This is a genomic window from Clostridium intestinale DSM 6191 (genome assembly GCF_900130055.1).
Classification (GTDB): domain Bacteria; phylum Bacillota; class Clostridia; order Clostridiales; family Clostridiaceae; genus Clostridium_T; species Clostridium_T intestinale.
Genome location: NZ_FQXU01000004.1, coordinates 57,672 through 115,342, shown reverse-complemented (window position 1 = coordinate 115,342; position 57,671 = coordinate 57,672). Strand labels below are relative to the sequence as shown.

The 57,671-nt window shown below is 29.3% G+C and carries 61 protein-coding genes and 1 riboswitch (2 of these 62 cut by a window edge); of the genes, 50 read left to right on the top strand and 11 right to left on the bottom strand.

Features of this window, described 5'->3' with window-relative positions; genetic code table 11:
* The 6 genes from BUA92_RS04190 to BUA92_RS04170 form a co-directional block, all read left to right on the top strand.
* A protein-coding gene (locus tag BUA92_RS04190) for a hypothetical protein (RefSeq protein WP_073017049.1) crosses the window boundary here: on the top strand, positions 1–37 show its final stretch. It extends 425 nt beyond the left edge of the window; only the last 37 of its 462 coding nucleotides appear in the window; its start codon lies beyond the left edge, outside the window; the stop codon is at positions 35–37.
* A 70-nt stretch (positions 38–107) separates the two neighbouring features.
* Positions 108–587, top strand: coding sequence for an HIT family protein (locus BUA92_RS04185; RefSeq protein WP_073017047.1), 480 nt, complete (start codon positions 108–110; stop codon positions 585–587).
* Between the two features lie 56 nt (positions 588–643).
* Complete coding sequence (locus BUA92_RS04180; RefSeq protein ID WP_073017045.1) at positions 644–1,393, top strand: GNAT family N-acetyltransferase; 750 nt, start codon at positions 644–646, stop codon at positions 1,391–1,393.
* Positions 1,394–1,461: 68 nt separating this feature from the next.
* Positions 1,462–1,752 carry a hypothetical protein gene (locus tag BUA92_RS04175; RefSeq protein ID WP_073017043.1) on the top strand — a complete coding sequence of 97 codons (291 nt, stop codon included), beginning with the start codon at positions 1,462–1,464 and terminating at the stop codon, positions 1,750–1,752.
* Between the two features lie 95 nt (positions 1,753–1,847).
* Complete coding sequence (locus BUA92_RS23465) at positions 1,848–1,994, top strand: hypothetical protein (RefSeq protein WP_207650333.1); 147 nt, start codon at positions 1,848–1,850, stop codon at positions 1,992–1,994.
* Between the two features lie 27 nt (positions 1,995–2,021).
* Positions 2,022–2,528, top strand: a complete 507-nt coding sequence (locus BUA92_RS04170) for a GNAT family N-acetyltransferase (protein WP_207650338.1) — start codon at positions 2,022–2,024, stop codon at positions 2,526–2,528.
* A gap of 31 nt (positions 2,529–2,559) precedes the next feature.
* Here BUA92_RS04170 and BUA92_RS04165 read toward each other — a convergent pair whose 3' ends face one another.
* Entirely contained in the window at positions 2,560–3,435 is an 876-nt protein-coding gene (locus BUA92_RS04165; protein ID WP_073017039.1) for an AraC family transcriptional regulator, read from the bottom strand.
* A gap of 106 nt (positions 3,436–3,541) precedes the next feature.
* Entirely contained in the window at positions 3,542–3,886 is a 345-nt protein-coding gene (locus BUA92_RS04160) for a winged helix-turn-helix transcriptional regulator (RefSeq protein WP_073017037.1), read from the bottom strand.
* A 101-nt stretch (positions 3,887–3,987) separates the two neighbouring features.
* Here BUA92_RS04160 and BUA92_RS04155 point away from each other — a divergent pair, with 101 nt between their 5' ends.
* The 8 genes from BUA92_RS04155 to BUA92_RS04120 all read left to right on the top strand — a co-directional run bounded on the left by BUA92_RS04155 (position 3,988) and on the right by BUA92_RS04120 (position 11,128).
* The gene (locus BUA92_RS04155) at positions 3,988–4,881 is read left to right on the top strand and encodes an aldo/keto reductase (protein ID WP_073017035.1); all 894 of its coding nucleotides are present in this window, start codon (positions 3,988–3,990) and stop codon (positions 4,879–4,881) included.
* 27 nt (positions 4,882–4,908) lie between these two features.
* A complete protein-coding gene (locus tag BUA92_RS22945; RefSeq protein WP_139259295.1) occupies positions 4,909–5,043 on the top strand; it encodes a hypothetical protein in 135 nt (44 codons plus the stop codon).
* Between the two features lie 42 nt (positions 5,044–5,085).
* Entirely contained in the window at positions 5,086–6,843 is a 1,758-nt protein-coding gene (locus tag BUA92_RS04145; RefSeq protein ID WP_073017032.1) for a bifunctional homocysteine S-methyltransferase/methylenetetrahydrofolate reductase, read from the top strand.
* Positions 6,844–6,933: 90 nt separating this feature from the next.
* Positions 6,934–7,908 carry a tocopherol cyclase family protein gene (locus BUA92_RS04140; RefSeq protein WP_073017030.1) on the top strand — a complete coding sequence of 325 codons (975 nt, stop codon included), beginning with the start codon at positions 6,934–6,936 and terminating at the stop codon, positions 7,906–7,908.
* A 69-nt stretch (positions 7,909–7,977) separates the two neighbouring features.
* On the top strand, positions 7,978–8,478 hold the full coding sequence (locus BUA92_RS04135) for a MarR family winged helix-turn-helix transcriptional regulator (RefSeq protein WP_073017028.1): 501 nt from the start codon (positions 7,978–7,980) through the stop codon (positions 8,476–8,478).
* Between the two features lie 77 nt (positions 8,479–8,555).
* Positions 8,556–9,722, top strand: coding sequence for an ArsA family ATPase (locus tag BUA92_RS04130; RefSeq protein WP_073017025.1), 1,167 nt, complete (start codon positions 8,556–8,558; stop codon positions 9,720–9,722).
* Positions 9,723–9,732: 10 nt separating this feature from the next.
* On the top strand, positions 9,733–9,951 hold the full coding sequence (locus BUA92_RS04125) for a hypothetical protein (RefSeq protein ID WP_073017023.1): 219 nt from the start codon (positions 9,733–9,735) through the stop codon (positions 9,949–9,951).
* A gap of 16 nt (positions 9,952–9,967) precedes the next feature.
* The gene (locus BUA92_RS04120) at positions 9,968–11,128 is read left to right on the top strand and encodes an ArsA family ATPase (protein WP_073017021.1); all 1,161 of its coding nucleotides are present in this window, start codon (positions 9,968–9,970) and stop codon (positions 11,126–11,128) included.
* Between the two features lie 39 nt (positions 11,129–11,167).
* Here the strand turns inward: BUA92_RS04120 and BUA92_RS04115 are convergent, their stop codons facing one another.
* On the bottom strand, positions 11,168–11,608 hold the full coding sequence (locus tag BUA92_RS04115; protein WP_073017019.1) for an Lrp/AsnC family transcriptional regulator: 441 nt from the start codon (positions 11,606–11,608) through the stop codon (positions 11,168–11,170).
* 305 nt (positions 11,609–11,913) lie between these two features.
* Between BUA92_RS04115 and BUA92_RS04110 the strand changes: the two genes are divergently transcribed.
* From BUA92_RS04110 to BUA92_RS04100, 3 genes are all read left to right on the top strand, one after another.
* Positions 11,914–13,335 carry an aspartate ammonia-lyase gene (locus BUA92_RS04110; protein WP_073017017.1) on the top strand — a complete coding sequence of 474 codons (1,422 nt, stop codon included), beginning with the start codon at positions 11,914–11,916 and terminating at the stop codon, positions 13,333–13,335.
* A gap of 101 nt (positions 13,336–13,436) precedes the next feature.
* The gene (locus tag BUA92_RS04105) at positions 13,437–14,870 is read left to right on the top strand and encodes an amino acid permease (RefSeq protein WP_073017016.1); all 1,434 of its coding nucleotides are present in this window, start codon (positions 13,437–13,439) and stop codon (positions 14,868–14,870) included.
* Between the two features lie 88 nt (positions 14,871–14,958).
* On the top strand, positions 14,959–15,549 hold the full coding sequence (locus BUA92_RS04100) for a GNAT family N-acetyltransferase (protein WP_073017015.1): 591 nt from the start codon (positions 14,959–14,961) through the stop codon (positions 15,547–15,549).
* Positions 15,550–15,620: 71 nt separating this feature from the next.
* Here the strand turns inward: BUA92_RS04100 and BUA92_RS04095 are convergent, their stop codons facing one another.
* Positions 15,621–16,490 carry a metallophosphoesterase family protein gene (locus BUA92_RS04095; protein WP_073017014.1) on the bottom strand — a complete coding sequence of 290 codons (870 nt, stop codon included), beginning with the start codon at positions 16,488–16,490 and terminating at the stop codon, positions 15,621–15,623.
* Between the two features lie 21 nt (positions 16,491–16,511).
* Positions 16,512–17,054: a hypothetical protein gene (locus BUA92_RS04090; RefSeq protein WP_175550850.1), complete on the bottom strand. Its 543-nt coding sequence runs from the start codon at positions 17,052–17,054 to the stop codon at positions 16,512–16,514.
* A gap of 138 nt (positions 17,055–17,192) precedes the next feature.
* A riboswitch (M-box (ykoK) riboswitch) is annotated at positions 17,193–17,353 on the top strand.
* Positions 17,354–17,720: 367 nt separating this feature from the next.
* Here BUA92_RS04090 and mgtA point away from each other — a divergent pair.
* From mgtA to BUA92_RS03980, 22 genes are all read left to right on the top strand, one after another.
* A complete protein-coding gene (mgtA, locus tag BUA92_RS04085) occupies positions 17,721–20,366 on the top strand; it encodes a magnesium-translocating P-type ATPase (protein ID WP_073017013.1) in 2,646 nt (881 codons plus the stop codon).
* A 110-nt stretch (positions 20,367–20,476) separates the two neighbouring features.
* On the top strand, positions 20,477–22,027 hold the full coding sequence (locus BUA92_RS04080) for an ATP-binding protein (RefSeq protein WP_073017012.1): 1,551 nt from the start codon (positions 20,477–20,479) through the stop codon (positions 22,025–22,027).
* Between the two features lie 16 nt (positions 22,028–22,043).
* Positions 22,044–22,730, top strand: a complete 687-nt coding sequence (locus tag BUA92_RS04075) for a response regulator (RefSeq protein ID WP_073017011.1) — start codon at positions 22,044–22,046, stop codon at positions 22,728–22,730.
* A 330-nt stretch (positions 22,731–23,060) separates the two neighbouring features.
* Positions 23,061–24,485, top strand: a complete 1,425-nt coding sequence (locus tag BUA92_RS04070; RefSeq protein ID WP_073017010.1) for a flavocytochrome c — start codon at positions 23,061–23,063, stop codon at positions 24,483–24,485.
* Positions 24,486–24,517: 32 nt separating this feature from the next.
* Entirely contained in the window at positions 24,518–24,856 is a 339-nt protein-coding gene (locus tag BUA92_RS04065) for an FMN-binding protein (protein ID WP_083553399.1), read from the top strand.
* A 173-nt stretch (positions 24,857–25,029) separates the two neighbouring features.
* Positions 25,030–25,602: a CatB-related O-acetyltransferase gene (locus BUA92_RS23705; RefSeq protein ID WP_278335121.1), complete on the top strand. Its 573-nt coding sequence runs from the start codon at positions 25,030–25,032 to the stop codon at positions 25,600–25,602.
* A gap of 60 nt (positions 25,603–25,662) precedes the next feature.
* Complete coding sequence (locus BUA92_RS04055) at positions 25,663–26,193, top strand: CDP-alcohol phosphatidyltransferase family protein (RefSeq protein WP_073017008.1); 531 nt, start codon at positions 25,663–25,665, stop codon at positions 26,191–26,193.
* An 87-nt stretch (positions 26,194–26,280) separates the two neighbouring features.
* A complete protein-coding gene (locus BUA92_RS04050) occupies positions 26,281–26,958 on the top strand; it encodes a DUF5680 domain-containing protein (RefSeq protein ID WP_073017006.1) in 678 nt (225 codons plus the stop codon).
* Between the two features lie 60 nt (positions 26,959–27,018).
* Positions 27,019–27,741, top strand: coding sequence for a DUF421 domain-containing protein (locus tag BUA92_RS04045; protein WP_073017005.1), 723 nt, complete (start codon positions 27,019–27,021; stop codon positions 27,739–27,741).
* A gap of 152 nt (positions 27,742–27,893) precedes the next feature.
* The gene (locus BUA92_RS04040; RefSeq protein ID WP_073017004.1) at positions 27,894–28,916 is read left to right on the top strand and encodes an ROK family transcriptional regulator; all 1,023 of its coding nucleotides are present in this window, start codon (positions 27,894–27,896) and stop codon (positions 28,914–28,916) included.
* 19 nt (positions 28,917–28,935) lie between these two features.
* Complete coding sequence (locus BUA92_RS04035) at positions 28,936–29,817, top strand: PHP domain-containing protein (RefSeq protein ID WP_073017003.1); 882 nt, start codon at positions 28,936–28,938, stop codon at positions 29,815–29,817.
* A gap of 116 nt (positions 29,818–29,933) precedes the next feature.
* On the top strand, positions 29,934–30,566 hold the full coding sequence (locus BUA92_RS04030) for a DeoR/GlpR family DNA-binding transcription regulator (protein WP_073017002.1): 633 nt from the start codon (positions 29,934–29,936) through the stop codon (positions 30,564–30,566).
* 14 nt (positions 30,567–30,580) lie between these two features.
* Complete coding sequence (locus tag BUA92_RS04025; RefSeq protein ID WP_073017001.1) at positions 30,581–31,333, top strand: DeoR/GlpR family DNA-binding transcription regulator; 753 nt, start codon at positions 30,581–30,583, stop codon at positions 31,331–31,333.
* Between the two features lie 128 nt (positions 31,334–31,461).
* Complete coding sequence (locus BUA92_RS04020) at positions 31,462–32,844, top strand: L,D-transpeptidase family protein (protein WP_073017000.1); 1,383 nt, start codon at positions 31,462–31,464, stop codon at positions 32,842–32,844.
* Positions 32,845–32,957: 113 nt separating this feature from the next.
* The gene (locus tag BUA92_RS04015; RefSeq protein ID WP_073016999.1) at positions 32,958–33,149 is read left to right on the top strand and encodes a hypothetical protein; all 192 of its coding nucleotides are present in this window, start codon (positions 32,958–32,960) and stop codon (positions 33,147–33,149) included.
* A gap of 62 nt (positions 33,150–33,211) precedes the next feature.
* Positions 33,212–34,081, top strand: a complete 870-nt coding sequence (locus BUA92_RS04010; protein WP_073016998.1) for a methionyl aminopeptidase — start codon at positions 33,212–33,214, stop codon at positions 34,079–34,081.
* 85 nt (positions 34,082–34,166) lie between these two features.
* Positions 34,167–34,913 carry a GNAT family N-acetyltransferase gene (locus BUA92_RS04005; RefSeq protein ID WP_073016996.1) on the top strand — a complete coding sequence of 249 codons (747 nt, stop codon included), beginning with the start codon at positions 34,167–34,169 and terminating at the stop codon, positions 34,911–34,913.
* A gap of 111 nt (positions 34,914–35,024) precedes the next feature.
* Positions 35,025–35,585, top strand: a complete 561-nt coding sequence (locus BUA92_RS04000) for a sigma-70 family RNA polymerase sigma factor (protein WP_073016994.1) — start codon at positions 35,025–35,027, stop codon at positions 35,583–35,585.
* A complete protein-coding gene (locus BUA92_RS03995; RefSeq protein WP_073016992.1) occupies positions 35,582–36,655 on the top strand; it encodes a DUF4179 domain-containing protein in 1,074 nt (357 codons plus the stop codon). The genes BUA92_RS04000 and BUA92_RS03995 overlap by 4 nt, the downstream gene beginning before the upstream one ends.
* Positions 36,656–36,734: 79 nt before the next feature.
* Positions 36,735–37,457, top strand: a complete 723-nt coding sequence (locus BUA92_RS03990; RefSeq protein ID WP_073016990.1) for a MerR family transcriptional regulator — start codon at positions 36,735–36,737, stop codon at positions 37,455–37,457.
* A 321-nt stretch (positions 37,458–37,778) separates the two neighbouring features.
* On the top strand, positions 37,779–39,461 hold the full coding sequence (locus tag BUA92_RS03985; RefSeq protein ID WP_073016987.1) for a ribonuclease J: 1,683 nt from the start codon (positions 37,779–37,781) through the stop codon (positions 39,459–39,461).
* A 216-nt stretch (positions 39,462–39,677) separates the two neighbouring features.
* Positions 39,678–40,367, top strand: a complete 690-nt coding sequence (locus BUA92_RS03980; protein WP_073016985.1) for a pseudouridine synthase — start codon at positions 39,678–39,680, stop codon at positions 40,365–40,367.
* Positions 40,368–40,394: 27 nt separating this feature from the next.
* Here the strand turns inward: BUA92_RS03980 and BUA92_RS03975 are convergent, their stop codons facing one another.
* Positions 40,395–40,736: a cupin domain-containing protein gene (locus BUA92_RS03975; RefSeq protein ID WP_073016983.1), complete on the bottom strand. Its 342-nt coding sequence runs from the start codon at positions 40,734–40,736 to the stop codon at positions 40,395–40,397.
* A gap of 203 nt (positions 40,737–40,939) precedes the next feature.
* On the opposite strand from BUA92_RS03975, the gene BUA92_RS03970 reads away from it, so the two are divergent.
* The 5 genes from BUA92_RS03970 to BUA92_RS03955 all read left to right on the top strand — a co-directional run bounded on the left by BUA92_RS03970 (position 40,940) and on the right by BUA92_RS03955 (position 44,151).
* Entirely contained in the window at positions 40,940–41,896 is a 957-nt protein-coding gene (locus BUA92_RS03970; protein WP_073016980.1) for a DUF2087 domain-containing protein, read from the top strand.
* A gap of 11 nt (positions 41,897–41,907) precedes the next feature.
* Positions 41,908–42,696, top strand: coding sequence for a GNAT family N-acetyltransferase (locus BUA92_RS03965; protein WP_073016978.1), 789 nt, complete (start codon positions 41,908–41,910; stop codon positions 42,694–42,696).
* 213 nt (positions 42,697–42,909) lie between these two features.
* A complete protein-coding gene (locus BUA92_RS23700) occupies positions 42,910–43,032 on the top strand; it encodes a hypothetical protein (RefSeq protein ID WP_275299572.1) in 123 nt (40 codons plus the stop codon).
* A gap of 143 nt (positions 43,033–43,175) precedes the next feature.
* Positions 43,176–43,838, top strand: coding sequence for a Crp/Fnr family transcriptional regulator (locus BUA92_RS03960; RefSeq protein WP_073016976.1), 663 nt, complete (start codon positions 43,176–43,178; stop codon positions 43,836–43,838).
* Positions 43,831–44,151, top strand: coding sequence for a rhodanese-like domain-containing protein (locus BUA92_RS03955; protein WP_073016974.1), 321 nt, complete (start codon positions 43,831–43,833; stop codon positions 44,149–44,151). The genes BUA92_RS03960 and BUA92_RS03955 overlap by 8 nt, the downstream gene beginning before the upstream one ends.
* 56 nt (positions 44,152–44,207) lie before the next feature.
* On the opposite strand, the gene BUA92_RS03950 is transcribed toward BUA92_RS03955, so the two are convergent.
* Positions 44,208–45,119, bottom strand: a complete 912-nt coding sequence (locus BUA92_RS03950) for a DMT family transporter (RefSeq protein ID WP_073016972.1) — start codon at positions 45,117–45,119, stop codon at positions 44,208–44,210.
* Between the two features lie 301 nt (positions 45,120–45,420).
* Between BUA92_RS03950 and BUA92_RS03945 the strand changes: the two genes are divergently transcribed.
* On the top strand, positions 45,421–46,029 hold the full coding sequence (locus BUA92_RS03945; RefSeq protein ID WP_073016970.1) for an HAD family hydrolase: 609 nt from the start codon (positions 45,421–45,423) through the stop codon (positions 46,027–46,029).
* Between the two features lie 42 nt (positions 46,030–46,071).
* On the opposite strand, the gene BUA92_RS03940 is transcribed toward BUA92_RS03945, so the two are convergent.
* Positions 46,072–46,686 (bottom strand): manganese efflux pump, encoded by a 615-nt coding sequence (locus BUA92_RS03940; RefSeq protein WP_073016968.1) that lies wholly within the window; start codon positions 46,684–46,686, stop codon positions 46,072–46,074.
* 230 nt (positions 46,687–46,916) lie between these two features.
* Here BUA92_RS03940 and BUA92_RS03935 point away from each other — a divergent pair, with 230 nt between their 5' ends.
* A complete protein-coding gene (locus tag BUA92_RS03935; protein ID WP_083553398.1) occupies positions 46,917–48,281 on the top strand; it encodes a DUF2334 domain-containing protein in 1,365 nt (454 codons plus the stop codon).
* A 69-nt stretch (positions 48,282–48,350) separates the two neighbouring features.
* Here the strand turns inward: BUA92_RS03935 and BUA92_RS03930 are convergent, their stop codons facing one another.
* Together BUA92_RS03930 and BUA92_RS03925 are read right to left on the bottom strand one after the other, a co-directional pair.
* Positions 48,351–49,679, bottom strand: coding sequence for an IS3 family transposase (locus tag BUA92_RS03930; RefSeq protein WP_073016966.1), 1,329 nt, complete (start codon positions 49,677–49,679; stop codon positions 48,351–48,353).
* A gap of 111 nt (positions 49,680–49,790) precedes the next feature.
* Positions 49,791–52,301, bottom strand: a complete 2,511-nt coding sequence (locus BUA92_RS03925; RefSeq protein WP_073016964.1) for a vitamin B12-dependent ribonucleotide reductase — start codon at positions 52,299–52,301, stop codon at positions 49,791–49,793.
* A 294-nt stretch (positions 52,302–52,595) separates the two neighbouring features.
* Between BUA92_RS03925 and BUA92_RS03920 the strand changes: the two genes are divergently transcribed.
* A complete protein-coding gene (locus BUA92_RS03920; protein ID WP_073016962.1) occupies positions 52,596–53,282 on the top strand; it encodes a putative ABC transporter permease in 687 nt (228 codons plus the stop codon).
* A gap of 39 nt (positions 53,283–53,321) precedes the next feature.
* Here BUA92_RS03920 and BUA92_RS03915 read toward each other — a convergent pair whose 3' ends face one another.
* The gene (locus tag BUA92_RS03915; protein WP_073016961.1) at positions 53,322–54,707 is read right to left on the bottom strand and encodes an NAD(P)H-dependent oxidoreductase; all 1,386 of its coding nucleotides are present in this window, start codon (positions 54,705–54,707) and stop codon (positions 53,322–53,324) included.
* A 130-nt stretch (positions 54,708–54,837) separates the two neighbouring features.
* Here BUA92_RS03915 and BUA92_RS03910 point away from each other — a divergent pair, with 130 nt between their 5' ends.
* From BUA92_RS03910 to BUA92_RS03900, 3 genes are all read left to right on the top strand, one after another.
* Positions 54,838–55,431, top strand: a complete 594-nt coding sequence (locus BUA92_RS03910; RefSeq protein WP_073016959.1) for a TetR/AcrR family transcriptional regulator — start codon at positions 54,838–54,840, stop codon at positions 55,429–55,431.
* Positions 55,432–55,620: 189 nt separating this feature from the next.
* Positions 55,621–57,270 (top strand): GH3 auxin-responsive promoter family protein, encoded by a 1,650-nt coding sequence (locus BUA92_RS03905; RefSeq protein WP_139259315.1) that lies wholly within the window; start codon positions 55,621–55,623, stop codon positions 57,268–57,270.
* A gap of 150 nt (positions 57,271–57,420) precedes the next feature.
* On the top strand, positions 57,421–57,671 hold the start of the coding sequence (locus BUA92_RS03900) for a carbohydrate-binding protein (RefSeq protein ID WP_073016946.1). Its footprint extends 1,297 nt past the window's final position; only the first 251 of its 1,548 coding nucleotides appear in the window; its start codon is at positions 57,421–57,423; its stop codon lies beyond the right edge, outside the window.

Here is a 57,671-nt window from a genome sequence, read left to right as displayed (position 1 = left end):
TAGTTTCATTCAGGTTCCCAAACTAAATTTGTTGTAAATATGCTGAATTTATCTTTATTTATATATTTAAAAAATGAGAGGCATTGAGTTTTAGAGGAGAGGATTTTATGATAATAAGAGATATTTTAGATAAGGAATGGAGTTGTGAATGTTTAGGCTGCTCCATAGGAAATGGTGAGTTTACTCCGCCTGGTGATATAATAAAAAGCACTAAAAATTTCGTTCTTCATCAAGACCCAGAAGTTCCAATTAAGGCATTTTTAATAATTGATTCAAAAAAACATATTAAGTCAATTTCAGAATTAACTTATGAGGAATCACAAGAACTATTTGAGTTAGCTTATAAGGCGAGAGAAGCATTAAAAATCATAAGTGATATTAAAGAAGTAACAATTATTCAAGAAGAAAGGTCAAGGCACTTTCATTTATGGTTGTTGCCAAGATATGAGTGGATGGATGAGAAGTTTGCAAATTCATTATCTTCAGTTCGCGATATTTTTCTTTATGCCAAAGAGAACAACAAAACTAAAGAAAACATCAATGATATATTAGTAACTGTAGACACAATAAGAAATTATATGAAATAAATCATAGATTGGAAGTAATTTAAGAATTAGGCTTTGTAAGGGAGGAGAATTAAAACATGTGTGCTGAATTTATAAACCTAACAAAAGAAAACCTTGCCAATGAGCATGTATGCTGCATTATACGTAGTAAAAAGCCACATAAAGGTATTGATGCAAAAAAAGAATGGCTGTCAGAACGGTTAAATGAAGGTCATGTCTTTAGAAAATTAAATGAAAAAGCTACTGTTTTTATTGAGTATGCTCCTCTCGAAACAGCTTGGGTTCCAATAATCGGAGACAACTATTATTATGTGTATTGTTTATGGGTTTCAGGTAATTACAAGGGAAAAGGTTATGGAAATTTGTTGATGGAGTATTGTTTAGCTGATGCTAAAGCAAAGGGGAAATCAGGAATTTGCATGCTTGGAGCAAAAAAGCAGAAGGCTTGGCTTTCAGACCAATCATTTGTTAAGAAGTTCGGCTTTGAGGTTGTTGATAATACAGATGACGATTATGAATTACTTGCGCTTTCTTTTGATGGTACAATGCCAAAATTTTCATCCAGTGTTAAAAATCATAAAATTGAAAGTGAAGAATTAACAATTTATTATGATATGCAATGTCCATATGTTTATCAAAGTATTGAGATGATAAAACAGTATTGTGAAATGAATGAAGTTCCTGTATCTTTAAATCAAGTGGATACTCTACAAAGAGCAAAGACGTTACCTTGTGTTTTCAATAACTGGGCTGTTTTTTATAAAGGGAATTTTGAAACTATAAATTTGTTAGATATAGCTTATTTAAAGAGGATACTTAAAAAATAAATCATCATCTTGATTACTAAAGTAATCTTAGTTAACTAGGCCCATCAAAATAATAGAGGAGTGATTTCATGATATTTAAGAAACCATGGTTTTATATAATTCTATATGCTGTTATTTTTCTACTATTTAGGTATTTAGATTACTCAATAATTAAACAACCAAGGCTTTCATATTATAACTTTATAACATCAATGATTGCAATGATAGTAATATCAATTATTGCTATTATATCATCACTTAAGGAAATGAAAATAAACAAAAGAGCTGGTCGTGGTTATCTTATTTTTTCAATTTGCTTAAATATTTTTGCTTCAGGATGGTTATGTTTAATTTTATCAATTCAGTCATATTACAATTAATACTTAGTTTCATTGAAAGGATTTTCTTTGTTAATTGGGGTGATTATATTTATTTTAGGTAAGGGTTATCAAGATTCAAAAAAGAAATTATAATCTTGATTATTAAAACAAAGTTGATTTTACTAGGGCAAATAAGAGGACCATCAAAAGGTACATCAGATATGATGTCCAAGAAAAGGTATATGAAGAAATATAAGAGGCCCATGATAAAATATGATAAACGAGAGGTTCATCATATTTAAGTAATATGAAATAAGTTGAGGTGATTAATCATAAAAGTAATAGAAACAAAACGATTATATCTAAGAGAACTTATACCAGAAGATAAGAATGAGCTATCAAAGGTTCTATCTGATTTTGAGTCTATGAAATATTATCCTAAGGTATTTGATGAAGAGAAAGTAGAGAAGTGGATTCAATGGAATATCGAAAACTATAGTAAGTATAATCATGGTTTATGGGCAGTTATATTAAAAGAAGGAGAAGTTTTTCTTGGGGATTGTGGAATAACAATGCAGAGAATTGAAGATGAAGTTGTGCCGGAGATTGGGTTCCATATTATTAAGAATTATTGCAATAAAGGTTATGCAACAGAGGCTGCTTTGGCTTGTAAGGAATATGCCTTTGAAATATTAAATTATTCTAGAGTTTTTTCAATTACAAGTGAAAGAAATATTCCTTCACAAAAGGTTGCTGAGAAGATAGGCATGAAGTTTTATAAGTATTTTGATAGTCACGGAGAAAAGCATGTCTCCAAGTTAGCAATAAAAGAATAAAGAGAACTTAAGACAAGTTCCCTTTAAGATCTTATTGTTTTTTTACAACCGGTACCCATATCTCACTTTTGTAGGTTGGAGATGAGGTATCTTTACTTTCATTCCATAGAATTTCAGGTCCTTCAGCTACTTCATAGTTAGATGATGGGAACCACTCAGAGTAAATACGTCCCCATATATTTTGAAGAGTTTCTGGAAAAGGCCCAACAGCTTCAAATACGGCCCAAGTTGATGTTTTAACTTCAAGTTTTTCAAAATTATCTGGACATTCTTTAGTTGAAGCAACTCCTATATAGTGATCAAGTTCACCTTTTTCCTCCATTCTTCCTTCAGAGAAGTTTACAGAAGCGCTTATAAGTCCTGATGGTTCAATGTTTGAAAGTGCTTTAAGTTCAGTTATGATTTGCATATTCAAACTTTGCCACATCTTAGAAATCTCAGGATTAACCCCTTCAAAAACTATAGGAACCCTCTTTTTCAATCCAATAATATTAAATTTTTCCTTTTCTACAATACGATAATTCATTTCGTTTCCTCCCTTAATAGATAATTGGAAGGTCATAGGTGGATAAGCTTTTAATGAATGACTATTATCTCTAGCTTCTGATGGAGTAACTCCATGTAAACTATGAAAGGCTCTTGAAAAAGCATCAGGAGAATTATACCCATACTTAACAGCAAGGTCTATCACCTTTATATCACTGTTTGTAAGTTCAAAAGCTGCAACAGTGAGTCTTCTCCTTCTGATATATTCTGATAGTGGAATTCCAGCTAAAAAAGAAAACATTCTTTTGAAATGATATTCAGAACATAAAGCTAGTCTAGCTATCTCCTTATAATCTATTTCATACTCAAGATTTTTTTCAATGTACTTTAGAGCATCATTCATATTTTTAAGTGAATCCATTAAAATCCCTTCCTTTCATATACAGGATAACAGAAGCAAAAATAGAGAATCCGACATTTTAGGTATAACTATTGTAGGCTGTATTGTATTATATGAACATCAAGCTTTAATTATCTTCTGCACCAATTTTTATATAAGACTCTCCCCATTTTTCCATAAGATCAAGTACTGGAATAAAGCTCTTGCCAACCTTTGTTAGACTGTATTCAACCTTAGGAGGAACTTCATTGTAGATTTTTCTTTCAACAATATTATCATCTTCAAGTTCCCTTAAATGCTGAGTGAGCATCTTTTGAGTAAGGGAGGAATCATCAAAGGCCCTTTTTAATTCTGAGTGCCTCATGACTTCATTTCTGGCTAAAAACCATATTATAGATAACTTCCATTTACCCAAAATTATTCTCTGGGTTAACAATAAAGGACATCCCTCTTCCCATTCATTTATTATCATAATTATCTCCTTAGGTACTTTTTTGTAACTATAGCACAATAAAGTACCTAATTTCAATATTTTATAACCTAAAATATAATATTTTTAGGAGGTGTTTTTAGATGGAAAAAATATTATTAGGAAGTTCATCATTAAGAGTATCTAATATTGGACTTGGAGCAATAAATTTTGGAACAAAGACAAGTGAAGAGGACTCTTTTAAGTTAATGGATGATTATATTAATGAAGGGGGGAATCTTATAGATACAGCAAATAACTATGCGGTTTGGAATGGTGGAAATGGTGGTGAGAGCGAGAGAGTTATAGGAAAGTGGTTAAATAAAAACAATAACAGAAAAGAAATTATAATAGCAACAAAGCTTGGTGCACTACCTAAAAACATTGAAAATAGAGATTTTTCTAATATGCAAGGATTGGGACGAAAAGTTATCTTAGAATCTGTACAAAAGTCTTTAGAAAATTTGAATACAGATTATATTGATTTATTATATTTACATGTAGATGATTATAACACTCCACAGGAAGAAACTTTAGAAACCTTAAACGAACTTGTAGAAAAGGGCTTGATTAAAGAGATTGGATGTAGCAATTTTAGAACTTGGCGTATTGAACGAGCAAGGAATATTTGTATTAAAAATGGTTATAAATTCTTTTCTGCAATTCAACAGAGATATAGTTATTTAACACCAACTATTGATGCTGATTTTTACCCACAAGTTGCAGTTGATGGAGATCTTAGTGATTACTTAAAATATCATAATGATTTAACTTTAGTTGCTTTCTCTCCATTACTTAAAGGTCAATATAATAAAAGAGAGATAGAAAAAGAAGAATATAATACATTGTATAATCAAAGGAAGTTACAAAGATTATTAGATAAAGAATCAGATCCTAACTCATGGGTAATAAAATATATCACTGAACAATTTGGAGGGAGTGTAGCCCTAGTTACAACTTCGAATAGAAAGCATCTAATAGATATAATGAAATTTTAAAGGATAAGTTTCCCCTAGAGAAGTTGAGTGAGTTATTATTTGAAATGCTCTATTTCTACTTTTAGACTTGTTCATAGTACCATTAAAGAAATAACACAAATCCTTACCCATATGTGTTATAGTAAATTTAGTAATGGAATAAAGGATATTAATGCTATGTAATTTCCTTTGAGGTAAGAGATAAATTTGTTTAGGAGGATACAAATGAAAACAAAAAAGAAACCGCTGATTTTTGATGGAGCAATGGGTACTTACTACAGTATAGTAAGTAAAAATCCATCAACTAAGTGTGAGCTTGGAAATCTTTATGATAGGCAAACTGTTTTAGATATACACAAGGAATATATAGATGCAGGTTGTGGGGCTATAAGAACTAATACCTTTGGTGCAAATAAAGAGGCATTAGAAAGTGATTTTGATGTAGTTAAGAGGGTCATCAAAGAGGGTTATGAAGTTGCAAAAGAGGCAACTAAAGGTACATCAGTTTCAGTTTTTGCTGATATTGGGCCCATCAAAGAACTAGAAGGACATGAATTATTTAAAGAGTACCAAGAAATAGTAGATGTATTTCTTGATTTAGGTGCAGACAACTTCATATTTGAAACCTTTAGCCAAGAGGAATGTTTAGTTGATATCTGCAAATATATAAAAAGTAAAAATCACAAAGCTTTTATTCTTGTGGAGTTTGCTGTTTCTCCAGAAGGGTACACAAGGCTTGGAAATTCAGGAAAGAAACTTATAGATAAACTTTCAAAGATTACTGAAATTGATGCTTTAGGTTTTAACTGTTTTTCAGGTCCCTACCATCTTCTTCAGTATATAAAAGAGTTTAATATTGAAGATAAAACCATATCCATAATGCCAAACTCAGGTTATCCGACTATAATAAATAACCGTACTTTTTTTGATAACAGTAAAGAGTATTTTGCAAGTCAGATGTTTGAAATAGCGAAATTAGGAGTAAGTATTTTAGGTGGATGTTGTGGGACAACTCCAGAGTATATAAAAGCAATGGTTTTGAAACTAAAAGAACTTAGTTTAGATGATATTGTTTATGACAAGATATCAAAACCATCAGAAATCAAAAAATCAGAGGTGAAAAATAAACTTATCGAAAAGTTAGATAAGGGAGAGAAGATAATTGCAGTTGAATTAGATCCTCCTATAGATACAGAAATAGACTTTTTTATGAGTAGTGCAAAGAAACTGAAAGATCAGGGAGTAGATGCTATAACTATAGCTGATTGTCCTATTGCAAGAGCTAGAGTTGATAGCAGTATACTTGCTTGTAAACTTAAGAGAGAACTAGATATAACACCAATTCCTCATATGACCTGTAGAGACAGAAATATAAATGCTACAAAAGCTCTTCTTTTGGGCCTTAATATAGAAGGGGTGAATAATGTTTTAGTTGTAACTGGTGATCCTATACCTTCTGCTGAAAGAGATGAAGTTAAGGGAGTATTTAGTTTTAATTCATCAATACTTGCAAACTATATAACAAACTTAAATGAAACAACCTTTAAAAGTCCATTTAATGTTTGTGGGGCCTTAAATATCAATGCAAGAAACTTTAATGCTCAGATGGTACAAGCAAAGAAAAAGATAGAAAATGGAATAACCATGTTTTTGACCCAACCTGTTTTAACTAAAGAGGCCCTAGAAAATCTAAAACTTGCAAGAAAAGAACTAGATGTAAAAATACTAGGTGGAATCATTCCAGTTGTTAGTTATAGAAATGCCTGCTTTATGAACAATGAAATATCAGGAATTAACGTTTCAGAAGAGATAATTGAGATGTATAAAGATATTTCAAAGGAAGAGGGTACAGAGCTTGCAGTGAAATTATCAACCCAAATTGCAGAAGAGATTTCTGAATATGTAGATGGGTATTATTTAATAACTCCATTTAAGAGGATAGATATAATTTCTAGAATAATTGAGAATATAAAAAACAAATAAATCTTCACAAAAAAAGAAACCTAGAGAGGTTTCTTTTTTTGTACATGGATATACTAGTAAATATAGTATATAGTGAGGATGATGTCTAAAGTGTTTGAGAAGATAATAAAGCCCATACTCTTTCAAGGGGATTTAAAAAAGAAAAGCTATTTTGAAGGCTGGTATTATAAACAGGTATCAGAAAATCAAAAAAATGTGATAAGTTTCATACCAGGAATAAGTTTATTTCATGGAGATTATCACAGCTTTATTCAATATATATTTGTAAGTGTAGATAAGAATGATAAAAGGACAACCAAAACAGGGTATGTACGATTTAAATTAGAAGATTTTAAGTTTCATCAAAATCCCTTTAGGATAAGTATAGGAGAAAATACATTTTCTGAATCAAGAGTTTTTATTAATATAAAAGATAAAGATTGTGATATAAAAGCTGATATAAATCTAGGTACATTAACTCCTCTAAAAAAGTCTATAATGTGTCCTAACATAATGGGCTTTTTTGCATACATCCCTAATATGGAATGTTATCATGGGGTCATCAGCATGAACCATGAGGTTTCTGGAAAAATCAAAATAAACAATGAAGAAATAGCTTTTAATAGAGGAAAGGGATATATAGAAAAAGACTGGGGAACATCATTCCCTAAGGAGTATCTATGGATTCAATGCAATAATTTTGAGGATAAAGGAACTAGTATTTTTTTATCTGTTGCAGATATACCTTTTGGGAAAAAATCTTTTAGAGGTTATATAGTGAATTTGTTAGTTCAGGGTAATCAATATAGATTTGCAACTTATAATAATAGCAAGCTAGAAATAGAAGAAATAAACGATAAAAAAATAAAAATATCTTTAGAAAATAAAGATGGTATTTTAAAACTTGAAGGTAGATTAACTCAACCAGGGGGACTATTAGCCCCTAAAAAAGGAGAAATGAACATACCAGTAAAAGAAGAATTATCTGGAGAAGTGAAACTTTATTTTTTGAACAAAAGAAGTAAGCAAACCTATGAAGGGAAAGGAAGTATAGCAGGTATTGAAGTCGTAGGATTTAACTCTTGACAATAAAATACTTCTAGAGTAGAATTAAAATATACTTCGAGAATAGAATTAATTTTAGGAGAAAAGTATATGCACAATAATGAACTCTTTAATTTAGAGTCAATAATTTTTAATTATATAGATGAATTTAAGTTTTTGTTTTTTCCGGATCAGTGGAGCAATGTATTTTTAGATTACTCAAAAAATGAAATATTATCTCTTTTGTTTCTTTATAGATATAAAAAAGCTAATATGACAGAAATTGCAGAGTATATAAATGCTCCTTTAAATACAGCTACAGGCGTAATCAGTAGATTAGAAAAAAAAGAAATGGCAGCAAGAATAAGAGATGAAAAAGATAGAAGAGTTGTAAATATAGTTCTAACTAAAAAGGCAGAGGATTTTATAAAAGAAGAAAAAAAACTTATAGAGCATTATTTTAAAGAGATACATAGCTCTTTAACTCAAGAAGAGAAAGAGAGTTTTATAAGTATAATAAATAAAGTTATGGTTGTATTTAAAGCTGAAAAGGACAAAGCAAATAATCCAGATAAAAAGTCTAAAAAAATTAAAAGAATAGAAATAGAATAGCTTAGGAAACTAAGTTATTTTTAAAACAAATACTTCGAGAAGAGAACTATTCTAAATAAGAATTATAGGAGGATATTATGGGAAGGATATTAATTTTTACAGGAAAAGGTGGAGTGGGAAAAACAAGCATAGCAGCAGCTCATGCAGTAAAAGCAGCTAAAGAAGGTAAAAAGACTTTAATAGTAAGCACTGATATGGCTCATAACCTAAGTGATTTATTTATGAAAAAAGTAAACTTTGAACCAGAAGAGGTTATAGATAATCTGGATGGCTTAGAGATAGATTCAAATCATGAGATGGAAAAGTATTATGGAAATATATCAGATGCATTTAAAAATATGATTTCCTTTAAAGGTAAAGAAGATGCAGAAATATATGAAGATATCGTAGTTTTTCCAGGTATAGAGGAGTTGTTTTCTCTTCTTAAAATAAAAGAACTATATGATAAAAATATCTATGACTTGATTATAGTAGACTGTGCACCTACTGGTGAAACACTTTCACTTCTAAAGTTTCCAGAACTATTTTCATGGTACATGGAAAAACTTTTTCCAGTAGGGAAGGTTGCTATGAAGGTACTAAGACCAATATCAAAGGTTGCATTTAAAATAGATATGCCTAATGAAGCTGCCATGAGTGATATCGAAAAATTGTATGTTAGGCTTTTTGAATTACAGAGTCTTTTAAAGGACAGAAAAATATGTAGCATAAGATTAGTTACTATACCAGAAAAAATGGTTGTAGAAGAAAGCAAAAGAAGTTATATGTATTTAAATTTATACAACTTTAATGTAGATGGAATATATATAAACAGGCTTATACCACAAGAAATAGAAAATAATTTCTTTAATGAATGGAAAGAGATTCAAAGTAAATATCTAGAAGAGCTAAGCTCCTCTTTTTCTAATATACCTATATATAAAGTTAAATGGTATGAGGAAGACATAAATGGAGTTGAGGCACTAGATAGAATAGTTAGTGATTCACTAAAAGAAGAAAATATATTTGATATTCTTGAAACTACATTAAATGAAGTTTTTGAAAAAACTGAAAATGGATATAAACTTGAGGTTTATGTTCCTTTTACAGATAAAAAGGATTTTGATTTATTTGAATCAGGAAGCGATGTAATAATAAAAATAGGCAATTTTAAAAGGAATATTCCTATACCTAATTCTATAAGGAAATATTCTATTGTATCAGCAAAACTTAATTCTGAAAAATTAAGCATTTATTTTGAATAGAGGTGATTTTATGAATAAGGAATTTATTAAAAAAATGATAAAAGCAGAAGCTCTAAAATATGAAGCTATAAAAGAGATACTTCCAGATAAGGTAAGAAAAAGAGTTGATGATATTGAAAAAGATGCATTTAGTTTAATAAAAGATATAGCAATATATATGATACAAGAAGAAAAAGATGAGAAAGAAGAGAAAAAAATAACAAAAAAAGTAGAGGTTGATTTTTCATAAAGGTGGAGGGAAAGTTATGAGAGTAATATTATATACTGGTAAAGGTGGAGTAGGAAAGACAAGTATAGCATCAGCTACTGCTTGCAAAATAGCAGAGGAAGGGAAGAAGGTACTTATCATGAGTACAGACCAAGCTCATAGTTTAGGTGATTCTTTTGATGTTAAGCTTTCTAATGAGCCTATAAAGGTAAGTGAAAATCTTTATGCTATGGAGATTGACTCGATTATAGAAAATGAAAGAGTTTGGGGAAATATAAAAGGTTATATTGAAAAATTAATGATGTTAAAATCAGATAAGACTATAGAAACAGAGGAATTATTAGTATTTCCAGGTTTTGAGGAACTTTTATCTTTAATAAAAATTAAGGAAGTATACGATGAAGGAGTATATGATGTTTTAATTGTTGACTGTGCGCCAACAGGGGAAACCATGTCCTTATTAAAGTTTCCAGACTTATTTAAATGGTGGATGGAAAAGTTTTTCCCTATAAAAAGAAAAGCAGCTAAGTTTGTTAAACCTGTAGTTGAAGCTACCGTTAAAATTCCTTTGCCAGATGATAAGGTGTTTGACGATATAGATAAACTTTATCAGAAGATTGATGAACTTCATAAACTTATGCTTAACAAAGATGTAGTAAGTATTAGAATAGTTACAACTCCAGAAAAGATAGTGGTTAAAGAAGCAAAAAGGAGTTTTTCATATCTTCATTTGTTTGATTACAACGTAGATGGAATATTTATAAACAGGATTTTTTCAAAGAAATCTCTTGAAGGTTATTTTGAGAAATGGGCTAATATACAAAAAAATACCATTAAAGATATCGAAGAGAGTTTTAAAGGAATACCAATATTTAAGCTTGAACTTATGAATCATGAGCTGAGAAAATATACACATTTAAAAGAAGCTGGAGATAAACTTTATGGAGATTTTGATCCAAGCAATGTTTTATTTAAAGAAAAGATATTTGATATAAAAAGTGAAGACGGAAACTATATTCTTGAAATAAAAATGCCTTTTATAGATAAAAATGAAATTAAACTATCTCAAAATGAGGATGAAATCATAATATCTATAAAAAATGAAAGAAGAGGTTTTGTACTTCCAACTAAACTTCAATCTAAAGAAATCAGCACAGCCAGATATGATGATGGAAAACTTAATATATATTTTTCTTAAAATAAAGTCTCGCAGTAATTTGCGAGGCTTTTTATGAGTTTAATTCATTTCTATTTGAATTCCTCTATGATCAACTGGGGTAGAGAATACTATTTGAGTTTCAGTATTTCCAAATCTCTGTATTTCATTAATAAAACCGTCAAGTTCTTCAGTAGTGTGAAAGGAAACCTTTATAAGCATAGAGAACTTTCCTGTAACACAATTACATTCAAGAACATTAGGACAGGCGGCTATAAAAGGATAAAACTCAGGTTTTTGCTTTGGGCTAACTTCAAGATTTATAAAAGCTTTAATATTGTAGCCGAGTTTAGGTAAGTTAACTTGAGCTGAATACCCCTTAATTATTCCAGCTTCCTCAAGTTTTAGTATACGAGAAGAGACTGCAGGCGTTGATAAGAACACTTCTTTAGCTAAATATTTAAGGGAATATCGAGCATTTTCTTGAAGAAGTTTAATAAGTTTTAAATCTATTTCATCCATAATAATAGGCACCTCTTTTTAGATTTATTTAAAAAATTCCTCTATAGTTAATATAATAAAGTTTTAGGGGTAATGATACAAGCTTTTTGAATATTTTAGGTTAAAAATATTAAGTTTAAGAGCTAATCTTAAAAAAATCCCCTTAATAAAATTAATTAAAGTATGATAAAAAATATTTTTAATTAAGTTAGCTATGCATTTTTTCACCTTTTTTAAGTAAATGCTTTTTAAAGATTTACATGAGTAGAAAATAATGATAATCTCGCTATTGTATTAATAAATAAAATAAAAGCGAGGGTATTTATATGGAGACTAGAATAGAATTTGATTCAATAGGAGATATGCATGTACCGATAGAAGCTTATTATGGTGTACAAACTTTAAGAGCAAAAAACAATTTTCATATTACCAATAGAACAATCCATCCAGAGCTTATAATAAGCCTAGCTGAAATAAAAAAGGCGGCGGCTGTTACAAATATAGATATAAATAAATTAAATAGAAAAGTTGGATCAGCTATTATACAAGCTTGCAATGAAATTATTTCAGGAAGACTTCATGATGAGTTTATAGTAGATCCAATACAAGGAGGAGCAGGAACCTCTGCAAATATGAATGCAAATGAAGTTATAGCTAATAGAGCTATTGAAATACTAGGCGGGAAAAAAGGAGACTATAGTTTAGTTCATCCAAATGACCATGTAAATATGGCTCAATCAACTAACGACGTGTTTCCAACAGCAGGTAAACTAGTAATTATAAAAATGTTAGTTAATGCTGTTTATGAACTTGAACGTTTATATGAAGTTTTAGAAGAAAAAGCTATAGAATTTAATGATGTTATTAAAATGGGACGTACTCAACTTCAAGATGCAGTTCCTATAAGACTTGGGCAATCTTTTCATGCTTTTGCATCAGTTATTAAAAGAGATATACACAGATTAAGTAGAATTCAAGAAGAGATGTTAACTGTAAATATGGGAGCAACAGCTATAGGAACTTCGATTAATGTAAGTTTAGATTATTTAAAAAATATCACTTTAAATCTTAAAAAGGTTACAGGGTTAAATCTAACTCAAGCAGAAGATTTAATAGATGGAACTCAAAATCTTGATGGTTTTGTAAGTGTATCTGGAGTATTAAAAACCTGTGCAGTTAATTTATCTAAAATGGCAAATGATTTAAGACTTTTATCAAGTGGACCTAAGACAGGAATAGGAGAGATCAATCTTCCATCAATGCAAAATGGCTCATCGATAATGCCAGGAAAGATAAATCCAGTTATTCCAGAGGTTGTTTCTCAAGTTGCTTTTAATATTATGGGAAATGATTTCACTATAACCATGGCAGCAGAAGCAGGACAATTAGAACTAAATGCTTTTGAACCAGTATTATTTTATAATTTATTCGAATCAATAGAAACTTTGAGAAATGCAACAAAAACTTTTGTTGATAATTGTATAGTAGGAATTACAGCTAATAAAGAAAGATGTGCACAACTTGTAAATGATAGTGTAGGAGTAGTTACTGTACTTTGCCCTTATATAGGTTATAAAAAATCAGCAGATATAGCTAAAGAAGCTTTAAAAACAGGAATATCTGTAAAAGAAATTATATTAAGAGAAGGTATTTTAAGTATAAGAGAATTAGATGAAATATTAGATCCCGTTTCAATGACAGAGATTGATAGGAAAGAGCCGGTTAAGATAAACAGCCTTGCAATATAGTTTTTTATAAGGTATAGATAAGTCTATGCCTTATTTTTTCGTTTATATTAAGGAATTTTAGGAATACTAAGATATAAACAAACTTAAATGGAGGGCAAAATATGGAGAGTAAACATAAAGGATTGTCTGCTTGGCAGTTAACTATGATGGCATTAGGAACAGTAATAGGAGGATCTTTTTTTCTTGGGTCTTCTGTAGCTATTCATGCAGCTGGGCCATCTATATTAATAGCGTATATATTAGGAGGAATATTAGTTTATTTTATATTGTTTGCAATGTCAGAAATGACTGTAGCAAATCCAGATTCAGGCTCATTTAGAACTTTTGCAGCTAATACTTTTGGAGAAGGTGTGGGGTTTGTTGTAGGATGGGTATATTGGACGGGAATGGTTTTAGCTATATCTAGTGAAGCAACAGCAGTATCTATTTTGGTTAGGGAATGGTTTCCTAATGTTTCTATTTCTTTGCTTGGAGGAATCATAATAGTTGGAGTTACATTACTTAATTTATTAGGTGCAGATAAACTAAGTAAGCTAGAAAGTGGATTAGCAGCTATAAAAGTATTAGCTATAATTTCTTTTATATTTGTAGCTTTTTTATTAATAGTAGGAATAATATCAGGAAGCGGAGCGGTTGGAGTTGGCGAATTAAGTAGAGAGGAATTTATGCCGGGAGGAATAAAAGGTCTTGCAGGAAGTATGCTTATAGTTATGTTTTCTTATGCAGGTTTTGAAATAATAGGATTAGCTGCATCAGAAGCCAGAGATCCAAGGAAAACAATACCTAGAGCAATAACCTATACAGTTTTATGCCTTGTAGGATTTTATGTAATTTCAATAGGAGTTCTTCTTCCATTAGTTCCAACTGCGGAGTTAAGTGAAAGTATAAGTCCTATGGTGGTAGCACTAAATAGATGGGGAATAAGCTGGGCTGGAACTGTTCTTAACTTGGTTTTAATTACAGCTATATTATCAACTATGCTTGCAGCTATGTTTGGACTTGGAAGAATGATAAGATCTTTAGCAGATGAGGGTCATGCACCTAAATGGCTAAAGGATAATAAGGATGTGCCTCATAGAGGAATTCTGTTTTCAGGTCTTGGGATGTTGATGGGATTAGGTTTAGGTATGTTACTTCCTAGAGTTTATTTATTTCTAATAAGCGCTGGAGGATTTGCACTTCTATTTACTTATGCTGTAATAATGGCTACTCATATAAGATTTCGTAAGAAAAATGGATGCCCACCAGAAGGGAAATGTCAGATGCCAGGCTATCCATATACATCATGGATAGGACTTATGAGCATGATTATAATTATCCTAAGTATGCCTTTTATATCAGGGCAAGGATCGGGTCTTATAGCAGGACTTTTTATGGTAGGAGTATACTCAGTTGCCTATATGGTATTAAGATATAGCAGAGCAAGGGGAAGCGTTCATAAACTTATAAAAAATAACTATAAAACTAATCTATCAACTGAGTTTTCAGATGAAATATCAGAAAAAGAAGTAGGGAAAAATGAGGAGGAAAATTGAGCAAAAACTATTCTGAATCATTAATGATGTTGATTAAACTCACTTAAAATATTTATAATTTAAGTAAATAGATTTAAGGAGAAAAAATATGTTAAATATGAGAAATTTTTTAGAGTTAAATGGAAATATAGTTTATCTAAAAAAATTAGATAAAGAATATATAGAAGAATATTGGGACAATTTTAAAAATACTAGTATTGAAACAATGATTTTTACTGGAAGTACTCAAGCTTTTAATAAAACAGAAATAGAGAATTATATTGATAGAGTAGGGGCAGATAGTGATCGAGTAGATTTTTTGATATTCTCAAAACAAGATAATAAGATAGTAGGCGAAGTAGTAATTAATGAAGTTGATAGAAGTAATAGGTGTGGAAATATCAGAATTCTTATAAATAGAAAAGAGGATTTTAGTAAAGGTTATGGTACGGAAGCTATGACTTTAGCTTTAAACTATGGATTTGGAATGTTTAATCTTCATAGAATTGAACTGGAAGCTTATCCTTTTAATAATAGAGCTGTTCATGTTTATGAAAAGATAGGGTTTAAAAGAGAAGGTATAAGAAGACATGGAGCTTATTATAATCATAAATATTATGATATGATCACAATGAGTTGTCTAGAAAATGAATTTAGGGAAATATATTTAAAAACTTTAGATTTAGAAGACTTTATTTAAAACTATCTATAAAAATGGGCTTAAAACTAGATTAATAGCTAGATTTAAGTCCATTTGTTTTTAGTTAGAAATTATTTCTTTATTTCAAATTCATCTATCTTTTTGCCTTTTGAGGTTATTGCAGAAACTTTGATGGAGTATTCATCAATATCAACAACTAAAAAATGATATACTGCTACAGGAGCTACAACTATTCCTTTTTTACTTTTATATTTATTACGTAACTTCTCACCACCACCACCTGAGATTATCTGTGGTACTTTATTTTGATAAGTAAAACCACCTTCACTAAAAGAGCTGTCTATGACTCTTCTAGAATAGTTATGCTCATGACCTGAAAATACTATGTCTATATTACATTTATCAACTATATCCCAAAACTCATTTCTATCTTCAGGATATAAATCAAGTGAGTGACCTAGATGGGCCCCAGTAGGAAAGGCTGGGGAATGAATAAAAACAAGTTTATTTTTACTTGGTACAGAGGCCATGGATTTAAACCAATTAAGTTGTACCTTATCTATTTTATGAAGAGCAGAGGGGTGGAAGGAATTTAGAATTATTAATCTTGTATCATCAAAATCGACACAATAAACAGTATTGTTGTATCCATTTAAAGCATAAGTTGGAGTCAAATTTCTATAAAATTGATCGAGAACTTGTTCAAATCTATCATCCTCTGGTTCAATATTAACTTCATGATTACCTATAACGGGGAATAAAGATTTGTTTGGATGATATTTTAATATTATATCTCTAAAATCCATAAGTTGAATGGCTAGTGTTTCCTCTTTACTACCTCCAGCCACACTATCTCCACATACTAGTATAAACTCAGGAGAGGGATACAATTTAGAACTTTCTTTCATAAGTGAATGTAGAACTTTTTTGTTTATACCATTTTCTTTACCTTTAGAATCTCCAAAAACTATGAATCTCATATTTTCTCCTCTTTTACTTAATTACTTATGATGGTTAATCCAATCATTATAGAGTTTAGGATTAAAAACTTTAACATGATTTAAGAATTCATCTCTGTAGCCCAAATCATTTAAACCACTTAGAATCAATTTAGGATAGGTACTTTCTTTAACCATAGCTCTAGCAGTATCAATAAGCCGAATATCTTCAGAAGGAGTTAGAAAAATATGAAATAATGCAGAGTCTAAGCGTGAATAGCCAACTTTTTCCATGGCCTCATATAATTCAATAAGTTTATTTGAAATGTCAGGAGTAAGGGGGTTAGAACTTAGATATTTATCGAGTTCTATGCCATCTATATATTCTCTTATTATATATCTATTGCCGTACTCATAAAGTATTGGAAAATGTTCGTCCTTTTGTCCCATTACTAAAGTATATAGTTCAGCAGTGCAGATTTTCTTGCTTTTAAAGATCTTTATACATTTTTTAGAATCTATTTTATATACCTTACCTTGAGTGCCTTCGCCTAAAAAAATAAGTTCATTTATGTTTAATCCAGAATAAATTTTAATAACAATCACCTAATTAATGTATTAGTATTACTACCAATATATGTATTGTTGCTATTTTTGACTTACCAAATTCTATATAAAAACCAGTATTTTTTTATTTAAGGTTGACAAACTAAGGAATAAAACATATTATGAAAGTGGAAATTAAATAAGCCTCGGTAGGTGAGGTTACTACAAGGATACGGATTGCTGCCGTAAAAGGATGGAAACATTCTGAACTGGTTAGCAGGTTTTACCGAACAAAGAAGGTTTAATCTAACGCAATTTCATTGCCTTGCAGAGCCAAAACTTGAACGAGAAAGTTATTATGGTAGCTTCGTCACGTTTAAGTTTGGCGAGGTTTTTTTATTTTTACTAAATTAAATTTTCGGAGGTGAAGAAGAATGGATATTTATAGTAGTAGTGACAGTGATGGCGGGGGTGCTCATTATAGAAAAAAACGGACAACTTCAGAATTAAGTTTAAATTATTCGTTTCTTAACTTCGATTTAAAAAAGATTGTGAAAATATCCTAAGGATTTCTATAAAAACATTTCTATAAAGCTAATCGCTGCTTCTCAGGCTAATATAAATTTCAAAAATCGTAATACTAAATAAATATAGACAGTTAGGTTAAAAATAATATTGTTTTAACCTGTATTAAGTGCTGTCATTTTTAAGTAGGAGGAGTGAATTATGCTAAAAAGAAAGAATTTTGATATAAATAAAAATGAAAAAGAAATAAAAAATAGAGTTTATGAAAATAGTGCTATAAGCATAAAAGAACTATATGATAAACTACAAACAAATATTTCTGGATTAGAAGAGCAGGAAGTATTAAATAGAAGAGAAGAGTACGGTCTTAATAAAATTTCCAAAGATAAACCTAAAGCTTGGTATAAACATTTATTTGAGGCGATTATAAATCCATTTATTTTGGTTCTTATTTCTTTAGCTGTAGTATCATTTATAACTGATATAGTAATGGCACCAAAGGAAGAAAAAAGTTATATAACAATAGTAATAATTACAACTATGATAACTATCAGTGTACTTTTGCAGTTTTTTCAAGAACTTAAATCCTCAAATGATGTAGAAAAACTAAAAGGTTTAGTTACAACTACAACTGCTGTAAAAAGAAAGGAAAAGGGAGTAAATGAATTAAATATAATAGACCTTGTTCCAGGTGATATAGTTCATCTAGCTGCCGGAGATATGATACCTGCGGATTTAAGGATAATAAGTTGTAAAGACTTATTTATAAGTCAATCTTCACTTACAGGTGAATCTGAACCTATAGAAAAATTTCAAGAATTAAAGAAAGATATAAGAGATGTTAATATATTTGATTTAGATAATATTTGTTTGCTTGGAACTAATATAATTAGTGGAAGTGCGGTAGCTGTAGTAATTGCTACTGGGGATGAAACTTATTTTGGATCTATGGCATCATCTTTTACAGAGGATAAAAAGACAACAAGCTTTGAAAAAGGTGTAAAAAGCGTAAGTTCTCTTCTTATAAAGTTTATGTTTGTTATGGTTCCTATAGTATTTGTTGTTAATGGTGTAACAAAAGGAGATTGGCTTGAGGCCCTTCTTTTTGCAATATCAATTGCTGTTGGTTTAACTCCTGAAATGCTTCCAATGATAGTAACTACAAATCTTGCAAAAGGTGCTGTAGTTATGGCAAAAAGAAAAACTGTTGTTAAAAAACTTGATGCAATTCAAAACTTTGGGGCAATGGATATTCTTTGTACAGATAAGACAGGTACATTAACACTTGATAAAATAATTGTTGAAAAACATTTAAATATTCATGGAGAAGAAGATATAAGAGTTTTAAAACATGCATATTTAAATAGTTTCTATCAAACAGGATTAAGAAACTTGATGGACATTGCAATACTTGAACATGGAGAAGAAAATGGGTTAATAGCTTTTAAAGAAAATTATGAGAGAGTAGATGAAATTCCTTTTGATTTTGTAAGAAGGAGAATGTCAGTAGTTTTAAAAGATAAAGATGAAAAAAGACAGCTTATAACAAAAGGTGCTGTGGAGGAAATGCTTTCAATCTGTAGCTTTGCAGAGTATAAGGGTGAGGTTGTAAATCTTACTGATGAGATTAAGAAAAAGATATTAAAAACAGTAGAAAATCTAAACAAAGAAGGTATGAGAGTAATTGGGGTTGCTCAAAAAAACAATATACCTGATGAAAACAACTTTAGTGTAAAAGATGAATCTAACATGGTTTTAATGGGATATATAGCATTTTTAGATCCTCCTAAGGAATCTGCAAAAGATGCAATAAAAGCCCTTCATGAAAATGGAGTAGAGGTAAAAGTGTTAACTGGTGATAATGATGCAGTTACAGTGAAAGTATGTAAAGAAGTTGGTATTGATGTTAGTAATGTTCTTCTTGGAAATGAAATAGATGATATGGAGGATGATGAACTAACAAAAGCTATAGAAACTACAAATGTTTTAGCGAAGTTATCTCCTATACAAAAATCAAGAATAATAAGATTGCTTCAAGAAAAGGGTCATGTTGTTGGATTTATGGGTGATGGTATAAATGATTCACCAGCTCTTCGTCAATCAGATGTTGGTATATCTGTTGATACAGCAGTAGATATAGCTAAAGAATCAGCTGATATTATCTTACTTGAAAAAAGTTTGATGGTACTAGAAGAGGGAGTAATTGAAGGAAGAAAAGTTTTTGGAAATATAATGAAATATATAAAGATTACTGCAAGTTCTAATTTTGGTAATGTATTTAGTGTACTTGCTGCAAGTATATTTTTACCTTTCCTTCCTATGCTTCCAATACAGCTTTTAATTCAAAACTTATTTTATGATGTTTCACAGATATTCATTCCATGGGACAATATGGACAAAGAATATTTAATGAAACCTAAAAAGTGGAATGCAGATGATATAGGTAAATTTATGGTTTATATAGGTCCTATAAGTTCAATATTTGATATAATAACATTTTTATTGATGTGGTATGTGTTTAAAGCTAATAGTGATGCTACACAAGGTTTATTCCAATCTGGATGGTTTATTGTTGGATTGATATCTCAGATATTGATTGTTCATATTATAAGAACCAAGAAAGTTCCTTTTATAGAGAGCAGAGCATCTACACCAGTTGTAGTTTTAAGTTTAGTTATCGTGATATTAGGAATAAGTGTACCATTTATAGGTTTTGGGGAAGCCATAGGTTTAGAAGCATTACCTATGAATTACTTCTTTTGGATAACATTAATATTATTGATGTATTGTGTTGTTGTTCAGATGGCCAAAAAGATGTATATCAAAAAGTTTAATAAATGGATTTAAGTAATATAGGCAAGTCAAATGAGGCTTGTCTATTCTCATTTACCAAAGAAAAAATGCATTAGGAAAATCTCTGTGATATAATTAAGAAAAAAAGCAGAATAAGAGGAATTATGAAATTACAAAATAAGATAACTACCATGGTTATGATTATAATTATTTCTGTTGTATCTTTAGCTACTTTTATATCAGTACTTGAGATTAATAGAAAAATAAGAGAAAAAGTTGAAAATGGACTCATGGACATGGCGATAACGTTGTCAAAAAGTCCTGTACTAATTGATAATGTTGGAGAGCTAGGTGGAGAGTTAATAATAAACCCTTACGTAAATAATATAAGAGAAGAAGCAGGGGTTACCTTTATAACTGTCACTGATATGAATAGAGTGAGGTATTCTCATCCACATATTGAAAAAGTTGGTGGACAGTTTTCAAACAGCACTATAGATAGAGCAATAAAGTATGGTGAAGTTTATGCTGATGAAGGAATTGGAACAATGGGAGCAACAGTTAAGGCTTTTTCGCCAATATTTAGAGGAGATAGACAAGTAGGTGTTGTTTGTGTTGGTACATTAAAAGTAAATATATTTGATGAATACATACAATTCTCAAAAAATCTTCTTCCTTTTATTATACTTGTTGCTTTATTTGGGTTGTTTCTTGCTAAGTTTGTTGCCGTAAGTATAAAGAAAACAATATTTGGTTTAGAACCAGAGGAAATTTCACTGTTATTAAAGGAAAGAGAAGTAACTTTAAATAATATAACTGATGGAATCATCGCAGTAAATAAAGATGGTACAATATCATTAATCAACAATAAGGCTATGAAAATATTAGAGGTTCATCAAGATATCAAAAACATGAGTGTAGATAATTTAGATAACAATATAGGAGATACTTTGAGAACGTTATTAGATAAGGAAGAATCCATATTGAATCTAGAACAAACACTAAATAATAATACGAAAATTATAAGTAACTATTCAATAGTTAAAGACAATGAAACAACTGTAGGGGCAATTGTTTCATTTAAAAATATGATAGATGTAGAGGAACTTGTTGAGGAACTTCAAGTTATTAAAAAGCTTAATTGGGATTTAAGAGCTCAAAATCATGAGTTTATGAATAAACTTCATACTATTTTAGGGTTAATACATTTAGAAGCCTATGATGATGCAAAAGAATATATTCTTAAAACTAGCAAAAAGCGAAATGAGGTAATGCTTGTTTTGGATAACATAAAAGATAAATCCATATCAGCCTTATTATTAGCAAAGTATAATAGAGCTGCTGAGGCAAAAATTGATATGGTGATTGATAAAGAAAGTAACTATGAAAATGTTGATAATCCTGTAGGCCAAGATAAAATAGGATGTATAATAGGAAATCTAGTAGAAAACTCAATTGAGGCTCTTAAAGGAATAAAGAATGGTAAAATACATTTTTCAATAATTCAAAAGGATAAGTTAAAGATAACGGTTAAAAATAACGGACCTAAGATTGAGGATGAGGATTTTGAAAAGATATTTAAAGCTGGCTTTAGTACAAAAGGCGAAAATAGAGGACTAGGTTTATTTAACGTAATCAATATAATAGAAAATGCTAATGGGAAAATATATGTTGAATCAGATGAAGAAGAAACTGTGTGGCATGTAGAGTTATGAAGGGAGAAATGTAGATATGATAAAAATAATGATTGTTGAAGATGACCCTATGGTTAGAAAGATAAACGAAAATTATTCAAATCAATTTGAAAGTATGAATATTGTTTCTTCAGTTTCAGATATAGAGGAAGCAAAAGAATATCTATTGAAAAACGAAGTGGATTTAATACTTTTAGATGTTTTTCTACCTTCAGGAAATGGACTAGATTTTCTAAAGTGGATTAGAGGAAATGAAATTTCTTCAGATGTAATACTAATAACAGCTGAAAATAAAATAAACTCTATAAACGAGGCCTTTAGGTATGGTGTTATGGATTATTTAGTTAAACCCTTTACTTTTGAAAGATTTGAAGAAGCAATGAAGAAATATCTTGTAAGATATAAGGATATAGGATGTTCTGATAGAATAGGACAAGATTATATAGATAAATATATAACAGGAATAAATCTTAATAAAGACAAAAAAGAATCAAAAGAAAAAGTACTTATAAGAGGATTAAATATAGATACCTATAATCAAATTAAAGATCATATTGATAGTTTAGATGACAGCAATACAGCAGAAGTAATTGCAGATGGAGTAGGACTCGCAAGGGTTACTGTTAGAAGATATTTAGACTACATGGTTAAAGAAGGAGACCTAAAACTTATTAGGGTTTATGGAAAAGTTGGAAGACCAATACATCTTTATAAAAAGAAATAATATAAGAAACTGTAATATCAACAATTATTTAAAGTTGATATTACAGTTTTTTTATGTCCAAGTATTAACTTTCATAGTACTTTTGATAAAACATAAAAGGCCCATCATAATGTGCATCAAAATTTTCATCAAAAAGTATATCAAAGAGGTGCATCAGAAGGTATATCAAGAGGCCCAACATAAACATAAAGAAGAAATTGATATTTGATGGTTCAAGTAAAAATATCAGACCAAAAAGATTAAAAAGATTAAAAAGACCTTAAGATTGAGTTTTTTTTAACAATCAAATAGTATGTATTTGGTGGTAAAAATAATGCGGAGGTAATGAATATGAATAAGAAAAAAATAGTTATCGCGTTAAGTCTTGTAGTAATGTCTATGGCTACAATGATGGGATGTGGAGCAAAAACAAAATCAGAAAGTGCTGACCTTGTAATAATAGGTGCAGGTGGAGCAGGGCTAGCAGCTGCAGTACAGGCAAAGGAAGAGGGCGTAGAAAAAATAGTCGTTCTTGAGAAAATGCCTATGGTTGGAGGAAACACAAATAAAGCAACTGGTGGTATGAATGCAGCAGAATCTACACCTCAAAAAGCAGCTGGTATAAAAGATAGCATACAAACTATGATAGATGACACAATGAAGGGTGGAAAGAACCTTAATGACCCTGAATTGGTTAAAAAGTTAGCAAATGAAGCTAAAGACGGAGTAGACTGGCTAATTGGGTTAGGTGCAGACTTAAACGAAGTTGCAAGAGCAGGTGGAGCTACTAATGACAGAATACATAGACCAGTAGGTGGAGCCGCTGTTGGAGCAACAATAGTTAAAACTTTAAAAACTGAAGCTGAAAAACAAGGAGTAGATATAAGAACTCTTAATGAAGCGACTGAAATAGTTAAAGATTCAGAAGGAAACATTTCAGGAGTTAAGGCTAAGGACAAAGAAGGAAAAGCGTATACAATAAACACTAAAGTTGTAGTAGTTGCAGCTGGTGGTTTTGGAGCTAACATGGAAATGATTACTGGGTACAAGCCTGAACTAGAAGGTTTTGCTACTACAAATCATCCAGGAGCTACAGGTGATGGTATAAAACTAGTTGAGAGTCTTGGCGGTGCATTAAGAGATATGGAACAAATCCAAACTCACCCAACAGGAGTAGCGGCTCAAGGGCTTCTTATTAGTGAAGGTGTTAGAGGTGATGGTGCAATATTAGTAAACAAAAGTGCAAAGAGATTCTATAATGAATTAGATACAAGAGATAAAGTATCTAAAGCAGTTTTAGGACAAGAAGGTAAAGAAGCATTTTTAGTTTTTGATGATAATGTTAAAGATGGATTACACGCTATTGAAGAGTATGTTGGAGCTGGAGTTGTAGTTGAAGGAAATTCTGTAGAAGATTTAGCTAGCAAAATAGGAGTAGATGGAGCTACATTAAAATCAACTATAGATGAATACAACACTTCAGTAGATACTCAAAATGATCCACTAGGAAGAACAAGTCTTTTAAAGAAATTAAACAAAGGTAAGTTCTATGCAATACAAATAACTCCAATAATACATCACACTATGGGTGGAGTTGTTATAAATACAAATGCAGAAGTTTTAGATAGTAACGGAAAAGCAATAAAAGGATTATTTGCAGCTGGAGAAGTTACTGGAGGAGTACATGGAGCAAACAGACTTGGTGGAAACGCAGTAGCAGATATAATAGTATATGGTAGACAAGCTGGAAAAAGCGCAGCAGAATTAATTAAATAATAAGAATGTGGATTTAGGAGGAATAGATTATTATGAAAATAAAAGCATTGATACCAGTAGCAGTTTTAACAGCAACTTTATTAGTAAGTTGTGGTGGATCAGATAAATATAAAGATGGAACATACAAGGGGACAAGTGATGGACTTAAAGGACCTATAGAAGTTGAAGTTAAAGTTGCAGATGGAAAGTTATCTGATATTGTTATCCTTGATAATAAAGAAACTGAAACAATATTTGAATCAATCAAAGAATATTTAATTCCAGATATGATTAAGAAAAATACATCAGATGTTGAGACAGTAAGTGGAGCAACAACATCTAGTAAAGCAGTTATTAAAGCTGTTGGAAGTGCTTTGGAAGAAGCAAAATAGTAGTTTTCATTTGAGTAATTCCCCGATTATTCAATAGATTTAAGGGCAAGTTTAGAAGTAGCAGCTAAACTTGCCCTAATTTTATAAAAAATTATTGTGGTAGAACATTAATTTGCTTGTTCATATAATATCAGTGGAATATGTTGTAGTAAATTATGTGGAGGATAAAATTTATGGGTACAGATATAAGTACAAATTTTCCAGACAGATATATGTTATATGGTAGAGTTCATATGGGATTTGGAACCTATGGAACGCCAATAGTTAGAACATGGGGAGAAAATACAACACTTGATATAGGAAAGTTTTCTTCTATAGCAGATGCAGTAACAATATTCTTAGGGGGAGAACACAGGAGTGATTGGGTTACAACTTATCCTTTTAATGCATTTTTAGATGAATATGCTTATATAACTGGACATCCAAAAACAAAAGGAAATGTGGTAATTGGAAATGATGTTTGGTTATGTCATGGTGCAACAATACTTTCTGGAGTTACTATAGGTGATGGAGCTGTTATTGGATGTAACTCTCTTGTAACAAGAGATGTTCCACCATATGGAGTAGTTGCAGGAAATCCGGGGAAGGTAGTTAAATATAGATTTGATGAAGCTACTATTAAAGAGTTACTTGAAATTAAATGGTGGGATTGGGATTTAGATATCATAAAAAAATCAGTTCTATTACTAATGAATGAGGATATTAAAGCTTTTATAGAATATGCTAAGAAAATAGAACGTCCATAGTCGCCTTGCGTATTTTTTTATTATATAATTAAGTATAAATATATATCAGGAGGCAGTTTCGTGAAGAATGTTGCAAACATTATATCTATAAGCAGAATAATATTGTTATTTGGATTATTTTTTGCTTTTAATAATACTATACTATTTATAAGCATTTACCTTATATGTGGATTTACTGATATTTTAGATGGGTATATCGCAAGGAAAACTAATACCCAAAGTGTATTAGGATCTAAGCTAGATTCATTAGCAGATTTGATTCTTTTTTTAGTAATAACAACTTCCATAATCATATACTTAGGAGAAAAAATATTAGCTTTTATTCCAGGAGTTATTGTAACTTTTATAGTTCGTATAGTTAACATGGGGGTTGTGGCATATAAATATCACTGTTTTGGAATTTTGCACACTTGGGGAAATAAACTTACAGGCCTCCTTCTTTTTACTGCTCCACTATTTATTATGTTTAATAAAATTCAACTATTATGGATTATAGTTTTAGTTGCAGTTTTATCTTCTATAGAGGAACTAATTATACATCTAACTTCTTCAAAACTTGAATTGGATAGAAAAAGTATATTCAAATCATAATTGCAACTAGAAGTTGTCAACTTTGTAAGCTTTATTTGGTAGAGGTTTGTATAAGACACTTATATAATTAAATAGAGGTGATTTTATATGAGTTTTAAAGATAAATTGCAGAGTATTAGAAAAGAAAAAGGCTTATCGCAAGAGAGCATAGCTGAAAAAATAGGGGTATCTAGACAAGCGGTTGCTAAATGGGAAATAGGACAATCTTATCCAGATGTAGAAAATCTGATTTTAATAAGTGATATGTTTAAGATCAGCATAGATAAACTAGTAAAAGAGGCCTATGACGAATGTGAATATAATGATAAAAAAGAAGAAAAGGAAATTGATGATAATATTATTGAGTTTTTATGCAGGGCAAAAAAGGTAACTTATGCTGGAAAAGGAGCTAAAGTAGAATCATCAAGACCTAAATCACATGATTTTGAACATTCAGAGGGAGAGTTAAAATACATAGATACCTATTTAGGCGGAGAAATATTTTTAGGCGAAGAAGGCATATGGAAAGATAACACTCCTATATGGGCAATGAATTATAAAGGAAGAGTTTTAGGTGAAGGTTTTTCAGGGGATTTCTTAAAGGAAACTCTAGCCTTAGTTAATAAAGAAATGCCATATAGAGGACCCCTTGTATATGAAAACGGAGATTATAAATATCACTGCATTGTTCAAGGGGATTTTAAATGGTTTAAAGGATACGAAGAAATTTTCTATAATAATAAAAAAGTATATGAATGTATGTTTCATGGTGGAGCAGTTAAGTAATTTTTTAAGTTAAAATAGGGCAAAGTAACAACATAAATATGTTGTTAAGGAGCTGAAGAAATGAATTTATTTAAGGACTTTATGATAGTATTTTTAAGGATTTTTACTATTTTACCATTCATGCTTATGGTTACTTTATTCATGGGAAGAAGAACAATAGGAGAAATGCCTATATTTGATTTTTTAGTAGTTATAGTAATAGGTGCATTAGTAGGTTCAGATATATCAGAGCCTAATATACCACATATACATACAGTTGTAGCGCTTATCTTTGTAGGGATTTTGCAAAAAATAATATCTACTCTCATGATTAAATATAGGAAAATTGGAAAGCTAATAACCTTTGAGCCAGTGATAGTTATACAAGATGGGAAATTTATAGCTAAAAGCCTTAAAAAGATTGGATATTCAATAGACAATGTACTTCAGATGCTAAGAGAGCAAGAGGTATTTGATGTTGGAGAGATACATTTAGGTATAATAGAGGCTAGTGGTAAGTTGTCTTTGCTTAAAAAACAAAACAAAGCAACTGTTACTATAGAAGATATGCACCTAACTAAAAAGTCCCCATCTTTATCCTACGTTGTTATAATTCGAGGAGCGGTAATTAAAGATGCACTAGATAAACTTAAGCTTTCAACAATATGGTTAGAGGAAGAGTTAATGAAGCTTAATATTACTGCAATTGATGATGTGTTTTTTGCAACAGTAAATGATAATAAAGAACTTAGTGTATCACTAAAAGAATATACTGGGGAAGAAACAATCCCTATATATAACTAAAAAAAGGCAGATTTATTCTGCCTTTTTTTAGTTATAATGCTCTAAGTATTAATATTCAATTACACTGATTGACAACATTAAAGCAACGTGATAACCTTAATATATACTTATTAAAATACTTTTAAAAAGTATTTTAATAAAAGGAGGAGTAAATGAAAAATATAGGAGGAAATTCTTTAGTTATTAAAGAAATAAATATAAATCTTGTAAAAAAAGCTTTGAAGATTGAAAAATACGCAACGAAGCAGGAAATTGCAAAAGTTACAGGGTTAAGTATTGTTACAGTAGGTACAGTTCTTCAATATCTAGTAAAGGAAAACGAAGTTATCGAAACAGAGTTAATTTCTTCTAAAGGGGGAAGACCTGCACAGCAATATAAATATAACGAAGATTTTAATCTTGTACTCGTAATTTTTCCTTATGATAAAGATGATAAAAGCATAGTAAGTGTTTCTGTAGTAAATCTAGGTGGCAATTGTGTCTATGAAAAAGAACATAGAGTTAAGGTTGTAAATATAGCAACTCTTGAAGATATAATTAAGCCTATATTAGAAGAGTATAAACTGATAAAAGCAATAGGATTTGGTAATCCAGGAGTTGAAATTGATGGAGAAATCATACACTCGGATTATTGGATGTTAAAAGGGGTAAATATAATTGAATACTTTAGTAATCTTTATGGAATTAAAGCTGTGATTGAAAATGATGTTAATGCGGCAGTTGTTGGATTTAGTAATTCCAACAATTTAAAAGATAAAGGAACTTTTGTGTATTTATATTTTCCAGATAAATATCCTCCTGGTGCAGGTATCTTTATTAACGGGAAAATATTTAAAGGTGGAAGAAATTTTGCAGGAGAAGTTGCAACTATTCCTTTAGGAATAACTTGGAATAAGGAGCTTTATGATACATTTGAGGATTTTTGTGAGGCTGTATCTAAATTAATAGTTTCGGTTAGCAGTATTTTAAATCCAGATGAGATCATTATGAATGGTACTTTTATAAGTGATAAACATATTGAATTAATTAATGATAAATGTGAGAGAAAGCTTACAAAAAATATATTGCCTAAATTTTCTCTTTCAAATAACTTCTTAGATGATTATAAAAAAGGGTTAATTGTTGAAGCTTTAAGTGTGTTAGAGCCAGATGTTACATTAATTAAAAATAAATAAAAGAAAGTGAGGATTTATTATGAGTTATATAGACTTGCATATGCATTCACTTTACAGTGATGATGGAGAATTTAGCCCAAGGGAATTGGTTGACTTATGTATAGGTAAGGGTATCAAATATTTCTCTATGGCTGATCATAATTCAGTTAAGGGTATAAAAGAAGCAAAGGAATATTGTAAAGATAAAGAGATAAATATAATTCCTGCAGTTGAATTAGATTGTACAATTGATGGAGTGAATCTTCATGTATTAGGATATGGAATAGATTATAACAATGATATTTTTGATAGAATAGAAGAAGATATCATAAAACAAGAACAAGGTGCATCAAAAAAGAGAATGAAGTTAATAAGAGAGCTTGGAATTGATTTTTCTGATGAGGTAATAAAGAAATTATCTAAAAATGGAGTAGTTAATGGAGAGATGATAGCCGAAGCTGCCATGGAATTTGATAAAGGTAAAAATAATCCATTACTACAAACTTACTATGGAAATGGGACTAGAAGTGATAATCCATACGTAAATTTTTATTGGGATTACTGCTCTCAAGGAAAACCAGCTTATGCTGAAGTTAAATATATAAGTTTAGAAAAAGCAATAGAAGTAATTAAAGCAAGTGGTGGAATACCTGTTTTAGCTCACCCAGGAAATAATGTTAAAGAAAGACATTCGCTTCTTGAAGCTATAAGAGTTTGCGGAATAGAAGGAATAGAAGTTTATAGTAGCTATCATAGTAAAGAGCAGGTTGAATATTATAAAGAATATGCTATGAGGCATAAACTTATATTAACTTGTGGAAGTGATTTTCATGGAAAAACCAAACCAAGTATAGCTATTGGATCTACAGATTGTGAAAACAAAGAAAATGATATTATTTCAGAAATAATCAAAGAAGTTTAAACTTTAATGCAGATGAGTGATGATCATCTGCATTTTTGTTACAAAACAATTAATATTACTTAAAGGTGTTGATAAATTACTTAAAATTACTTAAAATTAAAATAAGAGGTGATATCATGAATGATAAAAATGAAATTATAAACCTGTATAAAACTACTAAAGAAGTTGTTAACTTATCACATGAAGAAAGACTTCAATTAAATATTTCAGAAAAAAAGAGTATAGCTGAAAAGGCCTTGATATTTGTTCATAATAACAAAAAGTATTTTTTAGACTCATCTACAAGTGTTCAGCTTTTAGCAAATCTTATAGAAAAGTCTGTAGATGTATATACAAATTCTCTAGATAACATAGAAATTCTTTCTAAAAAAGAAAATGTTGTTATTCATACAACAGGAGAATATCTAAATAAGAATAATAGATTTTTCTATAATAAAGGTGATATCAGTTATTTCAGTGATGATACAGAGTTTGATGTAGCTTTTTTAGGTGCATCAGCGGTACATGAAGATGGTGTGTACTATGTAGATGAAGAAGATGTTGTAATAAAAAAAGAGGTAGTAAGTAAATCAAAGAGGGTGATATTACTTGCCGAACATCAAAAATATCAAAGAAAAGCTATTTATAAAGGGCTAGACTTAAAAGATATACACATCATAATTCTTGATGATATATCATCAAGTCATTTTGCTGATATCATGAACTCAGAAAACATCAAGATAAAACCAGAAACTTTATTGATTATGTAAGGAGATGTTTTTAGATGTACCAAGAAGAAAGACAGTTAAAGATATTAGATTATTTAAATGAAAACATCAATATGTCTGTACATGATATATGTGAGCTTCTTGATGTATCTAGAGATACAGCTAGACGTGATATATTAAAGCTCATAGAAAAAGGTGCTGCCATACGTACTCATGGAGGAATTTCTCTGCCTGTAATAAGAAATACTATTGAAGCTTACAAGGAAAGAGTATTAAAATATTCTACAGAGAAAAAAGATATAGCAAATAAAGCATTGGAATTTATTAATGAGAAGGAGCACTATTACTTTGATGTTTCTACTACAGTATGTTATTTAGCTGAACTAATTGATAAGAAAATCACAGTAGTAACACATTCCTTAGATAATATACAAATACTTTCAGAAAATTATAAAGTAAATATATGTTCAACGGGAGGAGCCTTCAATAAAAACAATAGATTTTTTTATGGAGATAATGCAAAAACATATATTGAAAATAGATTTTTTGATGTAGCTTTTTTGGGAGCAGGAGCAATAATGCAAGATGGCGTTTATCTCATAGATGAAGAAGATGCAGTAATAAAGCAGACTGTAATAAGAAGAGCTAGAAAGGTTATAGTTCTTGCTGACTCAAAAAAGTTTAATATTTTAAGTTATTATAAAGGTGCAAGTTGGGATCAAATAGATGTTATAATTACAGATAAAAAGCCGCCGGCAATCTTTTTAGATATTATTGAAGATAATAATATACAACTTATTATTACTTAAGTTTAAAAGCTTTTACATATTTTATGTAAGGCTTTTTTTATTATAAATAGGAATATAATGGAGTTTTGTAGATATATTTATAAAGATTGATATTAAATATAGTTAAGTTTTAAAAGAAAGGTATAATTATGGATAAACAAAAAATAAAATCTAATAAAACTTTATTAATGCTTTTAATATTGCTTTCAGTATCTATTTTAATATATTTTATGATGTCACTATATTTCATGAAACATTTTTATTTTGGCACTGTAGTTAATTCTGTTAATATTTCTGGAAAAAGTCTAAAAAAAGCTAATGAGAAAATGGAAAATGAATTTAATAACTATACCATTACTCTTAAAGAACGTGGTGATGATGAAAAGATTAATGGAAGAGATATAGAACTAAAATATATACCTAATAATAATCTTGTAGAGTTAAAAAGACAGCAAAATCCATTTTTGTGGATGACTATGTTTTTTAATAAAGAATCCATAAATTTAGATATACTTACTTATGATGAAAAGCTACTAAAAGAAAATTATAATAAACTTTCTTGCATCACAAACCCTAATATAATAAATCCTGAAAATCCTAAATTAAAGTATGTAGAGGGTGGATATGAAGTTCAAGAGGAGATTTACGGAAATAAGATAAAAAAAGAAAATCTATATAATAGTATAGTAGAAGCTATTAAAAAAGGAGAAAAGACTTTAGATTTAGAAACAAATAATTGTTATGAGAACCCTAAGTATGTTGCATATTCTAAAGAAGTAGTTGATGCTAAAGAACTTCTTAATAAATACATTAAAGCTGAAATAACTTATGTCGTTGGTAAAGAGTCTGAAGAACTTGATGGATCAATAATAAATAATTGGATAAATATTAAAGATAATTATGAAGTTGAGATTGATGAAAATAAGGTTAAAAGCTATGTAAAAGAACTATCAAATACCTATGATACCTATGAAGAGGAGCGAGATTTCAAAACATCTGTAGGGAAGACCGTAAAGGTTTCTGGAGGAAATTATGGCTGGTTAATTGATACAATTAAAGAAACTAAGGAAATTATTTGGACAATAAAACAGGGAGAAAAAGTTTCTAGGGAACCTATTTATGCACAAACTGCTCTTTCAAGAGAAGAAAATGATATTGGGGATACCTATGTAGAAATCAATATGACAAGACAGCAGCTTTGGTTTTATAAAAACGGTAAGCTTTTAACAACAGGAGATGTTGTTACAGGAAATATCAACAGAAGTAGATCAACCCCAACAGGTGTCTTTAGATTAAACTATAAACAAGAAAATGCAACTCTGCAAGGAGAAAACTATAGTGCACCAGTTAAGTTTTGGATGCCTTTTTACGGAAATGTTGGTATTCATGATGCTACATGGAGATCTTCATTTGGCGGTAATATATACAAAACAGATGGCTCACATGGATGTGTAAATGCTCCTCTTTATTTAGCTAAAACTATTTATGCAAACATTGAATCGGGAACCCCAGTTATTTGTTATTATGAATAAATAATAAGAAATGATTGTACTTTGACAGTAGTGCAATCATTTTTTCTATGTTACTATTTATTTATAAGTGAATATGGATATTTTTACAAGATTAGTTTCAAGAGGAGAAGTATATGAGTAAATCAATTAAAGAGATGTTTATTAGATTTGTTGTGATATTTTGTGTGTGGTTTTTAATGGGTTTTTTATGGAAAAGCTCAAATGTCGATATAGAAACAGCATTTTTTATAGCATTAGGAATAGAAATATTTGATTTTATAATCTATATGGTAAGGAAATATAAAAATAAGAAAAAGATAGAGTAACACAACTATATTTGTGTTACTACAATATTAAGATAAAAGGATTAAATTAAGGAGAATAATAGATGAGTATTGGTAGAAACGATAGTTGTTGGTGTGGTAGTGGAGTAAAATATAAAAAATGTCATATGAATTTTGATGAAAAGCTAGAGAGTCTTAAGGATAAAGGGAATATTATTCCAACACGAAATCTCATAAAAAATAAAGAACAAATTGATAAAATAAAAAAGAGTGCAGAAATTAATAATGCGCTGCTAGATTATATAAGTGATAAAGTTAAAGAGGGTATTACTACAGAAGAAATAGATAAACTTGTCTATGAGTTTACCCTTTCAAAAGGTGCTATACCTGCACCACTTAATTATGGAGGATTTCCTAAAAGTGTTTGTACATCAATAAATGATGTAATATGTCATGGTATACCAAGTAAAAACGAAGTACTTAAAAATGGTGATATTGTAAATATAGATGTATCAACTATACTTGATGGTTACTTTTCTGATGCTTCAAGAATGTTCATGATTGGAGAGGTAAGTGAAGAAGCTAGAAATTTAGTTAATGTATGCAAAGAAAGTTTGTATAAAGGAATAGAGGCAGCTAAACCTTGGGGATTTGTAGGGGATATTGGTGCAGCTATACAAGAATATGCAGAAAGTAAAGGATATTCAGTAGTTAGGGATTTTGGTGGACATGGTGTAGGAATTAAATTTCAAGAAGAGCCTTTTATACCTCATTTCGGGAAAAAAGGTCAAGGCATGGTTTTAACTCCAGGAATGATGATAACTATTGAACCTATGATAAATACAGGGGACTTTAGAGCTTATATAGATGAAAAAGATGGTTGGACTGCTAGAACAATAGATGGATCACTTTCAGCTCAATGGGAGCACATGCTTTTGATAACAGAAGATGGTGTTGAAATAATATCAAAATAGTAGTTTATCAAGATGAATATGACATGTAGTTGTCTATAATAGAATGTTACTATAAGGGTAATATCTAAAAAGGAGATTAACAAAAATGGAGATTATAACATTAAATAAAAACAATATAGACAATGGACATATTTGTTGTGCTATTTCTGATAAAAAGTGCAGAGAAGGTTACGAGAAGAAAAAAGAGCTATTAAAGAAAGAGATAGACAAAGGATACAGCTTCAAAAAGTTTGATGTAAAGCATAAAGTATTTATTGAGTATTGCCCATCAGAGATATCTTGGCTTCCTATAAATGCAGATAATTATATGATTATTAACTGCTTTTGGGTAGCAGGTATGCATGCTGGAAAGGGATACGGTAAGAAACTTTTAGATGAATGTTTTAAGGCAGCTAAAAAAATGAATGGAATTGTTGTATTAACAAGTTCTAAAAAGAAATCCTATATGGCTGATAAAAGATTTTTTATAAAGCAGGGGTTTGAGGTTTGTGATACAGCAGATCCATATTTTGAACTCTTGGTATATAAAAACAAAAAGGATGCAAAAAATCCAACCTTTAATGATTCAGTTAAAAAAACTATACCTAAAACGGATAAAGGTTTATGTTTATATTACTCAAACTTTTGTCCTTTTACAGAGCATTACGCAAAAGTACTTAAAGAATTAGCAGATAAAAGCAATATACCTATAGAAATAATAAAAATTAACAATAGAGAGCAGGGGAAAGAAAATCCTTCACCATTTATAATTTATAGCTTATTTTATAATGGAAAATTTCTAACTCATGAAATTGTGAATGACAAAAGGTTTGATAAACTTATTTTATCTTAAAAAATGAATATATAATATAAAAAATACAGATTAGAAGTCTGTATTTTTTTGTGAAATTAATGAAAGTTACTCCGTATATATTTATGAAGACCTAGAAGAAAGGAGTTAAATATGGTTATTAAAGAGGACAATCTTATAGAAGAATTGGACAAGAGAAATAGTGAAGCCTTAGAGTATATAATTCAGAAGTATGCTAACTTGATTTTTAAAGTAGTTATAAATGTTTTAGGTAGCGATAATAGAGAACTAGCAAAAGAGTGTATTGGTGATGTATATATGTTGGTATGGAATAAATATAAGCTATATAATCCTGAAAAAGCCTCTTTTAAGAATTGGCTACTAGCAGTAAGTAAATACAAAGCAATAGATTATAAAAGGACTTGTAAGAACTTAGAGAATGTTGAGTTAGATAAAGAATCCATAAGAGCACCTAATGATGTTGAAAAAGATTTTATAGATAAAGAAAATGTTAAAGAGGTATTAGGGTTCCTCAACAATGAAAAACCTATAGATAAAGAAATATTTATTAGAAAATATATATACGAAGAAAGTATAGAAGAGATTAGTAAAAATTTAAATTTATCTAAGGGAGCTGTTTATAATAGGCTTTGGAGAACAAGAAATTTTCTCGCTGAAAAAATAAAATGTTATAAAAAGGAGGCAATAGAATGAAATCACATTTAAGAGAAGATGATGTTTTAGGGTTACTTAATGATGTAAAAATAAATGAAACTGAGTTAAGTGATTTAGAAATTAATGATAATGAGATAAATCAAATTAATAATGAGGTTCTAAAAAATATTAAAATTAAAAAGTCAAGAAAGAAAAAGTGGATGATAGCAGCTTCTATTGGATTTATATCTGTAGTATTGTTTCTAGGTAAACCTGCAATTGCAGCAATAGGCTCAAAATTTTTTGTAGATGATGAAGGAGTTAAAAAAGCTGTAGAGAATAATTATATTCAAACAGTTGATGGAAAGGTTGACTATGATAGTGGTGTTAAAATTGAATTAACTGATGCAGTTATAGACAAGGCAAAAATGGCATTAGGATTTAAAGTGAAATTTGATGATTTAGATATATTAAAAAAGCAACTTAATTCCTTATGGATGGATGTCGAAATAAAAGATGAAAATGGTATGATAATTAGTGGATATATGTCACAAGGACTTAGCGATAAGAATGTAATAGAATGTATAAGTTCAAGGGCTGACCAATTCAAAGTCGATAATGAAGAGGCTGGCGAAGGAAGCTATGAATTAATTTTAGCATCTAATGACTCGAAAATCCCAGATTTAAAGAGATTGGAGATTAATATAAGAGAGATTAGATACTTTTACTTTGGTGAGCATAATAATCCACATAAACAGATAGATGGAAACTGGAATTTTAATATAGATGTAGATAAGAAACTTAGAAATAGTAAAAAATTTGTAATGAAAGCCTTAAATAATAGGGAAGATATAAAAATAATTAGTAGTGAAACAAGCCCAACAGGTACTGTAATTAAATATATATGTACAGAAGATAAGGAGATAGACGTATTTAATAATGTTGTACTTATAGATAGTAAAGGAAATGAAAATAATGTTATAGGTGGATGGAACAGAACCTATGATAGTGAAGAAAGACCTATATATACAGTTACTTTTCCAATAACAACTTTTGATGATTTAAATAATCTAACATTTAAAATTAAAGAATATGATGGAGAGGAGATAAAGATAAAATTAAATAAATAATCTTAAGTATTAAAAAACTTCAAATAGGACTTGTTTGTTACCTAAGGTAATAAAAGATAATATTTAAGAGGTGATAAAAATGAAAGAGTTAATAACCACAGGGGAATTGGCTAAACTCTGTGAAGTAAGTGTAAGAACAGTTCAGTTTTATGATAAAAAGGGGCTACTAAAACCATCTTTATTAAGTGAGGGTGGAAGAAGACTATTTGGTGAAGAAGAGGTGATTAAGCTTAGGTGTATTGCTCTTTATAAAGAGTTAGGATTTTCTCTTGAAGAGATAAAAGAGGTATTTGTTAATAATTCTAACATTGATTTATTTAAAGAATTATTGAAACAGCAGGAGGCTAAAATATCCAAAGAAATATCAAATCTTAAAGAAAGACAACAGAAACTTAAAGCTATACTGCAAGAGGTAGATGAAAGTAATACTGTTAAAATAAAGAGTATTGAGGGCCTAAATCATTTAATTGAAAAAAAGATTAAATACAAAAAAGTTGGAGTAATGACTAATATATTTTTATCAATATATGTACTAATATTAATAGGAGGATTTTCTATTTCAGTTTCTTTAGGAAATTATGCTGTCTGGATTTTTGTAGCCATAGCAGCGCTTCTATTAATGGGACTAGTTTATTATCATCAGCAGGCAAATGCCTATGTTTGTCTTTATTGTAATAAAAAATTTGAAATAAGTTTTGTAAAAGATCTCTTTTCTTTAAATGGAGGGAAAAAAGGTAAATATATAAAGTGTCCTAATTGCAATAAGAAAGGTTGGTTTAAAGAGACTTTTCCAGAAAAATAATTTATAGGTTTAAGAGTGTGAAATTTATAACTAATTTCATACTCTTAATTTTTTCAAATAATTTTGACTAAACTTGCTAATATAGGGCAGATAATATATAATGAGCCTAGGTTGTAAGTACAGTAATACGAATATAGAATTATTTTTATGCTATAAATTAATAATATATTTATAAAACTAGTAAATATTATTGAGTTATTGGTTTATATTTATTGATTTATTGTTCAGAATAGTTTCGGTTAAAATTGTAATACTGTTTTCGGACTTATATTTTTATGTAGAAGCAAGGAAAGATTGAGTTCTTGCTGGATTGGAGATTAAATGAATAACAAAAACAAAGCTAAAAGTAAGAAAAAAGTAAAGATAATACCCTTAGGTGGATTAGGTGAAATCGGGAAAAACATAACAGCTGTAGAATATGATGATGAAATCATAGTTATAGATTGTGGTGTAGCATTTCCAGATGTTGAAATGTATGGAGTAGATTTAGTAATTCCAGATATAACTTACCTTTTAAATAGAAAAGAAATGGTTAAAGGAATAGTTTTAACTCATGGTCATGAAGATCATATAGGTGCGCTTCCATATATATTGAAACAGTTAAACGTACCTGTTTATGGAACTAGATTAACCTTAGCATTAGTAAAAAGTAAACTTACAGAACATAATATACTTTCTGATTGTACTTTAAATGAAGTAAATGCAGGAGAGGAAGTTAAAACAGAACATTTTTCTGTTGAATTTATAAGAACCTGTCATAGTATAGCAGATGCTTGTGCATTAGCTATTAAGACTCCAGAAGGGGTTATATTCCATACAGGAGACTTCAAGATAGATTATACTCCTACTTATGGAGAGGGTGTTAATTTTGAACGTTTTGCAAAGCTTGGTAGCCAAAAAGTTCTTTTACTAATGGCTGAAAGTACTAATGTTGAACGTCCAGGATATACAGTTTCAGAGAAAATAATAGGTGAAAACTTAACTAGAATGTTTGGAGAAGCTAAAGGAAGAGTTATAGTAGCGTCCTTTGCATCAAACTTAGATAGACTTCAACAAATAATTAATTCTTCTCTTCATTATGGAAGAAAAGTTGCTTTTAGTGGAAGAAGTATGGAGAAAAATTCAACTATAGCTATTGAATTAGGTTACATGCATATACCAGAAGACTTCCTTATAAGCTTAGATGACATAAATAAATATCCACCAGAGAAAATAACTATTATAACTACAGGAAGTCAAGGGGAGCCAATGTCAGCTCTTTCAAGAATAGCATCTGCTACCCATAGAAAGATAACTATTCAAGAAGGTGACTTAGTAATTGTTTCAGCTTCACCTATTCCAGGAAATAAAAAATATATATCTAAAAGTATAGATGAATTATTTAAAAAAGGCGCAAAAGTAATTTATGATGATATAGAAGAAGTTCACGTTTCAGGTCATGCATGTCAAGAGGATTTAAAGTTAATTCACAATTTGATTAAACCTAAGTTCTTTATGCCTGTTCATGGAGAATATAGACATTTAAAGAAACATGGGATGTTAGCTGAAAGTTTAGGAATGGATCCTAACAATATATTTATATTAGAAACAGGTGATTCTTTAGAATTAACTAGAAGAGAAGCTAAAAAAGGACCTAATGTCCAAACTGGCGCTGTTATGGTAGATGGATTAGGAATTGGGGACGTAGGAAATGTAGTTTTAAGAGATAGAAAACATTTAGCTCAAGATGGGATATTGACAGTAGTTTTAACTATAGATACAGAGTCTATGAATATTTTATCTGGTCCAGATATAGTTACAAGAGGATTTATATATGTAAAGGAATCTGGTAACTTACTCCATGAAGCTACTAAAGTAGTAAGAGCTGAAATAGATAAATGTATGGAGAAGAAGATTACTGATTTATATGTAATTAAATCAAATATAAGATACTCTCTAGGACAATTTTTATATACTAGAACAAAAAGAAATCCTATTATATTAACTGTAATAATGGAAATTTAATAGATAGAGGTTATCGCAAATTAGTTTGTGATAGCCTCTTTTTTAATCATTAATGAGTCTCAGTTCATAGAAGTATAGGAACATAGGAATGCAGAAACATAAAAGCATAGAAGCATAGAAGCATAAGAGCGTAAAAACACAGGAACATAAAAGCATAAGAACGTAAAAACATAGAAACACAATTGTAAAAAACTATAGAATGGAGAAGAAGGTACCATGAGAATAAATAAGTTTTTTAGTAATATGGGATACTGCTCAAGGAAGGAAACTAATAGGCTTATAAAAGAAAATAGAGTAACAGTAAATGGGAAACTATGTATACCAGGTCAATGGGTAGAAGAAACTGACATTATTTTGGTAGATAATAAACCATTAGAAAGTAAAAATAAAGTGTATATATTATTAAACAAACCTGTAGGAATTGTTTGTACTTCAGCAAAAGAAATAGAAAGTAATATAGTATCATATATGGGTTACCCAGAATATATATTTCCTGTAGGAAGATTGGACAAGGAATCTCAAGGATTAATTTTAATGACAAATGATGGTGAACTAGCAAATAAAATATTAAATTCAGATAATGAACATGAAAAAGAGTATATGGTAACCCTAGACAAATCCTTTGATGATAGTTTTGTAGAAGGTATGTCTGCTGGAGTTGAAGTATTAAATATTAAAACAAGACCCTGCAAAGTTACAAGAGTGAGTGATGATACATTTAGAATTATCTTAACCCAAGGACTTAATAGGCAGATAAGAAGAATGAGTAAAGCTTTTGGCTACAATGTTGAAATCCTTGAAAGAGTAAGAATAATGAATTTGAAGATAGATGGTATAGAAATGGGAAAGTGGAGACACTTAACTAAAATAGAAGAGAATGAACTTAAAAAAGAACTATCCTTATGAGAAGCTAATCTCAAAAGGATAGTTCTTTTAAACTTCTTTTGAATATGGAGAAGATGGATTAGGTGTAAGTACTATAAATAGTGACATGTCTTTAGTTCCTGTATTTTTTAAACTAAAAACTTCTTTTCCATAGCAGTGTATAACATCTCCTTCAGTTATATTATGTAGGCTGCCATCTACAGTCATTTCTCCATCACCTGCTAAAACATGAACTAACAAATCGCTTTGTTCATGATTATGAGGTGGAACACCTTGATCAGGTTTAAAATTAAGAACAAAGTTTAATATTTTATCTTCTTTAAAAACAATTCTTTTAGTAAATGATTCATCTGTAAAAGCTATTTTATTAGCTATCTTTTCTAGTTTCATGACTTTCTCCTTTACTGAAGTTATTTTAATTTTAATATACACATTGGCATAATTTATTATACAATAGATTAAAAACATAGAAAAGTAATCATTTACAGTGGATCGTATTTCAAAACATGATAATTTCAATTTATTGGTATTTTATTGACAAGAAAAATAGAAAATGCTAAACTGTCTATAAAATTGATAGATAAGAGGTAAAAATGAAAGAATTGATACGTAATGCAAACATAGATGATTTTAAAAGAGGGTTTATTTGGGACAGTAAAAAAGGAGTTTTTGTTTGTTTAACTTGTGGTAAAGATATTGAAGAAAATGAGGAAGAACATGTTATGAGTCATGGAAATAGTATTGAGAGACTTTTAATGTTAGAGAAGAAGATTATTGGTCTTACTGATATTCAAAAAGAGTTTATATCCATGATTTCAAATAGATATGATGATAAAGAAATAGGAGAAAAACTTGGTTGTACAGAATCTACAGTTAGAAATATGAGGTTTTCTATAAGAGAGAGAGCAAGGCAGGCGAGGGCTTTCTTAGCAATTATTGAATTAGCAGAAGAAAATATGCCTGTTGAAACAAGTTTTAGAATTAGAACTTTTCCAGTAAAAGAGAATAAAAGAAAGTTACTTTTACCGAAGTTTGCAAACCTTTTTGAACCTAATAAAGAATATTCTGAAGCGGAAGTAAACAAAATTATTAAAAATATATATGAAGATTATGCTATTATTCGTAGATATTTAGTAGATTATGATTATCTAACTAGAACTATAGACGGAAGTAAATATTATAGAAAATATGAGGAGAATATTATGGATAAGAGACAATTGATTAATGAATACAAACAAAAAGAAGTGGAGATGGGAATAATACGAATATACAATAAAATAACAGGTTACTCCTATGTTGAGATTAGTGAAAATCTATATAAGCCCTTTGAGGCAATAAAGTTTCAACTAAATATGAATAAATTAAAGCTTAAATATAAGGAACTTCAAGAAGATTGGAATAAGTATGGAGAAGAAAAATTTGATTTTGAAATATTAGAAAAACTTAGTCCTAAAGAGAGTGCATCAGATAAAGAAAATATTGAAGAATTAAAAGCTCTGTTAAATATGTGGATAGAAAATCAAGGTGAAAGTTTGAAGATATATAATTAGGGGGAGAGTATATGGAGATTAAAATTATTCATGAGAGGGAAATAGTATATAATTTTTTTAAAGAAAAAACTAGATTTAATTATATTTATCAGTTCAATAATATTGATAAGAATAATTGGGGAAATGTTATATGTTATGGTCTTTTTGAAAATAAGGAACTGAAAGATATAGCAATGCTAAATATTAATTATGGAATTCCAGTTTTATTAGCTGCGAGTTTCGATGATGGTAATTATTCAGTAGAATTAATTAAAAGTATAAAAAACTTTCTCCCAAAAGAATTCTATACTCATATTGATAAAGTTACTATAGATAAAGTATTTAATGATTGTGATATTTTAGAATATGAAGAGTATATAAACATGGGAATAGATAATAATGTAAGTATGAAAGAAATTACTTCTACAGACATTGTTAGATTAGGAAGTAATAATTTAGATGATATAAAGGAACTGATTTTAAACAGTTACCCAGAAGCATGGTTAGATGATGATCTTGTAAAATTAAATGAGAACTTTGGTATATATAATAGGGAAAAACTAATTAGCTTTGCAGGAATACATGCTTATTCAGAGGAGATGCAAGTTGTTGCTGTAGCCCATGTTACTACCCATCCTGATTATAGAAATAGAGGTTATGCAGAAAATGTAGTAAATGCACTTGTAAGAAGCTTAAAAAATAAAGTAAGTTTTGTCGGACTTAATGTGAAGAATAATAATGTAAGTGCAATAAATTGCTACAAAAAACTTGGATTTAAAGAGTATGGAAAGTTTTCAGCTTGTACAATAAAAAGAACTTAGTGTGAAATAGTAACACTTAATTTAAATATAATATTATAAAGAGAATGAATTTAATGTTTATAGTGCTAGATATTAAGTTCAATAGATAGCAGTTATCAATAGAGAAAAAAATTAATTGATAATAAAACTTGATAAATGATAAAGGTTATGATATACTTATTAATAAGTAATAAAAAACTATGTTACTTAATTTAGATCAAGGAGGAGAGCAATATGAATATAGATAAAACTAATAATAAATCTAGCAAGAGTAGTAAGGCATCCAAGTATGATCTTGAGGAAATAAGAAAACATCTAAAAGAAGCTCTTGATAGTGTTAAAGAATTAAAAAGTTAATGATTTTTGCAGATATTTTCCCTAAGAAGTGTTGAATATAAACTTCTTAGGGACTTTTTTTATACTTGTGTGACCAAGTCACTTAATTTTTTTTGATTTCTTTATATAATTAGAATATAGAAAATAAAAGGGAGATTTATCAAATGAATATTAAAGAATTATATAATGTATATCCAGTTCTCGAAAAAATAGATAAAGATAATAATGGAATAATAGCTTCAAGAGCAATTTTTAAAACTTTATATTCAGATGAGTATATATCTAGCAATGAATCTTCCTGCCAAGGAGTAGTGTTTGTAATAAAAGGAATGATAAAGATTCAGAAGATTAATAAAGATGGGGAAGAAACAAATCTCTATAACATAAAACAAGGAGAATTTTGTCATGAAGCCTTAAGTTGTTTATCAACACTTAATTCTTTAAATATATCAGGAAAAGCTATCCAAGATTCAGAAATCTGCATTATTCCTTTTGATGTTGTAAAAAAATATCTCATAAGTAGCAATGGATTTTTGATGTATATGTATGAAGATCTATATAAAAAGTTCAGTTCAATAATAGAAAACAAAGAAGAGAGAATGCATGAATCTTTAGAAAGCAGGATTATTAAATTTATCATGGATAGAAATAGTAAGGTTGTATATGCAACCCATAGTCAATTGGCATTTGAGATTGACTCTGTAAGAGAAGTGGTAAGTAGGAAGCTTAAAGTTATGGAGAGACAAGGATACATTAAGTTAGAAAGAGGGAAAATAATAGTTCTTAAGAATTTAAGAGAGTTTGAAGGAGGAAATAAAAATGTTTAATCTATTAAGAAGAAATACTGGAAAAGTAATAAATGTAAATGATATTGATAATGTTATAGGGAAAGTTGAATTAATTGATATAAGGGAAGAATATGAATATAAAGCTGGAAGTATTAGAAGCGCTAAGAATATACCTATGGGGAAACTTTTAAATGAACCAGAAAGATATTTAGATAAGAATAAGGAATATTATATAGTATGTCAATCTGGAGGAAGAAGTTCAAGAGCCTGTAGCAATTTAGCAAGCAAAGGATTTAATGTTGTTAATGTAGCAGGAGGAGTAGGCTCTTATGTTGGGACAAAAAGAAAATAGATAGAGATATAAAAGGTTCTACAAGCTTATGAGGTTTGTAGAACCTTTTATTTATATTAACTACAAAAACTATTTAAAATCATACCTATAATGACAAGAGATAAACCTATGAAACCTAAGAAAGAAGGAAGGTTATCTTTAAATAGTATAACACCCATTAAAAGAGTAAATAAAATCTCTCCTGCTTGTGTAGATTCTACTATAGATAGTTTTAGTGGGTTTGTCTTTACTAACTCTGTAGCTTTGAAAAATAGGGTTGTAGCTATTATTCCAGAAAAAACTGCAACAATTAATGATTGAGCTATTTGATTAGAGCTTGGTGGGCCTATATAAGATAACCCCATTAGAGATAAAACTATCCAAAAAGGGAGACTACATAAAGTCATTCCAAATATTCTTTCTAGAGTAGTAAGCTTATTATCACAAATCTCCATCATCTTACGATTACCCAATGGATAGGAGAATGCTGCAATTAATACAGTTACGGTTATTATGAGCGCATTTAGAAAAGAAATATTTTTGGCCTCTTGAAATTGCATTATAAATATTCCAACAAGAATAATTGTTGAATTCATTATAGATTTTTTAGGTATTCTAGATTTTTTTTCAAGTTTTTTAAAAAACATAGGGGATAGCAGGGGTCCTGCAATTATAGTAATTTGCCAAGTACCAGCAACCAACCATGATGCTCCATAAGATGAAGCAAAACATAAGGGAGCATAAAATAAACCAAAACCAATGGTACTCCAAACAAACCATGAAATAGGAGATTTCTTTATAGAATTTATTACATTAATAAGCTGGTTTTTTAGAATCATATAAACTAATAAAATAAAAAACATAAAAAAATATCTTAAAGAGGCGCTCCAAATCCAGCTGCCTCCTGCAATATCCATTTGACGATTTAGTACAAAGGTAAAGGCAAAAAAGAATGATGATAATATTCCTAGTATGATTGATTTATTCATTGATAGACCTCTCTTATAAAAAGATTAATATATAACATTTTATTATATAACAGGATATATACAAAGGTTTATTCATAGAAATAAAGTCTTTGGAAAGGTACTTGACAACTAAAAAAGTATGTGATGAATTTAAGGATCTGGATTATAATTATTAGATTTTCTATGCAATAACATTTTTGAGCAAGCTTCAGAGGTATTATATAACATCCAAAGTTATATTGAGTTAATATAAAACTCCTATTACATTAATTGCAAATATAATTTATAATTAAAATATCATAAAATTATGCAGGAGGATGGAATGATTAAGAATATAGTATTTGATTTAGGTAATGTATTACTAGATTTTAATCCTTTAGACTATTTAAAAGCTAAGGGAATAGAAGATAGTGTTAAATGTAAAGAGATATTTAATGAAATATTTAAAAGTGAAGAGTGGCTTATGTTAGATAGAGGAACTATAACTGAGGAAGAAGCAGTAAGAGTCCTATGTGAAAGAAGTAAGGGGAATTCTGAACTTATTAAATTAGCCATGGATAATTGGTATGATATATTAACTCCTATAGATGGAACCGTAAAGGTATTAGAAGAGATGAGTAATGCTGGCTATAATTTATATGTTCTATCAAATTTTCATTTATTAGCTTATGAAAATGTAACTAAAAGATATCCATTTTTTAATTATTTTCATGGTGGTGTTATTTCATATAAAGAAAATGTAATAAAGCCAGAGGAAGAAATATATATAAGGTTAATTAAAAGATATAATATAATTCCAGAAGAGACAATATTTATAGATGATACATTAGAAAATGTAGAAGCAGCTAAAGTTTTTGGAATTAATGGCATAGTTTTTAAGAGTCCGAACAACTTGAGAGAAGAGTTTAAAAGATATAAAATTAATATATAGACAAGAGGCTGTTCAAATATTAACAGCCTCTTGTTTATATATTTAGTTAATTAATTCTAAAATACCAAGTATAATTAATAAAAATCCAGATAATAAAGGCGCATATCTTCCTAATAGCTTTCCTAAAAAACTATTTCCTAAATATTGTCCTATAATAATAGTAAAAATACTTAATATAAAGGTAAAGATTACGGTTAAGGAAATGTTAATTCCAGTTACACTTGCAGCAACTCCTGAGCCTAAGTTATTAAGTGCTAATCCAAAAGAAATTAAAAGAGATTCTCTCATGTTTATGTCTCCAGAGTTATCTAAATCAGTTTTTTTTGCATATTCAATCATATCATCTATATCTTTTAAAGCTAGATCATTGCTTTTGCTGTTATTTATAAGATTACTTTCGCTTTTATATATAAAATATCCCCCTAAGAAAATAATTAATAAAGAGCCTAGAGCGTTAGCTATATTGTGTGGTAGAAAATTAGTTATATAAAATCCTATGGACATTGCTAAAAATGTTCCTGTGGAAGTTATAAAAGCTATTATAAGATTAGAAAATATTTTTATATTTATCTTTTTTATACCATAAGCTATGCCTATAACTAAGTTATCAAGATTTGAATATAAGGCAAATAGCATTGCAGATAAAATCACAGACATGTTTATCACCTTCCTTTGTATTCACTTTTTAATATATGAAAAGAGGTAAAGGAAGGTTCTAAATAGTAAGTTAAGTGAATACAGGGTACAAACATATTTCAATGAAAAAGTAATAAGTTAAATAATGGTTAAATAATTATTATATTTATCTTAAATTAAGTTAATATTATACAAAAAGTGTATATTGTGTAGTATTATGGGTAGGTAACTTATATTACGGGGGGACGAAAATGAAAAGTAATACGATAAAAAGAATATCAATTGGTATTTTGATGTTGTTAGTTTTACTAACTGGAGTTTACGGATGTACAAACAAGACAGTAGCAGTTTCAGGAAATGGACCAGCTGATATTAATGAAGAAAAAAAACTCGATTACAGTAGTTTTAAAGAGTTATCTTTGAATAAAGATGATATTAAAATTAAATTTGAAGGGAAAAATTTAGATACAACGTTACCTGTTTATGTTGAGAATAATAGATATTACCTTCCATTAACAGAGATAGTAGAAAGATTGGAAGGGAAAATCATTAAAGAAGGAGATATAGTTAGAATATCTTTAAATAATAATGACATAAGCATAAACATTAAAGATAATAATTTCACAATTAAAGATAAAACTTATAATTTAAAGAAAAAATTAATGATTTCTGAAGACATAGTTTACATATCAATGTTTGACTTTACCAAGATTTTAAACCTTAAAACTGATTGGAGTTTAGATAATAAAACTATAGCATTTTTTAAAAAAAGAGAAAAGATTGATAAAAAAGAAGTTGGGGATGCACCTAAAACAGCACTTATAAGAATTGAAGATATTGGAGTTAGTAAAAATTATAGATACGTAAATGAAGAAACTTTAGAAAAATTGAGAATTGTATCAGATTATATGTACTCTGAGGGAATACCATTTCATGTCGCTTGGGTTCCAAGATATATGGATCCTAAAAGAAAGGAAGATAATGATTTAACAAAAGAAAATAATATGTATTTCTCAGATTTTTTATTTACTTTAGATTATTTTGAGGACAGAGGTGGCCTTATAGGACTTCATGGATATACTCATCAAGCAGGAGATGATGCTAGTATTGAAGGAAAAGAATTTGCAAATTCAAAGGATCCAAAATCTTATACTAAAGAGTTTACAGAAGAGAGAATTAAAGAAGCATGTGATACAGCAAAAAAATTAGATATTAAGCCATATTTTTTTGAGACAGGCCATTATACTGGATCAGATGATAACTTTAGAGTTATAGAAAAAGACTTTGATTATATCTATCAACCTAAAAAAGATGGCACTAAATATATAGCAAGTGTTAAGAATGAAAATAGAACTGCAAAATATATACCAGCTTATTTAGATTGTATAGATGGTAAAAAAGATACAGATAATATGCTTAATAAAATTAACAAATTACCAGCCGATGTTATGGCATCTTTTTTCTATCATCCTAATATAGAGTTTGAAGATATAAAAATTACTAAGGATGATACTGGATATCCAACTTATACATACTCTGAAGAATCAACTTTACATAGAGTTGTTAAGTTACTTGAAAGTAAAGGGTATAAGTTTAAAAAAATAACTGATTTATAATATACAAATAGAAAGGACTAGCTGTTTTTAATCTGACACCTATGTCAAGGACAATATAAAAAAAGAGTGTTAAGCACATAAAAGATGATTTCTGTATTGAACAGGAGTCATCTTTTTTAAGTCCCATTTATATCTATAATTATTGTAATATATTATATACTTGTCTATCTTACCTTTTAGTTCTTCGAAGCTTTTGCACATTTTTGTTTTTACAGAATCCTTCAAATGCCCAAAAAAAGATTCTTGGGGTGCGTTATCCCAGCAGTTTCCACGTCGTGACATTGATTGTCCTAAATGGCTCCTTTTAAGTAGATTTTGAAAAATAGGGCTGGTATAATGGCATCCCTGATCGGAATGGACGAAGGCATTTTTTTGCAGCTTAACTCTGCGTTGTTTTGTTAATTTAAAAATTGTTTCAGTTGCTATATCAATAGTAATTCGTTTAGATATGTTATGGGCTAGTATTTCACCACTTGATGCGTCTAGAATGGTCGATAAATAAGCCATATCTCCTCCGTTATATGGCAAGTATGTAATATCGGTTAGCAAGACCTTCCCAGGTATATTTTGTTTGAAGTTTCTTTCTAATATATTTGGAACAGTTCTATGCTCTTTAGTAGCTTTAGCCATTTGTTTATATGGGTTTGCCTTTCTATGTGGACATACAATATTGTACTTTCTCATTATTCTTTGTATTTTTTTGAGACTATAGATTATGTTAAATTCATTCTCTAAAATCATTTTTATAGAACGAGAACCTTTCTTGTATCCACGACGATTAAATGCTTTTAAAATAATCTTTTTAGCTTCTAAATCCCTATTTTCGCTAGCTATTCTATTTTCTTTTGAATTAATATGATTGTAATATCCCGATCGTGAAACAGTTAATAATTTGCAAAAATATCCGGTTAGTTTTTTGAAATTATGTTCCTTTATTGTGTCATATATTAATCCAAATATATCAGTAGTTTTTAGATTTTTACTTTTGTTTATCAGCAACCTTTCTGTCACGTCTAATTTTTTTAATAGTTCTACCTGTGATTCAAGTAACTTTATTTTAGCTTCTTGTCTTTCAATTATTTCTTCTTTACTCAATTCTCTTGACCGTGGACGTCCGCTAGCGCATTTTCGCCTATCATCTAAACCTATAATTCCATCCTTCTTGTATAAAGCCTTCCATCTATCAGCTGATTGTTCAATTCTTTTTAAACCTATTATATTAATATCAAATCCATTCTCAGAAAATATTTCTCTAGGTAGTTTTCCAGCCATATATTCTTCAATAAAGAGTCTCTTAAATTCATTTGTATATGTTATTGAACGCTCACTAACACTTAAGATATTTATATTTTTCTCTAGATTTATAATGTCTTCTTTCGTAAATAAAATCTTACTCATTCTCATCCTCCATTGCTATTTCTATTATATAAAAAATACCTACAGACTAAACACTTTTTTTCATGTGTCCAGTCTATAGGTATCATTTTATTTCAGCAGTCCTTTTCTATTTTAGCTACAACCACTTGTAGAACCACAAACTAAGCATAAAGAGCAGGTTCCATTTGGAACTATTTGTTCGCTTCCACAATTATTACATTTTACCTTATGATGACCTTCTGGGATAATTTCACTTGAAACATCTATTTTAGAAGGTATATTTTTAATCTTATTTTCAAGAGACTTAGCATAATCTAATAGTTCTTTATAATTCATAGATTCAAGAGACTTAGTGGTACAATCTAATGATACATTAAGTGGTTGTGAAACCTTTGAGCCATCTCTGTATAGTGCTATACATTTTACTCCAAGTTTCCAGGCTTCTTCATGAACCTCTTTAAAATCTTCTACAGTAGCATCATTAGGAAGATTTACAGTTTTAGAAATAGCCCCAGAAACAAAGGGGGTTAAAGCAGCAACCATTTTAACATGCCCCATGGGAGAGATAAATCTATATCCTCCAGAAGACTTATTTGCAGTATCAAAAATTGAATAATGATTTTTATTTAAATAAGGAGCTCCTTCTATTTTGCCATTTTCATCTATATATGATACTATAGATGAAATTTCTGCACCATTATAATTCAAGCTTTCTAAAGCAGTTTTTATAGTGGAGTTAACAAGTTTCATGTAACCACCGCCACTTAGATTTTTCCACACTATATGTGAGAAAAAAGGCTCTATGGAAGTAGTACCACAATCCATTGCTAAAGCAATTGTTCCAGTAGGAGCTATCACTGTAACTTGAGCATTTCTAAAACCAACTTCACTTCCATGTGAATAAGCTAAATTCCAAGAAGTTTTTAAGATTTCAGATAAATTATTTAAAGAAAGATCATTTAAAATTGAGTGATTAACTTTAAGTGGAGTATAATTTAAATTTTCAAAAGAACCAGATAGAGCACCTGCGGCTCTTGAGTGATTTCTAATTACTTTTAACATATATTCCTTATTAATATCAAACTTCGGAAAAGCACCAATTTTCTCAGCCATAAGTGAAGAAACATAATAAGAATATCCAGTAACAACTCCCATTAAAGCTGCAGAAATTGTTCTTCCCTCTTCACTATCATAAGGAATTGCCATGGCCATTAAAGTTGAACCAGTATTAGCAATACCTAGACCAGTAGTTCTAAACATAAAGGATTTTCTTGCAATTTCTTCTGTAGGAAATTGACCTTGATAAATTGTGGTATCTAAAACAATTTGAATTAATGCAGTTAGATGTGTTAAAGCATCTAAATCAAAGGTCTTCTTATGTTCATCGTAAAACTTTCTTATGTTTATACTTGCTAGGTTACATGCGGTATCATCAAGGAAATGATACTCAGAGCAAGGATTTGATGCATTAATTTTATTGTGTTTAGACCCATATAAACCATCTTCTCCAGAAGGGCAAGTGTGCCATGCATTTATTGTATCATCAAATTGAGGAGCTGGATCTGCACAGTTCCAAGAACTTTCATTAAAACTATCCCACAATTCTTTTACTGAGATTTTTCTATTAACAGCATCACTTTTTCTTCCTTTAAGAAGAATAGTTTCCTCAGAATTAGTGGTGGCTTTTTTCATAAATTCGTCTGAAAAACGTACAGAATTATTAGCGTTTTGTCCAGAAACAGTTTCATATGCTTCTCCTTCAAAACCTATGTCATACCCCATTTTACCTAAATCTCTTACTTTTTGTTCTTCTCTTGATTTCCAAGTTATAAAATCCATTATTTCTGGATGGTTATAATCTAAACAAACCATTTTTGCAGCTCTTCTAGTAGTTCCACCAGATTTTATAGCACCTGCATTTCTATCAAGTACCTTTAAGAAAGACATTAGGCCTGAGGATTTGCCACCACCAGATAAAGGCTCATCTAATGCTCTTATGTTTGAGAAATTGGTACCTGTACCAGAACCAAGTTTGAAAAGTCTAGTTTCAGTAGTTATTAAATCTGTAATAGAACCAGGGCCTAGCAACTTATCTTCAATTTTGTTTATAAAACATGCAGAACCTTGAGTCCTAGTGTATGCATCTTTTGATTGAAGAGTTTTACCTAAATCTTCATCATAATAAAAATGTCCCTCAGCTTCCTTACTTATATTATAAGAGAGTTTTAATCCAGTATTAAACCATTGAGGTGAGTTAGGAGCCCACATTTGATTTAAGAGAGCAAAAGCAAGTTCATCATAAAATATTTGAGAGTTTTCTTTATTTATAAGTCCTTGTTCTAAAGCATAAGTAGTCCAAAAGTTAACTAATCTATGAGTTATTTCCTTCATGCTTCTTTCATAGCCAAGAGAGTTTGGAACACCACTTTGTCTAAAATATTTACTGGCTATAATATTACATGCATTTTGTGAATAAAAGTCAGGAAATTCTAAATCTTCTGTGGAAAAAATAGTTTTATTAGTTTTATAGTCTACAATATGAACAGCTACGCTCTTCCATTTAAAAAGATCATAAACACTCTTATTAGTAGTCTCTAATTCTTTAGTAAAATATCTAGTTATTAGTTTATATAAGTCATTCATAAAACAAATCTCCTTCAAATAAAAACTTCATTAATATATTTTACACACAATATATTGTGGAATGCAAAAATTGAAATACTATATATAGTTGAATAGTCATGAGTTTTATTAGTAAATAATGCTATTATCTTATCATTTCTAAGTTTTTTAATGCATGAGAAAGTATATAGCTTAAAATTATACATTGTGAATGAGAAAGGGGATTTGAGAAGAGATTATTAAAAAAATAATGGTATATAAGCAGATAAATACATATAAGTAGAAGGAAGAGAAATTTTAAAGGAGAAAGGTAGGATGATAGAAGATAATAAAAATACTTTAGAAAAAACAAATAAATCTTTTGCTAGTGGATTAAACTGCTACAAAATTTTTTGGATTTTTTTTATAGGATGTATTTTAGGAGTGGTTATTGAAACTATTTGGTGCATTATAACACGCTTTAGAATTGAGAGCAGAAGTGGTCTTATATATGGACCCTTTAATCTTGTATATGGCTTTGGAGCTGTTATAATAACTTTGAGTTTATATTGGTTATATAATAAACGTGATTTGTGGGTATTTCTTGGAGGAATGTTAGTTGGGGGAGTCTATGAGTACTTATGCAGTTGGGTGCAAGAAAAGATATTTGGAACAGTTTCCTGGGAATATAGTCAAATGAATTTTAATTTAAATGGAAGAATTAGTTTATTGTATTGTTTTTTCTGGGGAATATTAGCGCTAATATGGGTAAAACAAATATATCCAGTTTTATCAAATCTAATCGAAAAAATTCCAAATAGAATAGGAGCTTCTTTAACATGGGTATTATTTATATTTATGATATTTAATACAGGTATTTCAGGTTTGGTAGTAGAGAGGCAAACTGAAAGACGTGAAGGAATACAAGCGGTATCATCTCTTGATAAATATTTAGATAAACATTATTCAGATGAAGTATTAAGGAAAATATATCCTAATATGATATATGTTATTGAAAAATAAAAAGTTGCCAGTGATTATTTATTACTGGCAACTTTTTTCTTATATATTTGGATCTTCGGCAATCTTCTTTAAATTTTGAATCATACCGGGTTTTATTTGATTTGAATATATTTCATTTTTTATTTTGGGGAATTTAGTCATTATTAAAAATATTGTACTCATTATTTTATATTTAAGAGAATTATGTGAAAAATCGAATATTCCTAATTTCTTATAAGCCTTATAATCTGCTAAAAAAGGAAATCTAAGTTTACCATAAATATCATCTCTAAAAATCTTCGTACCTCCAACACCAAGGAAAGTTGAGGGTTTAATAAAATTAGCTAATGATAAGTTTATAGCTTTTGAAGCTAAAGCATAAAGCTGATTATCTATTTCATTTATAGAAGAATATTCATCAGTAACAAAATCTACTAGATTTGCTCTCTGCCATTGGATATAAGACTCAAATATTTGTTTTAGATTAGGTATTTGAGTTAATGGACCTGATATTATAAATCCAATCTGTTTACCTGTAATACTTGGTGTATGGGTATTAAAGAAGCTTCTATCAAAAAATCTTTTCCATAGAGAAGATAAATATCTGTCTTTAATATTTCCACAAAAAATTATAATATCTGAATTTCTAATTTTATTATTATAAAAAGCTATAAATTCATCTTTTCCAGTGTAAACACACTCATAGTTATATCCACATTTTATGCAACCTAAGCAGCCACCTTTTATATCTATTTCTTGAAGATTAATTATTTCTATATCATCTATAAAAAAGGAGCTAAAAGTATTGATCATATTTGATAGATTGCTATTTTCAAGAGAGTCAGTTATTAGAGTTAACTTTTTATTAGAAGTATCTATTTTGTTAAAATTAGCTTCACTTTTATAGGCTATTGGATTATGGGATAATTTAGAGTAGTTTTTAGTTGTAGTAATTTTGTTATTAATTGCATTAAAGTAATTTTCATAAAAGGCTAAAATAAGTTTTCTACTGCTTTCTTTTTCTAAATCATCCATATGCAAGGATAAATAATCTACAAAGTTCATGTCTAGGTCATCACAAATAGCATTTATATAGTTTATTGCAGTATGATCTTGAAAGTGAATTGATGTAGCTAAGGCGCAGGCGTATTTACCTTTAAAAGAATTAGTAACTTTTCTTTCAAAAATTAATTCAATAAATCTTTTATATTGAGATGCAACTAAGTGATAATAAAGAGGAAATGCCCAGATTACTCCATCACTAAGATTTATTTCATCTATAACTTCCCCAAAAAAGTTCAAGTCTTTTTCAAGCTTATTTATTTGCTGTGCAATATTAATTATCTTAAGTTCATGTTTAGGAAACTTCTTTTGAATATATTTGATATACTGCATAGTAACACTTATATCACCTTTTGGACTTCCGTTTAAAACTATTATTTTCATTTATTAATCCCCCTTAAGAAACTATGTTTACGGTGTAAACTTTATTCCATTATATGTCGATAAGTTTACACTGTCAACATATAATGATATAATTTAATAAAGAAATATTTTTTATTTCTAGGAGGAAAATATGAATAGAGAAAATTATCATCATGGAGATTTAAAGCAAGAGCTTATAGATAAAGGATTGTTATTGTTAAATAGGGAGGGCTTTGAGAAATTCTCTTTAAGAAAGGTTGCTAGTATGTGTGGAGTTAGTCATACTGCGCCATATAAGCATTTTAAAGATAAAGAAGAACTTATAGAAGAGATTATCAAAAAAGTGTGGAAAAGTTTTAATATAGCGCTATCAGAATCTACGAATAAGTATAAATTTTCACCTAAAGAAGAAATCATCGAAATGGGAAAAGCCTATGTAAAATTTATGGTTGAAAATCCAGAATACTTAAATTTCATGTTTTTATGGGGGAATAGTACACCAATAAAGATAGAAGAAAATAAATTTAATTCTTATGAAGGAAGTGCTTTTGAAGTATTTAAAAATTCTGCTGAAAGATATTTAAAAGAAATTAATATAGATGACACTGAGTACACTGAAAGAATCTTGACCATGTGGAGTATGGTTCATGGAATAGCTATACTATTAGCTAAAGGAAGTATAAAATATAATGGAGATTATTTAGACATTACTGAGAAAATGATAAGAAGTGGGTTAGGAATTTAAACACTTAGTTCCTGTAAATGAATAATTGACAATGTAGTATCCAAAAGGATTTAAACCTATACTAAAGGTAAAAAACACAATATTTATCAGTACCTATAGGCACTTCACCTAGGTTTCTCATATATTAATTATGGGAAAATCTAGGAGGGGTGTTTTATCACGAGTATAATAAGCAAAGTGATATATAAAATGATGCTACAAGGTGGGGGAATAGTTGAAAAGAAATTCAACTCAAGTACGGAAAATTACAGTAAGGTAAACAATGAACTGTTATTTAAAATATTAAAAAACAATTCTAAAAGTGAATTTGGAATTAAGTACAATTTTAAGTCCATTAGGTCAATAAAAGTATTTAAGGATAAGGTTAAGTTAAGTGAATATAAGGATTATGAGAGTTATATAAATAGAATGGCAGATGGAGAGAAAAATGTTTTAGTTAGTGAAGATGTAGTATATTTTAGTCATACATCAGGAACTACAGGTAAACAAAAATTAATCCCTTGTGCTAAAAGCAGTAGAAAAGTTGCAGCAAAGTATATGGCCTTACTTATTAATAAATTTACCTATAATAATTTTAAAGATACTTGGAAGTTAGATAAAGGGTTAATGATAGCTGATATAGTGATGACCACATACACTGAAGGAGGAGTACCTATTTGTTCAGCAACTTCTGGAGGAATTAAAAGTATAAAACCTCTATTACCATTTTTATATACTTCACCAATAGAAGTCATGGAAATAAAAGACAAGGAAACTGCCTATTACTTGCATTTATTATTTGCATTGGAAGAATCTAGACTTTCATATATAAATGGAATTTTTATTTCAAATATATTAGACTTACTGAGAATTTTAGAGGAGAAACATCAAGACTTAGTAAATGATATAAGGAAAGGTCGTATAAATAATAACTTAAACATAGATAAGACTATTAGTGAAAAATTAAATAAGCTTATTGCTCCTAATTCTACTAGAGCGGATGAATTGGAAAAAGAGTTTAAAATAGGATTTGAAGGAATAGCTAAGAGAATATGGCCAAGGCTATCATATATAGCTACTGTAACAGGAGCGAACTTTTCTATATATGATGATAAGGTAAATCATTATACAGATTCAATACCTATATATTCTCCTGTTTATGCAGCCAGTGAAGCTATGATTGGAATTAATCCATATGCGGATAAAATAAGATATGTAATTGTTCCAGATACAGCTTTTTATGAATTCATTCATGTTAAAGATGGGGAAACAGAAAGCGGAGATACCTTAAGCTTAGATGAGATTAGATTTGGTGAAAAATATGAAATAGTAGTTACTAATTATGCAGGGTTTTATAGGTATAGGATAGGAGATATTATTAAAGTCGTAGGATTTTATAACGGCTGTCCAGAGGTTGAATTTGTATGTAGAAAAAACCAGCTGCTTAATATGGTATCTGAAAAGACTAATGAAGAACATATAACAAATTCAATAAAAAAAACAATAAAATATTTAAACTTAAGTTTGGTTGATTATACAACATTACCTGATAATTCTATTACACCTGGAAGATATATTTTCTACTGTGAGTTTAAAAATGATATTTCTATTTCTACTGTGAGATTGATAGAAGAAAAACTAGATAAGGAAATTAAAAATTCTAATTTAGCTTATGATAGAGCGAGAAATACTAATAGATTAGGAAAGGTAAAGGTTATAATCCTAGCACCCAAGACATTTAATTCAGTTAAACAATACTTATTCAATAAAGGAATATCTAAAAATCAGATAAAGATACCAAGAGTTATAACCAATAATACAAGCATATTAAATATATTAAAGCGCAATAGAAGATTATAGAATGTATTAATAAATATTGAAGGCACCAAAGGATAACTTTGGTGCCTTTTACAAAGTAAATCATGAAAATAGCTTATTAGGTAATGAAACTAAAGAATAAACTACAATAATATCCATATGATATACAAAAAATAAAAGGAGCGAAAAATTTTGATTAAAAGTAAATTAATTAAAAAGGCTGTTTCAGTTATAGCTATGACAACTCTTATGGTTACGGGGGTAATACTTGGGAATACAAAAACAGTATCTGCGGTAACATCAAGTGCTATTCCAACTCATGTCTTAGTAGGTTATTGGCATAATTTTAATAATGGTTCGGGAGACATTAAACTTAGAGATGTTTCATCAAACTTTGACGTCATTAATATTTCTTTTGGAGAACCAACTACAGTTACATCTGG

Coding starts and splice junctions, on each gene's coding strand:
- mgtA (WP_073017013.1), top strand. CDS start 17,721: ATGCTAAAAAGAAAGAATTTTGATATAAATAAAAATGAAAAAGAAATA.
- BUA92_RS04000 (WP_073016994.1), top strand. CDS start 35,025: ATGGTTATTAAAGAGGACAATCTTATAGAAGAATTGGACAAGAGAAAT.
- BUA92_RS04040 (WP_073017004.1), top strand. CDS start 27,894: ATGAAAAATATAGGAGGAAATTCTTTAGTTATTAAAGAAATAAATATA.
- BUA92_RS03910 (WP_073016959.1), top strand. CDS start 54,838: ATGAATAGAGAAAATTATCATCATGGAGATTTAAAGCAAGAGCTTATA.
- BUA92_RS04070 (WP_073017010.1), top strand. CDS start 23,061: ATGAATAAGAAAAAAATAGTTATCGCGTTAAGTCTTGTAGTAATGTCT.
- BUA92_RS04145 (WP_073017032.1), top strand. CDS start 5,086: ATGAAAACAAAAAAGAAACCGCTGATTTTTGATGGAGCAATGGGTACT.
- BUA92_RS03965 (WP_073016978.1), top strand. CDS start 41,908: ATGGAGATTAAAATTATTCATGAGAGGGAAATAGTATATAATTTTTTT.
- BUA92_RS04180 (WP_073017045.1), top strand. CDS start 644: ATGTGTGCTGAATTTATAAACCTAACAAAAGAAAACCTTGCCAATGAG.
- BUA92_RS03970 (WP_073016980.1), top strand. CDS start 40,940: ATGAAAGAATTGATACGTAATGCAAACATAGATGATTTTAAAAGAGGG.
- BUA92_RS03925 (WP_073016964.1), bottom strand. CDS start 52,301: ATGAATGACTTATATAAACTAATAACTAGATATTTTACTAAAGAATTA.
- BUA92_RS04020 (WP_073017000.1), top strand. CDS start 31,462: ATGGATAAACAAAAAATAAAATCTAATAAAACTTTATTAATGCTTTTA.
- BUA92_RS04175 (WP_073017043.1), top strand. CDS start 1,462: ATGATATTTAAGAAACCATGGTTTTATATAATTCTATATGCTGTTATT.
- BUA92_RS04125 (WP_073017023.1), top strand. CDS start 9,733: ATGAATAAGGAATTTATTAAAAAAATGATAAAAGCAGAAGCTCTAAAA.
- BUA92_RS03920 (WP_073016962.1), top strand. CDS start 52,596: ATGATAGAAGATAATAAAAATACTTTAGAAAAAACAAATAAATCTTTT.
- BUA92_RS03960 (WP_073016976.1), top strand. CDS start 43,176: ATGAATATTAAAGAATTATATAATGTATATCCAGTTCTCGAAAAAATA.
- BUA92_RS03990 (WP_073016990.1), top strand. CDS start 36,735: ATGAAAGAGTTAATAACCACAGGGGAATTGGCTAAACTCTGTGAAGTA.
- BUA92_RS04015 (WP_073016999.1), top strand. CDS start 32,958: ATGAGTAAATCAATTAAAGAGATGTTTATTAGATTTGTTGTGATATTT.
- BUA92_RS03905 (WP_139259315.1), top strand. CDS start 55,621: ATGATGCTACAAGGTGGGGGAATAGTTGAAAAGAAATTCAACTCAAGT.
- BUA92_RS04080 (WP_073017012.1), top strand. CDS start 20,477: ATGAAATTACAAAATAAGATAACTACCATGGTTATGATTATAATTATT.
- BUA92_RS03935 (WP_083553398.1), top strand. CDS start 46,917: ATGAAAAGTAATACGATAAAAAGAATATCAATTGGTATTTTGATGTTG.
- BUA92_RS04105 (WP_073017016.1), top strand. CDS start 13,437: ATGGAGAGTAAACATAAAGGATTGTCTGCTTGGCAGTTAACTATGATG.
- BUA92_RS04030 (WP_073017002.1), top strand. CDS start 29,934: ATGAATGATAAAAATGAAATTATAAACCTGTATAAAACTACTAAAGAA.
- BUA92_RS03955 (WP_073016974.1), top strand. CDS start 43,831: ATGTTTAATCTATTAAGAAGAAATACTGGAAAAGTAATAAATGTAAAT.
- BUA92_RS04110 (WP_073017017.1), top strand. CDS start 11,914: ATGGAGACTAGAATAGAATTTGATTCAATAGGAGATATGCATGTACCG.
- BUA92_RS04095 (WP_073017014.1), bottom strand. CDS start 16,490: ATGAGATTCATAGTTTTTGGAGATTCTAAAGGTAAAGAAAATGGTATA.
- BUA92_RS03930 (WP_073016966.1), bottom strand. CDS start 49,679: ATGAGTAAGATTTTATTTACGAAAGAAGACATTATAAATCTAGAGAAA.
- BUA92_RS03940 (WP_073016968.1), bottom strand. CDS start 46,686: ATGTCTGTGATTTTATCTGCAATGCTATTTGCCTTATATTCAAATCTT.
- BUA92_RS03985 (WP_073016987.1), top strand. CDS start 37,779: ATGAATAACAAAAACAAAGCTAAAAGTAAGAAAAAAGTAAAGATAATA.
- BUA92_RS23705 (WP_278335121.1), top strand. CDS start 25,030: ATGGGTACAGATATAAGTACAAATTTTCCAGACAGATATATGTTATAT.
- BUA92_RS03945 (WP_073016970.1), top strand. CDS start 45,421: ATGATTAAGAATATAGTATTTGATTTAGGTAATGTATTACTAGATTTT.
- BUA92_RS03915 (WP_073016961.1), bottom strand. CDS start 54,707: ATGAAAATAATAGTTTTAAACGGAAGTCCAAAAGGTGATATAAGTGTT.
- BUA92_RS04165 (WP_073017039.1), bottom strand. CDS start 3,435: ATGGATTCACTTAAAAATATGAATGATGCTCTAAAGTACATTGAAAAA.
- BUA92_RS04160 (WP_073017037.1), bottom strand. CDS start 3,886: ATGATAATAAATGAATGGGAAGAGGGATGTCCTTTATTGTTAACCCAG.
- BUA92_RS04035 (WP_073017003.1), top strand. CDS start 28,936: ATGAGTTATATAGACTTGCATATGCATTCACTTTACAGTGATGATGGA.
- BUA92_RS04115 (WP_073017019.1), bottom strand. CDS start 11,608: ATGGATGAAATAGATTTAAAACTTATTAAACTTCTTCAAGAAAATGCT.
- BUA92_RS04050 (WP_073017006.1), top strand. CDS start 26,281: ATGAGTTTTAAAGATAAATTGCAGAGTATTAGAAAAGAAAAAGGCTTA.
- BUA92_RS04185 (WP_073017047.1), top strand. CDS start 108: ATGATAATAAGAGATATTTTAGATAAGGAATGGAGTTGTGAATGTTTA.
- BUA92_RS23700 (WP_275299572.1), top strand. CDS start 42,910: ATGAATATAGATAAAACTAATAATAAATCTAGCAAGAGTAGTAAGGCA.
- BUA92_RS04155 (WP_073017035.1), top strand. CDS start 3,988: ATGGAAAAAATATTATTAGGAAGTTCATCATTAAGAGTATCTAATATT.
- BUA92_RS04075 (WP_073017011.1), top strand. CDS start 22,044: ATGATAAAAATAATGATTGTTGAAGATGACCCTATGGTTAGAAAGATA.
- BUA92_RS04130 (WP_073017025.1), top strand. CDS start 8,556: ATGGGAAGGATATTAATTTTTACAGGAAAAGGTGGAGTGGGAAAAACA.
- BUA92_RS03975 (WP_073016983.1), bottom strand. CDS start 40,736: ATGAAACTAGAAAAGATAGCTAATAAAATAGCTTTTACAGATGAATCA.
- BUA92_RS04100 (WP_073017015.1), top strand. CDS start 14,959: ATGTTAAATATGAGAAATTTTTTAGAGTTAAATGGAAATATAGTTTAT.
- BUA92_RS04005 (WP_073016996.1), top strand. CDS start 34,167: ATGGAGATTATAACATTAAATAAAAACAATATAGACAATGGACATATT.
- BUA92_RS04135 (WP_073017028.1), top strand. CDS start 7,978: ATGCACAATAATGAACTCTTTAATTTAGAGTCAATAATTTTTAATTAT.
- BUA92_RS04010 (WP_073016998.1), top strand. CDS start 33,212: ATGAGTATTGGTAGAAACGATAGTTGTTGGTGTGGTAGTGGAGTAAAA.
- BUA92_RS03995 (WP_073016992.1), top strand. CDS start 35,582: ATGAAATCACATTTAAGAGAAGATGATGTTTTAGGGTTACTTAATGAT.
- BUA92_RS04045 (WP_073017005.1), top strand. CDS start 27,019: ATGAATTTATTTAAGGACTTTATGATAGTATTTTTAAGGATTTTTACT.
- BUA92_RS04120 (WP_073017021.1), top strand. CDS start 9,968: ATGAGAGTAATATTATATACTGGTAAAGGTGGAGTAGGAAAGACAAGT.
- BUA92_RS03950 (WP_073016972.1), bottom strand. CDS start 45,119: ATGAATAAATCAATCATACTAGGAATATTATCATCATTCTTTTTTGCC.
- BUA92_RS04025 (WP_073017001.1), top strand. CDS start 30,581: ATGTACCAAGAAGAAAGACAGTTAAAGATATTAGATTATTTAAATGAA.
- BUA92_RS04065 (WP_083553399.1), top strand. CDS start 24,518: ATGAAAATAAAAGCATTGATACCAGTAGCAGTTTTAACAGCAACTTTA.
- BUA92_RS03980 (WP_073016985.1), top strand. CDS start 39,678: ATGAGAATAAATAAGTTTTTTAGTAATATGGGATACTGCTCAAGGAAG.